General features: G+C 72.7%; 47 protein-coding genes (2 of these 47 cut by a window edge). 27 read left to right on the forward strand and 20 right to left on the reverse strand.

Features of this window, described 5'->3' with window-relative positions; translation table 11 throughout:
- The 4 genes from AC5P1B_RS27820 to AC5P1B_RS27835 all read right to left on the reverse strand — a co-directional run.
- A protein-coding gene (locus AC5P1B_RS27820) for a sensor histidine kinase (protein WP_493890570.1) crosses the window boundary here: on the reverse strand, positions 1-599 show its 5' portion. Its footprint begins 583 nt before the window's first position; 599 of the gene's 1,182 nt are visible here — the first part of the coding sequence; the start codon lies at positions 597-599; the stop codon falls past the left edge of the window.
- A gap of 5 nt (positions 600-604) precedes the next feature.
- A complete protein-coding gene (locus tag AC5P1B_RS27825) occupies positions 605-2,815 on the reverse strand; it encodes an MMPL family transporter (protein WP_493890573.1) in 2,211 nt (736 codons plus the stop codon).
- A 345-nt stretch (positions 2,816-3,160) separates the two neighbouring features.
- A complete protein-coding gene (locus tag AC5P1B_RS27830) occupies positions 3,161-3,721 on the reverse strand; it encodes a DUF6328 family protein (RefSeq protein WP_493890647.1) in 561 nt (186 codons plus the stop codon).
- Entirely contained in the window at positions 3,718-6,093 is a 2,376-nt protein-coding gene (locus AC5P1B_RS27835) for a phosphoketolase family protein (RefSeq protein WP_493890574.1), read from the reverse strand. Before AC5P1B_RS27835 ends, AC5P1B_RS27830 begins: the two co-directional genes overlap by 4 nt.
- A 254-nt stretch (positions 6,094-6,347) precedes the next feature.
- Between AC5P1B_RS27835 and AC5P1B_RS27840 the strand changes: the two genes are divergently transcribed.
- Positions 6,348-7,748 (forward strand): NADP-dependent succinic semialdehyde dehydrogenase, encoded by a 1,401-nt coding sequence (locus tag AC5P1B_RS27840; RefSeq protein WP_493890575.1) that lies wholly within the window; start codon positions 6,348-6,350, stop codon positions 7,746-7,748.
- A 157-nt stretch (positions 7,749-7,905) separates the two neighbouring features.
- Here AC5P1B_RS27840 and AC5P1B_RS27845 read toward each other — a convergent pair whose 3' ends face one another.
- Positions 7,906-9,384 (reverse strand): aminotransferase class I/II-fold pyridoxal phosphate-dependent enzyme, encoded by a 1,479-nt coding sequence (locus AC5P1B_RS27845; RefSeq protein WP_493890648.1) that lies wholly within the window; start codon positions 9,382-9,384, stop codon positions 7,906-7,908.
- 191 nt (positions 9,385-9,575) lie between these two features.
- Positions 9,576-10,292 carry a class I SAM-dependent methyltransferase gene (locus AC5P1B_RS27850; protein ID WP_493890576.1) on the reverse strand — a complete coding sequence of 239 codons (717 nt, stop codon included), beginning with the start codon at positions 10,290-10,292 and terminating at the stop codon, positions 9,576-9,578.
- A gap of 207 nt (positions 10,293-10,499) precedes the next feature.
- On the opposite strand from AC5P1B_RS27850, the gene AC5P1B_RS27855 reads away from it, so the two are divergent.
- From AC5P1B_RS27855 to AC5P1B_RS27905, 11 genes are all read left to right on the forward strand, one after another.
- Positions 10,500-11,096, forward strand: a complete 597-nt coding sequence (locus AC5P1B_RS27855; RefSeq protein ID WP_493890650.1) for a helix-turn-helix domain-containing protein — start codon at positions 10,500-10,502, stop codon at positions 11,094-11,096.
- A gap of 664 nt (positions 11,097-11,760) precedes the next feature.
- Complete coding sequence (locus AC5P1B_RS27860; protein ID WP_493890578.1) at positions 11,761-13,935, forward strand: hypothetical protein; 2,175 nt, start codon at positions 11,761-11,763, stop codon at positions 13,933-13,935.
- Positions 13,936-14,389: 454 nt separating this feature from the next.
- Positions 14,390-15,943 (forward strand): GT4 family glycosyltransferase PelF, encoded by a 1,554-nt coding sequence (gene pelF, locus AC5P1B_RS27865; RefSeq protein WP_493890579.1) that lies wholly within the window; start codon positions 14,390-14,392, stop codon positions 15,941-15,943.
- Entirely contained in the window at positions 15,940-17,496 is a 1,557-nt protein-coding gene (locus tag AC5P1B_RS27870) for a hypothetical protein (RefSeq protein WP_493890580.1), read from the forward strand. The genes pelF and AC5P1B_RS27870 overlap by 4 nt, the downstream gene beginning before the upstream one ends.
- A gap of 254 nt (positions 17,497-17,750) precedes the next feature.
- Positions 17,751-18,860, forward strand: coding sequence for an SDR family NAD(P)-dependent oxidoreductase (locus AC5P1B_RS27875; RefSeq protein ID WP_493890582.1), 1,110 nt, complete (start codon positions 17,751-17,753; stop codon positions 18,858-18,860).
- Between the two features lie 124 nt (positions 18,861-18,984).
- Positions 18,985-19,698 carry a nucleotidyltransferase family protein gene (locus tag AC5P1B_RS27880; protein ID WP_493890583.1) on the forward strand — a complete coding sequence of 238 codons (714 nt, stop codon included), beginning with the start codon at positions 18,985-18,987 and terminating at the stop codon, positions 19,696-19,698.
- Positions 19,699-19,707: 9 nt separating this feature from the next.
- On the forward strand, positions 19,708-20,613 hold the full coding sequence (locus AC5P1B_RS27885) for an NAD-dependent epimerase/dehydratase family protein (protein WP_493890584.1): 906 nt from the start codon (positions 19,708-19,710) through the stop codon (positions 20,611-20,613).
- Positions 20,610-21,302, forward strand: a complete 693-nt coding sequence (locus tag AC5P1B_RS27890; RefSeq protein WP_493890585.1) for a spherulation-specific family 4 protein — start codon at positions 20,610-20,612, stop codon at positions 21,300-21,302. Before AC5P1B_RS27885 ends, AC5P1B_RS27890 begins: the two co-directional genes overlap by 4 nt.
- The gene (locus AC5P1B_RS27895) at positions 21,302-22,123 is read left to right on the forward strand and encodes an endo alpha-1,4 polygalactosaminidase (RefSeq protein ID WP_493890587.1); all 822 of its coding nucleotides are present in this window, start codon (positions 21,302-21,304) and stop codon (positions 22,121-22,123) included. Before AC5P1B_RS27890 ends, AC5P1B_RS27895 begins: the two co-directional genes overlap by 1 nt.
- A gap of 391 nt (positions 22,124-22,514) precedes the next feature.
- Entirely contained in the window at positions 22,515-22,952 is a 438-nt protein-coding gene (locus AC5P1B_RS27900) for a hypothetical protein (protein ID WP_493890589.1), read from the forward strand.
- Positions 22,953-23,032: 80 nt separating this feature from the next.
- On the forward strand, positions 23,033-23,269 hold the full coding sequence (locus tag AC5P1B_RS27905) for a hypothetical protein (RefSeq protein ID WP_493890590.1): 237 nt from the start codon (positions 23,033-23,035) through the stop codon (positions 23,267-23,269).
- Positions 23,270-23,442: 173 nt separating this feature from the next.
- On the opposite strand, the gene AC5P1B_RS27910 is transcribed toward AC5P1B_RS27905, so the two are convergent.
- From AC5P1B_RS27910 to AC5P1B_RS27940, 7 genes are all read right to left on the reverse strand, one after another.
- Complete coding sequence (locus tag AC5P1B_RS27910; RefSeq protein ID WP_493890591.1) at positions 23,443-25,458, reverse strand: ABC transporter permease; 2,016 nt, start codon at positions 25,456-25,458, stop codon at positions 23,443-23,445.
- Positions 25,459-25,490: 32 nt separating this feature from the next.
- Positions 25,491-26,258 (reverse strand): molybdate ABC transporter substrate-binding protein, encoded by a 768-nt coding sequence (modA, locus tag AC5P1B_RS27915; protein ID WP_493890592.1) that lies wholly within the window; start codon positions 26,256-26,258, stop codon positions 25,491-25,493.
- Positions 26,259-26,392: 134 nt separating this feature from the next.
- Positions 26,393-26,788 carry a TOBE domain-containing protein gene (locus AC5P1B_RS27920; RefSeq protein WP_493890593.1) on the reverse strand — a complete coding sequence of 132 codons (396 nt, stop codon included), beginning with the start codon at positions 26,786-26,788 and terminating at the stop codon, positions 26,393-26,395.
- Between the two features lie 235 nt (positions 26,789-27,023).
- Positions 27,024-28,496, reverse strand: a complete 1,473-nt coding sequence (locus AC5P1B_RS27925; RefSeq protein WP_493890594.1) for an FGGY-family carbohydrate kinase — start codon at positions 28,494-28,496, stop codon at positions 27,024-27,026.
- Positions 28,497-28,541: 45 nt separating this feature from the next.
- Positions 28,542-29,834 (reverse strand): MFS transporter, encoded by a 1,293-nt coding sequence (locus AC5P1B_RS27930; RefSeq protein ID WP_493890596.1) that lies wholly within the window; start codon positions 29,832-29,834, stop codon positions 28,542-28,544.
- Between the two features lie 177 nt (positions 29,835-30,011).
- The gene (locus tag AC5P1B_RS27935; protein WP_493890598.1) at positions 30,012-30,809 is read right to left on the reverse strand and encodes a DeoR/GlpR family DNA-binding transcription regulator; all 798 of its coding nucleotides are present in this window, start codon (positions 30,807-30,809) and stop codon (positions 30,012-30,014) included.
- Entirely contained in the window at positions 30,806-31,441 is a 636-nt protein-coding gene (locus tag AC5P1B_RS27940) for a histidine phosphatase family protein (RefSeq protein WP_493890599.1), read from the reverse strand. The genes AC5P1B_RS27935 and AC5P1B_RS27940 overlap by 4 nt, the downstream gene beginning before the upstream one ends.
- Before the next feature lie 176 nt (positions 31,442-31,617).
- Here AC5P1B_RS27940 and AC5P1B_RS27945 point away from each other — a divergent pair, with 176 nt between their 5' ends.
- Genes AC5P1B_RS27945 through AC5P1B_RS27955 form a run of 3 tightly spaced genes read left to right on the forward strand, consistent with a single transcriptional unit; the run spans position 31,618 to position 34,663 of the window.
- Positions 31,618-32,697 (forward strand): 2-hydroxyacid dehydrogenase, encoded by a 1,080-nt coding sequence (locus AC5P1B_RS27945; RefSeq protein ID WP_493890600.1) that lies wholly within the window; start codon positions 31,618-31,620, stop codon positions 32,695-32,697.
- Positions 32,688-34,181, forward strand: coding sequence for an FGGY family carbohydrate kinase (locus tag AC5P1B_RS27950; protein ID WP_493890602.1), 1,494 nt, complete (start codon positions 32,688-32,690; stop codon positions 34,179-34,181). Before AC5P1B_RS27945 ends, AC5P1B_RS27950 begins: the two co-directional genes overlap by 10 nt.
- A 41-nt stretch (positions 34,182-34,222) precedes the next feature.
- On the forward strand, positions 34,223-34,663 hold the full coding sequence (locus AC5P1B_RS27955) for a GNAT family N-acetyltransferase (protein WP_493890603.1): 441 nt from the start codon (positions 34,223-34,225) through the stop codon (positions 34,661-34,663).
- 211 nt (positions 34,664-34,874) lie between these two features.
- On the opposite strand, the gene AC5P1B_RS27960 is transcribed toward AC5P1B_RS27955, so the two are convergent.
- Positions 34,875-35,627, reverse strand: coding sequence for a 4'-phosphopantetheinyl transferase family protein (locus AC5P1B_RS27960; RefSeq protein WP_493890651.1), 753 nt, complete (start codon positions 35,625-35,627; stop codon positions 34,875-34,877).
- A gap of 204 nt (positions 35,628-35,831) precedes the next feature.
- On the opposite strand from AC5P1B_RS27960, the gene mutA reads away from it, so the two are divergent.
- Genes mutA through meaB form a run of 3 tightly spaced genes read left to right on the forward strand, consistent with a single transcriptional unit; the run spans position 35,832 to position 41,000 of the window.
- A complete protein-coding gene (mutA, locus tag AC5P1B_RS27965) occupies positions 35,832-37,724 on the forward strand; it encodes a methylmalonyl-CoA mutase small subunit (RefSeq protein ID WP_493890604.1) in 1,893 nt (630 codons plus the stop codon).
- Positions 37,725-37,744: 20 nt separating this feature from the next.
- Positions 37,745-39,967: a methylmalonyl-CoA mutase gene (gene scpA, locus AC5P1B_RS27970; protein ID WP_493890606.1), complete on the forward strand. Its 2,223-nt coding sequence runs from the start codon at positions 37,745-37,747 to the stop codon at positions 39,965-39,967.
- Positions 39,968-39,971: 4 nt separating this feature from the next.
- Positions 39,972-41,000: a methylmalonyl Co-A mutase-associated GTPase MeaB gene (meaB, locus tag AC5P1B_RS27975; RefSeq protein WP_493890608.1), complete on the forward strand. Its 1,029-nt coding sequence runs from the start codon at positions 39,972-39,974 to the stop codon at positions 40,998-41,000.
- Positions 41,001-41,134: 134 nt separating this feature from the next.
- On the opposite strand, the gene AC5P1B_RS27980 is transcribed toward meaB, so the two are convergent.
- Positions 41,135-42,250 (reverse strand): enoyl-CoA hydratase/isomerase family protein, encoded by a 1,116-nt coding sequence (locus AC5P1B_RS27980; RefSeq protein ID WP_493890610.1) that lies wholly within the window; start codon positions 42,248-42,250, stop codon positions 41,135-41,137.
- Between the two features lie 245 nt (positions 42,251-42,495).
- On the opposite strand from AC5P1B_RS27980, the gene AC5P1B_RS27985 reads away from it, so the two are divergent.
- Both AC5P1B_RS27985 and AC5P1B_RS27990 read left to right on the forward strand, forming a co-directional pair.
- Positions 42,496-43,311, forward strand: a complete 816-nt coding sequence (locus AC5P1B_RS27985; RefSeq protein WP_493890611.1) for a (2Fe-2S)-binding protein — start codon at positions 42,496-42,498, stop codon at positions 43,309-43,311.
- Positions 43,312-43,728: 417 nt separating this feature from the next.
- The gene (locus tag AC5P1B_RS27990) at positions 43,729-45,075 is read left to right on the forward strand and encodes a TolB-like translocation protein (RefSeq protein ID WP_493890613.1); all 1,347 of its coding nucleotides are present in this window, start codon (positions 43,729-43,731) and stop codon (positions 45,073-45,075) included.
- A gap of 94 nt (positions 45,076-45,169) precedes the next feature.
- On the opposite strand, the gene AC5P1B_RS27995 is transcribed toward AC5P1B_RS27990, so the two are convergent.
- The 3 genes from AC5P1B_RS27995 to AC5P1B_RS28005 all read right to left on the reverse strand — a co-directional run bounded on the left by AC5P1B_RS27995 (position 45,170) and on the right by AC5P1B_RS28005 (position 47,350).
- Positions 45,170-45,691 carry a DUF6098 family protein gene (locus tag AC5P1B_RS27995; RefSeq protein ID WP_493890653.1) on the reverse strand — a complete coding sequence of 174 codons (522 nt, stop codon included), beginning with the start codon at positions 45,689-45,691 and terminating at the stop codon, positions 45,170-45,172.
- 179 nt (positions 45,692-45,870) lie between these two features.
- Positions 45,871-46,029 (reverse strand): hypothetical protein, encoded by a 159-nt coding sequence (locus AC5P1B_RS28000; protein WP_493890614.1) that lies wholly within the window; start codon positions 46,027-46,029, stop codon positions 45,871-45,873.
- Positions 46,030-46,180: 151 nt separating this feature from the next.
- Positions 46,181-47,350, reverse strand: coding sequence for a sulfite oxidase (locus AC5P1B_RS28005; protein WP_493890616.1), 1,170 nt, complete (start codon positions 47,348-47,350; stop codon positions 46,181-46,183).
- A 332-nt stretch (positions 47,351-47,682) separates the two neighbouring features.
- Between AC5P1B_RS28005 and AC5P1B_RS28010 the strand changes: the two genes are divergently transcribed.
- The 6 genes from AC5P1B_RS28010 to cobM all read left to right on the forward strand — a co-directional run bounded on the left by AC5P1B_RS28010 (position 47,683) and on the right by cobM (position 55,242).
- Positions 47,683-49,341: a catalase gene (locus AC5P1B_RS28010; RefSeq protein WP_493890617.1), complete on the forward strand. Its 1,659-nt coding sequence runs from the start codon at positions 47,683-47,685 to the stop codon at positions 49,339-49,341.
- Positions 49,342-49,548: 207 nt separating this feature from the next.
- A complete protein-coding gene (locus AC5P1B_RS28015; protein ID WP_493890619.1) occupies positions 49,549-50,229 on the forward strand; it encodes a class I SAM-dependent methyltransferase in 681 nt (226 codons plus the stop codon).
- A gap of 19 nt (positions 50,230-50,248) precedes the next feature.
- Positions 50,249-52,288: an adenylosuccinate synthase gene (locus tag AC5P1B_RS28020; RefSeq protein WP_493890620.1), complete on the forward strand. Its 2,040-nt coding sequence runs from the start codon at positions 50,249-50,251 to the stop codon at positions 52,286-52,288.
- A 69-nt stretch (positions 52,289-52,357) separates the two neighbouring features.
- Positions 52,358-53,029: a methyltransferase gene (locus AC5P1B_RS28025; protein ID WP_493890622.1), complete on the forward strand. Its 672-nt coding sequence runs from the start codon at positions 52,358-52,360 to the stop codon at positions 53,027-53,029.
- 87 nt (positions 53,030-53,116) lie between these two features.
- Entirely contained in the window at positions 53,117-54,430 is a 1,314-nt protein-coding gene (cbiE, locus tag AC5P1B_RS28030) for a precorrin-6y C5,15-methyltransferase (decarboxylating) subunit CbiE (RefSeq protein WP_493890624.1), read from the forward strand.
- Positions 54,427-55,242 carry a precorrin-4 C(11)-methyltransferase gene (gene cobM, locus AC5P1B_RS28035; protein WP_493890626.1) on the forward strand — a complete coding sequence of 272 codons (816 nt, stop codon included), beginning with the start codon at positions 54,427-54,429 and terminating at the stop codon, positions 55,240-55,242. Before cbiE ends, cobM begins: the two co-directional genes overlap by 4 nt.
- Here the strand turns inward: cobM and AC5P1B_RS28040 are convergent.
- Positions 55,168-55,455, reverse strand: a complete 288-nt coding sequence (locus AC5P1B_RS28040; RefSeq protein WP_493890627.1) for a hypothetical protein — start codon at positions 55,453-55,455, stop codon at positions 55,168-55,170. The genes cobM and AC5P1B_RS28040 overlap by 75 nt on opposite strands.
- A 109-nt stretch (positions 55,456-55,564) precedes the next feature.
- Complete coding sequence (locus tag AC5P1B_RS28045) at positions 55,565-56,704, reverse strand: cobalt-precorrin-5B (C(1))-methyltransferase (protein WP_493890629.1); 1,140 nt, start codon at positions 56,702-56,704, stop codon at positions 55,565-55,567.
- A gap of 140 nt (positions 56,705-56,844) precedes the next feature.
- Between AC5P1B_RS28045 and AC5P1B_RS28050 the strand changes: the two genes are divergently transcribed.
- Positions 56,845-57,131 carry the start of a cobalt-precorrin-6A reductase gene (locus tag AC5P1B_RS28050; protein ID WP_493890631.1) on the forward strand. Its footprint extends 481 nt past the window's final position, so only the first 287 of its 768 coding nucleotides appear in the window; its start codon is at positions 56,845-56,847; the stop codon falls past the right edge of the window.

Here is a 57,131-nt window from a genome sequence, read left to right on the forward strand (position 1 = left end):
TCGCGCTCCTCCGCCGCACCCTGGCGCTGGTGCGCCTCGGCCAGCCGCAGCCGGGCGCTCTCCAGCTCGGCGCTCAGGCGGCTGGTGCGCGCGTCGCTCTGTTCGACGAGACGGCTCATCCACAGTCCGAGCAGCACACTGGCCGCGTAGCCGACGAGGGTGGCGATGACGTTGCCGGTGAAGAACTCACCGTCCGGGCCCTCCCGCAGGACGTTGCCCGCCACCGTCGCCACGGCGGCGAGGCCGCTGAAGGCGATCGACATGCCCGGCCCCGCCGCGTAGATCCAGAAGTGTGGCAGTGTCACCACGAACATCGCCGCCCCGCCGTTGAGCAGGTAGGACATCGCACCGAGACCGAGCGCGAGCACGCCCAGATAGGCGTGCGGGCGCAGCACCCGGTTCCCGGGGAACATCGCCACCGTCGCGTAGCACAGGGCGAGCACCGACAGCAGCACCAACGACACGGACTTCGTCGCGGCGGATGCGTCCGCCACGGCGACGGCGGGTGGCACCAGACCCAGGAGCACCCAGAAGACCGCGTTCCACCGGTGCGGTACCGGTATCGGGAGCTCGTCGTCGGGCTGCGGCCGTCGTGTCATGCCGGTCAGCCTACTTTTTCCAGCGCCTCGTCAGCGGGGGCGGCGCTCTGCGCACGGCGCATGCCGCGCGACGGCCACCAGGACTTGTCCCCCATCAGCAGCATGAGCGAGGGCAGGATCATGATGCGGATGATGACGGCGTCCAGCAGGACGGCCACCGCCAGGCTGAAGCCCATCTGCTTCATCTCCATGATGTGCAGGAAGACGAAGCTGGCGAACACCGTCACCATCACGAAGGCGGCGCTGGTCACCACGCCCGCCGAGCTGCCGATGCCCTGGAGTACGGCCTCCCGGGTGGGCACACCGCGCAGCGCCGCCTCCCTGATCCGGCTGATCACGAACACCTGGTAGTCCATCGACAGGCCGAAGAGGATCACGAACAGCAGCAGCGGCACCCGGGACCCGATCGAGCCGGTGGAGGTGAAACCGAGCAGCCCCTCGGCCCAGGTGTGCTGGAAGACCAGTACCAGCAGACCGAGTGAGGCCGCCGCCGAGAGCAGGTTCAGCACCACGCCGACCAGACCGAGGGCCACGGAGCGGAACGCCCACACCGTCATCGCGAAGGTCGCCAGCAGCAGCGCCCCGATGATCAGCGGCAGCTTCTGCTTCTGGTGCTCGGGGTAGTCGGCGTAGCGGGCGACGTCTCCGGTCACCGCGATCTGGACGCCGCTCAGCTTGCCGACGGTCGTGGGCACGGAGTCGGCGCGGAGGTCCTTGAGGGAGCCCTGCGCCGCTTCGGTGCTCACATAGTGCGGAACGCGCAGCTCCAGCAGGCTGATCCGGCCGTCCGGTGAGGTGCGCAGGTCCGCCGTGCCGGTGAGCCGCGGGTCGCTCTTCGCGCGCCGGGCCAGCTCGCGCAGCGCTCCGGTCACCTCGTCCGCGCGGTCGGCATCGGCGCGTACGACGACCTGGTGCATGGACTTCAGCTCGGGAAACGCGTGGTTGAGCCGGTCGAAGGTCTGCATGGCGGGGATGCTGCGGGGGTGGGTCTCGCGGCCCATGTCGGTCAGGTTCAGGCCCAGCAGCGGGGAGGCGAGGGCGAGCATGGCGAGCGCGGCGACCACCAGCGTGGCGGCGGGGCGCTTGCTCGTGGGACGCAGCATGGCCGCGGTGATCCGGCCGCCGTCCTTCTTCGGCTGCCTCGGCCGTACGGTCTTGCCGTTCCTGGCCGCGCGGTCGGCCTTGCGTGCCGCCCTGCGCTCCGCCCGCTCACCGAGCTTGGCCAGCAGCGCGGGCAGGATGGTCAGCGAGCTGACGACGGCGACCAGGGTGACGATGATCGCGGCGGTGGCGATCGAGGAGAAGATGACGTCGTCGGCCAGATACAGCGTCGCGCTGGAGACGGCGACGGCGAGCCCGGAGACCACGACGGCCCGGCCCGAGGTGGCCGCGGCCAGTTCCACCAGCGCCTGCGAGCTCAGCTTGCCGTCGGCGCGGGCCCGTTCCTCCCGCTCCCGCTTCAGATAGAAGAGGGTGTAGTCGACGCCGACCGCCAGCCCGATCAGCAGGATGATGCTGGCGCCGATGCCGGCGTCCGGGAAGACGTGCGAGGCGAGCATCGACAGCCCGATGGACGCGGCGATCGAGGAGAGCGCCAGCAGCAGCGGCACGGCGGCCATCGCCGTGGAACGGAAGACGATGAGCAGGGTGATCAGCGTGACCGGCAGCGCGATCATCTCGGTGCGGGCGAGATCGTCGCCCCGCTGTTCGTCGATGCCCTGGCCGATGGAGGGGCCGCCCGTCTCCTCGACCCGCAGGCCGGGGTGGGCGCCTTGCACCTCGGAGGTCTGCGCCCGCAGCGGCTCGACGTGCTTCTTGCCGTCGAGTTCCTCACCCTTGAGCGTCACATCGACCCGGACCGCCGTGCCGTCGGCCGAGCGCACCGGGGCGTCCACGGACCGTACTTCGGGCAGTTTCCGCATCCGGCTGGTGATGTCCTGGGCGGCGGCATCGGACGCGGCCTTGTCCAGGCGGCCCGTGCCGGGTTTGGCGGTGATCAGTACGCGTTCCACGGGCTTTTGCTCCAGGCCGCCCTCGGCAGCCATCGCCTCCGCCCGCCCGGCCTCGCCGATGCGGAAGTCGTCACCGGTGGCGGCGTTGCCGCCGACCGTAAGCCCGGTTCCGAGACACAGAGCGACAAAGAGGAACCAGCCGCCGATCGCGCGCCAAGGGTGTCTGGCGCTCCGCCGGGCCATCCGTACAGGGAAGTTCGTCATGCCGAACATGCTGGTCGCAGCGCTGCCATCGCCGACAGCCTCGGCCGGTTGAACCTCGTGTCCACCGATCGGTGGACACGAGTCGGGGGGCTTCCCCTAGGGAAAGCCCCCCTCCTGCACCGCGTCCCAGCGTGGGACGGTCCGCACCGGCGGCCCGGGAGGGCCTTGTGCCGTGTCCGGCGGATCGTGCTGGGGGCCCTGTTCGTGTGTCGTGGAGTGCGGGTGGGTTCGTGGCTGGTCGCGCAGTTCCCCGCGCCCCTGACGGGGCACGTCCGTGCCCAGCCTCCATGCCGGGGCACGCCTGACCGGCGGAGACCCCCTGACCGTCGGCGGCCCGCGCAGGCCCTAACCGCCGCCCTTGCCGTCCCGTCGCGCGGCCCCCTTGCCGTCCTCTTTGCCGTTCTGCCCGCGCCGCATCACGTAGGCGGGCAGGAACCAGCAGCCCGCGAACCAGATCATCACGCCGGTCACCAGCCAGCTCGCCACATGGTCGTCCAGGGTGACACGCAGGATCAGCAGCAGTGCCGAACCGATCGTGCACAGCAGCAGGATCAGCCCGGCCAGGGTGCAGCGCGCCGCCCAGACGACGGTCTGCGGCTTGACGCCGCGACCGGTGACGAAGCGGTGGATGGAGACCGGCGCGATCAACGCGCCGGTGGCCGCCGCGCCGAACAGCACCGTCACGACGTAGATCATCCGGTTGGTGTCGGAGAGACCCGGGAAGCGGGGCGTGAAGGCGACCGTCAGCAGGAAGGCCAGCAGGATCTGGTTGCCGGTCTGGGCGACCCGCAACTCCTGGAGGAGTTCCGCCCAGCGGCGGTCGGCGCGTTCCTCCTGGGTCTCATCACGCCCGTCGCGCGATGGCCTGGGCTCCGGCCCGCCGGAGCGGTGTGCGCTGAGGTTCATGTCCACGACCAGTCCCGCACCTCCGGCAGGTCCTCGCCGTACGCACGGATGTACGTGTGGTGTTCGTTGCGCTTGTCCTTCATCTGCTGCCGTACGGAGATGGCGGTCAGGGCGAGTCCGGGGACCCGGTCGATGACGTCCATGACCAGGCGGTAGCGGTCCATGTCGTTGCGGACGACCATGTCGAACGGGGTCGTCGTGGTGCCTTCCTCCTTGTAGCCGCGCACATGGAAGTTGTCGTGTCCGGTGCGGCGGTAGGTCATCCGGTGGATCAGCCAGGGGTAGCCGTGGTAGGCGAAGATGACGGGCTTGTCGGTGGTGAACACCGCGTCGAAGCCGGGCCCCGGCAGCCCGTTGGGGTGGTCCTCCGGTGGCAGCAGCCGCATCAGGTCGACGACGTTGACGACGCGGACGGCGAGTTGCGGCAGATACGCGCGCAGCAGCGAGGTGGCCGCCATGACCTCCATGGTGGGGACGTCGCCCGCGGCGGCCAGCACCACGTCGGGCTCCCGGCCGGTGTCGGTCCCCGCCCAGTCCCACACGCTGACGCCCCGGTGCACATGGTTGACGGCGTCCTCGATGGACAGCCAGTCGAAGGCGGGCTGCTTGCCCGCGGCGACGATGTTGATCAGGTCCCGGGTGTCGAGGGTCTGCCCGGCGACCGCGAGCAGCGAGTTGGTGTCCGGCGGCAGGTAGACCCGGATGGTGTGCGGGTCCTTGTTGACCATGTGGTCGATGAACCCGGGGTCCTGGTGGGAGAAACCGTTGTGGTCCTGGCGCCACACATGCGACGTCAGCAGGTAGTTCAGCGAGGCGACGGGCATCCGCCACGGCAGCTCGCGGGAGACCTTCAGCCACTTGGCGTGCTGGTTGGCCATCGACGTCACGATGTGGATGAACGCCTCGTACGAGGAGAACAGGCCGTGCCGCCCGGTCAGCAGATAACCCTCAAGCCAGCCCTGGCAGTTGTGCTCGGACAGCATCTCCAGGACCCGGCCGTCCCGCGACAGGTGCTCATCGACCCCGAGCACCTTCTCCTGCCAGCCCTTGCCGCTGGCCTCGTACACGTCCTGAAGGCGGTTCGACTCGGTCTCGTCCGGGCCGAACACGCGGAAGTCACGGCGCCCTTCCGTGCGCCGCAGTACGTCGCGCAGCAGCCCGCCCAGCGCCCGGGTCGGCTCATGGAGGGTGGTGCCCGGCTTGATGACCTCCACGGCGTAGTTGCGGATGTCGGGCACCGGAAGCGAGCGCAGCAGCCGCCCGCCGTTGGCGTGCGGACTGGAGCCCAGACGCCGGTCGCCCTCGGGTACGTGGCCCAGCAGTCCGGGGCGCGGCCGCCCCGAGTCGTCGAACAGCTCCCCGGGCCCGTACGAACGCAGCCACGCCTCAAGTTGGGCGAGGTGCCCCGGGTTGCTCCGCACCTGGCTCAGCGGCACCTGATGAGCCCGCCAGGTGTCCTCCACGGGCAGCCCGTCCACGATCTTCGGCCCGGTCCAGCCCTTCGGCGTGCGCAGCACGATCATGGGCCAGTGGGGCCGCTCGGCGAGCCCTTCGCCGCGCGCCCTGGCGGCGGTCTGGTACTCGGCGATCCGGTCGAGGCAGCCGTCGAGGGCCGCCGCCAGGGCGCGGTGCACCGCTTCCGGGTTGTCACCGCTGACGTAGACCGGGTCGTGCCCGTAGCCGCGCAGCAGCTGATCCAGCTCGTCCTGCGGAACGCGGGCCAGCACCGTCGGGTTGGCGATCTTGTAGCCGTTGAGGTGCAGGATCGGCAGCACAGCGCCGTCGTGTACGGGGTCGAGGAACTTGTTGCCGTGCCAGCCGGTGGCCAGCGGCCCCGTCTCGGCCTCGCCGTCGCCGACGATCGCCGCGACGACCAGGTCCGGATTGTCGAAGGCGGCACCGTACGCGTGGCTCAGTGCGTACCCCAGCTCACCGCCCTCGTGGATGGAGCCCGGCGTCTCGGGCGCCACATGGCTGGGAACGCCGCCCGGGAAGGAGAACTGGCGGAACAGCCGGGCCATGCCGTCGGCGTCGCGTGTGACATCCCGGTACACCTCGGAGTAGGTGCCGTCCAGCCAGCAGCAGGCCACCGTGGCCGGGCCGCCGTGCCCCGGTCCCGTGATGTGGATGGCGTTCAGACCACGCGCGGAGATGACCCGGTTCAGATGCGCGTAGATCAGATTGAGCCCCGGGCTCGTACCCCAGTGGCCCAGCACGCGTGGCTTGATGTGCTCGGCGCGCAGGGGCTCGGTCAGCAGCGGGTTGTCCATGAGGTAGATCTGGCCGACCGCGAGGTAGTTCGCTGCCCGCCAGTACAGGTCCACCGTGGCGAGGTCGTGATCGGACAGCTGAGCCGGAGGGGCTGTGGCCATGCCGCGTGCCTTTCTGCTCTCGGACGCCGGACTGTTCCCGAATACCCAGCGTCGCGCCGATATGCCCCTCGCGCGAGAGGGACCGGCGCCCTCCCCCCGCGGGCCGGGCCCGGCCCGGCGCCCGGCCGGGCCGGGCGGTCCCCGCGGGCCCGGCGCCCGGCCGGGTGGCTGAAGGACGCGTTGCGGGGTACGCGGACGGCCTGCATGGTCGAGGACGGGACCACGGCCTTATCGGACGCCAAGGGAGGCACCTCATGCCCATCGCCACCGTGAATCCGGCGAACGGCGAGACTCTGAAGACCTTCGACCCCCTCACCGACGACGCCGTGGGGGTCTGCCTCGAACGTGCGACCACCGCCTTCGACACCTACCGCACCACCTCCTTCGCCTATCGCGCCGAGCGCCTGCGCAAGGCGGCTGACCTGCTGGAAGAAAACCAGGAAGATGCCGCGCGGACCATCACCACCGAGATGGGCAAGCCGCTGGCCGCCGCCCGCGCCGAGGTGGCGAAGTGCGCGAAGGCGATGCGCTGGTACGCCGCGAACGCGGAGCGACTGCTCGCCGACGAACAGCCCGCGCCCGACGACGTCGCCGACTCCGGCGCGGCCCGCGCGTTCGTGCGCTACCGGCCCCTGGGCCCCGTGCTCGCGGTGATGCCGTGGAACTTCCCCGTCTGGCAGGTCGTACGGTTCGCCGCCCCCGCCCTGATGGCGGGCAACGTGGGCCTCCTCAAGCACGCCTCCAACGTGCCGCAGACCGCCCTGTTCCTGGAAGACCTGTTCCGCAGGGCGGGCTTCCCCGAGGGGGCCTTCCAGACCCTGCTCGTCGGCTCCGGTGCCATCGAGGGCATCCTGCGCGACCCCCGGGTGGCCGCCGCGACCCTCACCGGCAGCGAGCCCGCAGGGCGGTCGGTCGCCTCCATCGCCGGTGACGAGGTCAAGAAGACCGTGCTCGAACTCGGCGGCAGCGACCCGTACGTCGTGCTGCCCTCCGCCGACATCGCCCGCGCGGCGAAGACCGCGGTCACCGCCCGGGTGCAGAACACCGGCCAGTCCTGCATCGCGGCCAAGCGCTTCATCGTGCACACCGACGTCTACGACGAGTTCACCGACGCCTTCGTCGAGGGCATGCGCGCGCTGCGCGTCGGCGACCCGGCAGCGGAGGGCACGGACGTCGGCCCGCTCTCCAGCGAAGCGGGCCGCGGACAACTGGAGGAACTGGTCGACGACGCCATCCAGCACGGCGCCACCGCCCTGTGCGGCGGCAAACGACCAGCCGGGCTGGACGCGGGGTGGTACTACGAGCCGACGGTGCTGGCCCACATCAGCGCGGACATGCGCATCCACCGCGAAGAGGCGTTCGGCCCGGTCGCCTCCCTGTACCGGGTCGCCGACCTGGACGAGGCGGTCCACGTCGCCAACGACACCTCGTTCGGTCTCAGCTCCAACGCGTGGACGCGCGACGAGACGGAGCAGGAGCGGCTCATCCGCGACCTCGCGGCCGGTGGTGTCTTCTTCAACGGTATGACGGCCTCCCACCCGGGCTTGCCCTTCGGCGGCGTCAAGCGCTCCGGCTACGGCCGCGAACTGGCAGGCCACGGCATCCGCGAGTTCTGCAACGCGACCACGGTCTGGTACGGCCCCCCGAACGGCTGACCGCCCGTCGGGGCCTCGCGTACTCCAGCCCGTCCGGAGCCCGTCCGGCGTTTGAGGAGTTCGCGGACAGTCGTACGAGTCGTACGAGGACGTGGGGGCCTGGGCGCTGCCCAGGCCCCGTGCGCGCCGCGGGCTCGTGGTCTCAGTCCGCGCGGGCTCAGTCCGCGTGCGGCTCCCGTACCAGCACCCGTACGGTCCGCAATCCCTCATCCGCCGCGTCCGGCACCCGCATGCCTGCCTCGACCCCGGTCACCAGATAGCGCAGCACCGACTCGGTGAGCCGTTCCCCCGGCAGCGCCGCCGGGACGCCCGGCGGATACGGGGTGAGCATCTCGGCGGCGATCCGCCCCCGCGCCTGCTCCACCGGTACATCCTCCACCGTGCCGAAGTACGCGTCCCGGGGCAGACAGCCCTGCTCAAGCCGCAGCTCACCCGGCGAGGGCACCTCGACGCGGGGCGCGTCCCGCAGTTCACCCGCGTGCTTCGACAGCTCGCGCAGCGCGTCGAGCAGGGGCCGCGTCGTCTCCTCGGAGTCGGCGTGCGTGAGCTGGGTACTGATGCGCCGGTGGTCGGCCAGGTGGACGTCGATGTGGTGCCGCTCGCGCAGCCACCGCGCCGCCCGGTATCCGGTGGTGCCCGTCTCCTCGATGTCGATGATCACCGGTAGCGGGTCGAGGTCGGCGGCTCGCCCCGGTCCGACGAAGTCGGCGCGGTCGTTGACATGCATCCCGTCCAGCGTCTCGATCTCCGCCCGCGTCCGGTGCGCGAGGTCCAGCGCCGCGCCCAGCAACTCCTCGCCGTGCAGCGCCATCTGGCGCCGCCAGCCGTCGAGCCCGGCGTAGATGAGGACGGACGGGCTCGTGGTGCCGAGCAGGTCGGCGCGCGAGGCCAGGACGGCATGATCGATGAGGTCGCCGCCGTGGTGGAAGACGGACCCCTGCTCCAGGCCGCTGCCCATCTTGTGGATGCTGGTGACACAGATATCGGCCCCGGCGTCCATCGCCCAGGACGGCAGATCCGGATGGAAGGGCAGATGGGCGCCCCACGCCTCGTCCACGATCAGCGGGCGCCCACGGCGGTGACACACCGTGGCGATACCGGCGAGATCGGCGCAGGCCCCGTAAGGGGTCGGACTGGTCACCAGGGCGCCGCGCGCGTCGGGGTGTTCCGCGAACGCCGCCTCGAACGACGCGGCGGACGGGCCGTGCGCCAGGTGCCGCTGCTCGTCCCACTGCGGCTCCACCCAGACCGGCCGCACCCCTGACAGGATCAGCCCGGCCACGACCGACTTGTGCGCGTCCCGTCCGACCAGCAGCTTCTGGTGCGGACCGGCCACCGTGAGCATCGCGGCCTTGACGGACAGGGAGCTGCCGCACGTGGAGAAGAAGGTGTGCCGGGCGTGCACCGCCTCCGCCATCAGTTGCTCGGCGCGCAGCAGCACCTGCTCGGACTCCTGGTGGTCGTCGAGACCGCCGATGGCCAGCACGTCCGACGCGAACACGGCGTCGCCGAGCACCCGGCGGACGAGCGGGTCGGCGCCCCTGGCCTGCTTGTGGCCCGGTGGTGAGAAGGACAGCTCGCCGTGTTCGTGATAGCGGGCCAAGGCGTCCAGGACCGGTGCCCTGGTCTGGTCCATCCGCTGCTCGCGCCCGGTCCGCCGGGTTTGCTTCGTGGCGCCTGCCGCGTCATCCGTCTGGTTGCTCATGCGGGACGGGTTCCCAGCCGGCGCGTCTGAATACCGGTTCCGCACGGGTGAACACGGCCACTCGGCCCTGGCCGACGTCCCGTTGCGGACAGCTGCTCGGGTGTGGTGCCCGGGCGGGCGGCTCAAGCAGACCGGCGCCGTATCTTCAGGGTGTTGTTCGTGCGGGTGGCGGGCTGTCCGTCGGGGCCGGTCAGGTGGTGCTCGTGGGTGTCGCTGACGAGCGTGTCCCACTGTCCGGCCGTCAGGCTGAGGGAGGCCAGAACCTCCTGGGGGGTGGGGAAATGCACGTCGGGGTGCGGGCCGGTCTCCCCGGAGGGGAAGTCCGCGTGGCCGGCGATCAGGAGGATGCCGCCCGGTGCGACGGCCGCGGCGGCGTTCCGCAGGATCTGCTCGCGCGGCATGTTGAGGAGGGAATGCAGGAACTGGGCGGAGACCAGGTCGAAGGAACCGGCCGGGAAGGACGCCGCGAGGTCGTGGTGCCGCCAGTCGATCCGGTCGGCGACCTGAGCCTCGGCCGCGTGCTCGGCCGCTCGGTCCAGGGCGACGCGGGAGACGTCGGTGGCGGTGACGCGCCAACCCCGCCGCGCGAGCCACACAGCGTCGCCCCCTTCCCCGCAGCCCAGGTCCAGGGCGCTGCCAGGCGCCAGACCACCGGCCTCGCGGACCAGGATGGCATTGGGCTCGCCGCTCCATATCCGGCCGCTCTGCTCATAGCGCTCGTCCCAGAACTCTGCGGCCGAGGCGGTGCCGGTGTCGGTGTTCGTGTCGGTGTCGGTGTCGGTGTCGGTGTTGGTGTCGGTGTTCGTGTCGGTGTTCGTGTTCGTGTTCGTGTCAGCCACGGTCGTCGTGCCTCTCGTCATGCAGGGTGCGGATGGCTGGGAGCAGTGCCCAGGGCGGCGCTCACCGAGCGCGGGCTCGTGTGCCGTTCCCCTTCCGGAGAGAGCCAGCGAGGTGTTCGCATACGCGCACTGCCTCCGCTTCGCGGCAACCCTCCGCGCACCCGCCGCACCTTGACAAAGATATTTGCTACCATGGCAAATAAGGAGATGACCGCTGACGACCTCACGCATGTGCTGACCGCCGTCGGACCGCGACTGCGGGCCCTGCGGAAAACGCGGGGCTCCACCTTGGCCCAGCTCAGCGACGAGACCGGGATCTCCCTGAGTACGCTCTCCCGCCTGGAAGCCGGACAGCGCGAGCCGACCCTGAAACTCCTGCTGCCGCTGGCCAAGGCGTACGGTGTGCCGCTCGACGAACTGGTCGGCGCGCCCCAGACCGGTGATCCGCGCATCCACCCGCGGCCGTTCACCCGCTTCGGCCACACCTGGGTACCCCTGACCCGGCACCTCGGCGGCCTGCACGCCTACAAACAGATCCTCCCCGTCGCCAAGACCGGCCGGCCCACCACGCGGCCCGAGCAGAACACGCACGAAGGATACGAGTGGCTCTACATCCTCTCCGGCCGCCTGCTCCTCGCTCTGGGCGAGCGCGACCTCGTCCTCACCGCCGGTGAGGCCGCCGAGTTCGACACCCGTACGCCGCACGGATTCGCCAACGCCGGAGACCATCCCGTCGAGTTCCTCGCCCTGTACGGGGCTCAGGGCGAGCGCATGCACGTGCGCGTACGGCCCGCCGCCGGGTGAATCGCACCGCGGCCGCTGGTGGGGCCCGTGGTCCGGATCGCGGCCGACGAGGTCGGCCAGGACCGGGGCGGCATACCCATTCGGGGAGTGCGTAGCGTCGCGAACGCAAGGAGCAACGATCGTTTCCTGGTCAACTACCGCGACAAACGGAACATCCAGGACAGTCGCCATTCGGCCGATTTCCCGTGTCGAGGGTTCGCATACCGGGCGTTCGGTCTGGCGGCAATTGCCGCTTGACCTGAAGGGTCTAGACCACTGGCGTCGCAGGTCACCTCGGCGGCGGGGGTGTTCGGCGAGGTGGGAAGGGTGGCGGGAGAGTCGCCCTTCGCCATGGTGAACGCGCGTCACACCCGCGCGAAACCTGACAAGTTCCGGCACCCTACCGGCCCGTTCGTTCCCGGGATGCGACCGACATGCCGCACTATGTGGTGGGCGATCGAGAGGTACCCCACATACCTCTTGCTTCGTGACATGATCACGTCCGCGGCCCGCGGAATCGCCGGAGGCGTGCGATCAGGGAAGGGGAGCCCTGATCTGCCCGCCGGAACCGCATCCCGCATATCCATTATCCGCTCAGCCCTGCCGCGCCCCGGCATGTCTGTGCGGCTCGTAGTCAGGTCGGCGCCAGTGCAGGGCGTCGGCTTCCCTTGGGGGGGAACTCATCATGGGTCAGGTGACCCGACTGGCCGCCGCATGCGCGGCTGCCGCTTTGCTGGTTGGTGGCTTGCCGGCGATGGCGGCCGGCGCGCCCGCTGACGTACTGCCGAGAATCGACCTGCGGGTCCTGGTCGTGGACGACGGAGGTCCCGCCACCGCCGCCATCAACGCCGAACTCGACAGCGCGGGCACTCCGCGTACGACGCTCAAGCTCAGTGACAGCGGGCGGCCCCGCGTCGACGCCGCGTTCCTGAGCGACACCGTGGACGGCAGGCCGCGCGCCAAGTACCAGGCGGTGGTGCTGCCGAACGACAACCCGTTCGGCGCCGGATCAGCGGAGATGACGGCGCTCGCCGCGTACGAGAAGCGCTTCGGCATCCGGCAGGTGGACGCGTACACCTACGCCAGGCCGGACGTCGGGCTGAACTACCCGCAGAACCCCGGGTACACGGGGACGCTGGACGGGCGCACCGCGCGCGTGACCGCAGCAGGAACGGCCGGGCCCTTCGGCTACCTCGACGGCGACGTACTGTTCGAGGACAACGACCCGGCCGTCACCGAGAGCTACGGCTACCTGGCGGTTCCCCTCGCGGAGCAGGCGGACGGCGCGAAGTTCACCAGCTACGTCGACGCGCCGCTCGCGGGCAGTGCGGCCCGGGGTTCCCTCGTAGGCGAGTACGCGCATGACGGCCGTCGCGAACTGGTCGTCACCTTCGTCTACAACCAGCACCAGCGGCAGTACCGGCTGCTGGCGCGCGGCATCGTCGTGTGGATGACCCAGGGTGTCCATCTCGGCGCCGACCGGAACTACTACGCGGTCCACGTGGACGACGTCTTCGGCGCCGACGACCGCTGGGACACCGAGCTGAACTGCACACCCGGCGATGTGGACTGCGCGTCGGACAGCGCACCCGAGCCTGACCCGATCCGGATGACCGCCGAGGACGCCGAGTACGCACGGAGCTGGTCCACCTCGCGCGGGTTCACCCTCGACATGGCGTACAACGGCGGCGGGAGCGAGGCCCACAGGGAAGAGAACGCCGGCTCCGACCCGCTCGCTGAGCGGCTCCTGGCCGACCAGGCCGGCTTCCGCTGGATCAACCACACGTACAACCACCTCTACCTCGGCTGCCAGCAGGACGTCACCGTCGTGCCGTGGAAGTGCTCCACCGACCTCTTGGGCCGGGTGCGGTGGGTGAGCCGTTGGACCATCGGCGCGCAGATCAGGGACAACCTGGACTGGGCCGCCCGGCAGGGACTGGGCGTCGACCGTTATGAGCTGGTGACGGGCGAGCACTCCGGGCTCGCGACGCTTCCGCAGCAGCCGCAGGACAACCCCGAGCTGGCCCCCGCCCTCAGCCAGACCGGCGTCACCTGGCTCGGCAGCGACACCTCACGCGAAGCACAGCAGCGCACCGTCGGCCCCGCGCTGACCGTGCCCCGCTACCCGATCAACATCTTCTACAACGCCGGCCGCACCGCCGAGCAGGTCGACGAGTACAACTGGATCTACGCCAAGAAGGCGGACGGGGGCAGCGGGACGTGTGAGAGTGCCGCCAACACCACCTGTCTGAAGGCCCCGCTGGACACGGCCACGGGCTTCGCGTCGTACATCGTCCCGCTGGAGGCCAGGATCGGGCTCTCCCACGCGCTGTCGAACGACCCCCGCCCGCACTTCATCCACCAGTCGAACCTCGCCGAGGACCGCATCGCCTACCCGGCGCTCGACCGCGTCCTCAGCGACTACGCCGCCCTCTACGCCGACAACACGCCCCTGGTCAACTCCCGCATGCGGGACATCGGGACGGAGCTGCGGCAGCGGGCGGCATGGAAGCGGGCGCTGAACGGCGGCGGCGTCAGCGGCTACCGGATCGGCGGCACCGTCACCGTCACCGCCCCGGTGGGAACGGACATCACCGCGACGCTGCCACCTGGCAGCCAGCAGACCCGCAGTGACGGCAGTACGCCCTTCGGCAGCCCCTACGCCGGACTGCGCGCCGGCTGGGCCGCTCCCGGCAGTGGACAGAGCCAGGTCACGCTGACCCTGACCGACGCGGGAACGCCGGCCGACCCGGGCGCCCCGGCGCCCACCACACCCGTCGCCGCACCGGCCAGGAAGCTCCCGGTCCCCGCCGGGGTCCGGCACCCGGTGCCCTACGGACCCGCCGATACGCGGCACTAGCCGCAGGCCGCCGAACCCGGTCCGACCGGGCGGCACGCGTCGGCAGGGGCAGGACGCCGCGGCCCCCAGCCCGGCCCGTACCCCCGCTCGGTCCAGGCCCGGTCCCGACGAGGCCGGTCAGGCCGGCCACCGGTCGGCGCCCGGTGGCGCGCTCAGGCGGCGCCCCGCTCGGCGCCCGCCGGGGCGCACCACCGGCCCGGCAAGCACCCGCCACCCCGCGCCCGGCGAAGGGCGCGGGCGCGACGCCGCACGCCCGCGCCGGGCGTGAGCCCCGCGGCACCCGTACGCGGCGCCGCGAACACCGCACGCCCGAACACCGCACCGCTCTCCCTCCGGCCCTTCGCACCGAGGTCCTCCCCAGGACCGGTCAGGCGCGTACGGCCGACCCCGCGCCGGGCCGCTCCCCGGCACGGACGGAGGGCACCGCATCGTCCCCTTGGGAGCACGAACGACCATGCACGGACCGCACGACGAACCGCCGTCACCGAGCACCTCGGTGACCTTGCTCACCGAAGGCACGTATCCGCACAGCCATGGCGGAGTCAGCGTGTGGTGCGACCAGTTGGTCAGCGGAATGCCCGACGTCGACTTCCACGTCATGGCGGTGACCGCCACCGGCAGGGAACCGCTGGCCTGGCAGCCGCCCCACAACGTGCGCGGCGTCACCAACCTGCCGCTGTGGGGGCCGCCCGCCGACCGGCCCGCCCCTCGTGGCCGGGAACTGCGCCGCTTCCTCGCCGACTACGAGGAGTTCCTCACCGCCCTGATCGACCCCGGCCAGGAGCGCGCCTTCCCCGACGCCCTGTACCGCCTCGCCGACCACGGGGGCCAGGGCACGCTGTCGGCGGCGCTGTCCACGGAAGGCGCGGCGCGCACCCTCGCCGGGTTGTGGAACCAGCCCCGGTTCGGCACCGCCGCCGCCCGCCCCACCCTGCACGACGCCCTGGCCGCCACCGACCTGCTGGAGCACGCGCTGCGGCCGCTGGCCGGGCAGCCGCCGCTCGGCGCGGTGACGCACGCGGTCAGCGGCGGGCTCGCCGCGCTGCCCGGGCTCGTCGCCCACCAGCGGTACGGCACCCCGTTCCTGCTGACCGAGCACGGCGTGTACCTGCGCGAGCGCTACCTCGGCTTCCGCACCGAGCCGTACCGGTGGCCGGTCAAGGCGCTCATGCTCGGCTTCTTCCGGCTGCTGGCCCAGGAGAGCTACCGCCGCGCCGCGCTCGTCACCCCGGGCAACCGTTACAACCGGCGCTGGGAAGAGCGCGGCGGTACTCCGCCGGAACGAATACGCACCGTCTACAACGGCGTCGACCCCGCCGCCTTCCCACCCGCGGGGCCCGAGCCCGCCACGCCGACGCTCAGCTGGGCGGGGCGCGTCGACCCGATCAAGGACCTGGAGACCCTCATCCGTTCCTTCGCCACCGTACGAGGCGAACTGCCCGACGCGCGCCTGCGGTTGTTCGGCGGCACGCCGCGCGGTGCCGAGTCCTACCGCGAAGGCTGCGAACGGCTCGCCGCCGAACTCGGCGTCGCCGACGCCGTCACCTTCGAGGGCCGCGTCGATGACATCAGGGACGCGTACGCGGCGGGAAACGTCGTCATGCTCTCCAGCGTCAGCGAAGGCTTTCCCTTCACGCTGATCGAGGCCATGTCCTGCGGGCGCGCCACGGTCTCCACCGACGTCGGCGGCGTGCGCGAAGCGGTCGGTGACACGGGACTCGTCGTCCCGCCCCGCGACCCGGAACGCATGGCACGCGCCGCCTTGCGGCTGCTGAGCGACCCCGGACAGCGGGCGCGCATGGGCGAAGGCGCACGGCTGCGGGTCATCGACCAGTTCACACTCCGCCAGACGATCAGCACCTTCCGCGAGATCTACCACGGACTGGCCGATCGCGGTATGGAGCGGACCCAGCCCGCGCGCGCCTCGCGGACCCCGGGCACCCCGGGCACCCCGGGCACCGTACGGCCCTCATGGGCCCAGCCGATCGCTGTCGGAGGTACCCGATGAGCGGCCCGTTACGGCTGGTTCCCGGCACGGCGGCCGAACCGCCGCGCTCCGGTCCCTGCTGGGCCCCGCCCGGGAGCGCGCCCGCGCAGCGGGCCCCCGAACGCCCCACCGGGGCGCCGCACGCCGTGCCGTCATGGGCGTCGGACCCGCTCGACGAGCTCGCCGACCGGCTCGCCGACATGTGCGCCGCCGCCGTCCACCCCGATGAGATAGCCGCCTTCCTTGAGGCCGACGGTCTGACGGGGGAGCAGATCACCGAGCGCTACGGACGGCCCGACGTCTTCGCCCTCGCCACGGAGCTCTACGGCCGCGTCCCGCGCGGCTTCCCAGAACCGCCCGAGCGCCCCGACCCCTGGCGGGTAGCCCCCGGCCGGTCCCTGCTGCGCGGGCTGATCTTCACCCTGCCGGGCCTCGGCTACGTCCTCTGCACGCCCTTCCTCAACGGCCCGCCGGGGACCCTGGGACTGCCCGCGGGGACGGGCGCGCTGGCCGCTGCCGCGCTGGTCGGCTGGGCCTGGAACCAGGCACTCGCCCACCGTGCCTACCGCTGGCTGGCCATCGGCGGCGACAGCGCCGCCGCCGCGTGCCTGCGGTTCGGCGGCCCGCTCAGCGCGCTGCTCGCCTTCCTGGCCGCCCTCACGCTGCCCGGACCCGGCGCGGCCATCGCCTTCGCCGCCGGTCAGTCGGTCTATCTGTCGGCGGCCACCGCGCTGCTCGTCCTCGGTCGCGAACGGGACCTGCTGTGCACACTGCTGCCGACAGCGCTGGGCGCCGTCGCCCTGCTCTGGGCCGACCTGCCCTCGGTGCTCCGCGTCGCACTGCCGCTGGCGACCGTCGTCGCCGCCGCGCTCGCCGCGGCGCGCGTCATCGTGCGGACCATGGCAGCGGCGGCGGAAGCGGCCGGGAAGGAGACGGCCGGGACGGAGGCGGCCGGGAAGGAAGCGGAGCGGCGGCAGGCACCGGCCGGACCGCCGCTGGTCTCCTCCGTGCCGTACGGGCTGTTCGGCCTGGGGTGCGCGGTCCTCACCTCGGTCGCGGTCCTCGGCGACGTCCTGCGGTACGGGGCAGGGGCGGCGCTGACAGGACCCTCGGTCATCGCCCTCACGCTCAGCATGGGCGCGGCCGAGTGGCTGCTGTACCGGTGCCGCGGCCTGGCGCTCGCCGCTCTGTGCCGCAGCACGACAGCCACCGGCCTTGTGCTGCGCGCGCTCTGGGTCCTCGTCCGGTGCCTGACCGGCTACCTCGCCGTGCTGGGCGTCCTCGTCTGGGCCACGGCCGAGCTGTGGCCGCACGGGCCAGAACTGGGCGTGGGGCGGCTGCTGTCCATCCTGGCGCTCGGCGCGGTGATGTGGACCGGCCTGCTGCTGCAAGCCTTCGGTACCGCCTGGGTACCCGCCCTGGCCTGCGTCGCGGCGGCCGCGGTGGAGACCGTCCCCCTCGCGCTCGACACCTGGGCACCGCTCCACGTCCAGCTGGCGGCCTGCGGCGGCACGGCCGTCGTGCTGGTCGTCGCGGCGACCGCCCTGCTGGGCCGCATCACGACCCACCGCTGAACCCCACGCACCACGCGCCCCCACGCGCGACGTAACGACGCGTCCCCCAGCGCGCGCCAAGGCAGCGCACCCCCATGCGCGCTCCGAGGCGGCTGCCCCTGCGTACCACCACGCACCACGCACCCGCACCAGGCACCGCGTCCGGTAGGTACGAACACCGTCCGCACGTACCGGCACCGCACAACGGCACCGCGCCACCAGCGAACGAACCAGCGAACGAACCAGTGATCCACCACGAGAATCGGAGCACCAGCATGTCCCCGTCCCCGTCCCCGTCCCCGTCCGCAGCCACCCCCGCGTCCGTCCCGGCCTCCGTGTCCACCGCCACGACCGCGCCCACCGAGACCGCCACCCCCGGCCCCGCGCCCGCTGCCGGGCCCGTCGCCGTCACCGGAGCCGAAGGCTTCATCGGCTCCCACCTGGTGGAGGCGCTGGTGGAGGCGGGCCACCCGGTTCGGGCGATGGTGCAGTACAACTCCTTCTCGTCCTTCGGCTGGCTGGAGACACTGCCGAAGGACGTGCTCGACCACGTCGAGGTCATCCTCGGCGACGTCCGCGACCCCGGCTCCGTCAACGGCCTGGTCACCGGGGTCGAGGCGGTCTACCACCTGGCCGCGCTGATCGCGATCCCGTACTCCTACCGCGCCCCGCACAGCTATGTGGAGACCAACGTCACCGGCACCCTCAACGTGCTGGAAGCGGTGCGCCACCTCGGCATCCCGCGCATGGTGCACACCTCCACCAGCGAGACGTACGGCACCGCGCAGACCGTGCCGATCAGCGAGGACCACCCGATCAACACCCAGTCGCCGTACGCCGCTTCCAAGGCGGGCGGCGACCGGCTCGCCGACAGCTACCACGCCAGCTTCGAGACCCCCGTGGTCACGCTGCGTCCCTTCAACACCTTCGGACCCCGCCAGTCCATGCGGGCGGTGATTCCCACCGTGATCGGGCAGCTCGCCGCCGGACAGTGCACGATCACCCTCGGCGACTTGCGGCCCACCCGTGACTTCAGCTACGTCAAGGACACCGCCGCCGCCTTCCTCACCGTCGGCACCGCCCCGGCCGACAGCGTCGTCGGCCGCACCTTCAACGCGGGCACCGGCGGTGAGATCTCCATCGGCGAACTGGTCACCCTCATCGGCAAGCTGATGGACCGCGACATCGACGTGCGGGAGGACGCGCAGCGCATCCGGCCCGCGGACTCCGAGGTCATGCGGCTGGTCTGCGACGCGTCCCGGCTGCGGGCGGCCACCGGCTGGGCCCCCGCCCACTCCCTCGAAGAGGGCCTCGGACACACCATCGACTTCTTCCGGGACCCGGCGAACCTCGCCCGCTACAAGACCGACATCTACCACGTCTGACGTCCCGTCAACTCCGCTCACGAACTCCGCTAGCCGACTCCGCTCGCCAATCCTGTTCGTCAACTCTCCGCCCCGTGCGGGCTATCCGCCGTCCACGAGCTAGCTCCGAGAGAGAGGACCCCTCATGCACGTCGTCATCCTGGCCGGAGGCAAAGGCGTCCGCCTGCGCCCCTACACGACCGCCCTGCCCAAGCCCCTGGTGCCCATCGGCGACCAGCACGCGATCCTTGAGATCGTGATGCGCCAACTCGCCAACGCCGGCTTCACCAGCTGCACCCTGGCCATCGGCCACCTCGGGCACATCATCCGGGCCTATGTCGGCAACGGCTCCCAGTGGGGGATACGCGTCGGCTACAGCACCGAGGACAGCCCCCTGGGCACCATGGGCCCGCTGCTGACCATGCTCGACCGGCTGCCCGAGAACTTCCTCGTCATGAACGGCGACATCCTCACCGACCTCGACTTCGGGGCGGTGCTGCGCAGCCACACGGAAGCCCAAGCGCCACTGACCATCGCCACCTACGCCCGCAAGGTCAACATCGACTTCGGGGTGCTGACCACCGACGCCGGCCGGGTCGTCGGCTTCGCGGAGAAGCCGAGCATGGACTACCGCGTCTCCATGGGTGTCTACGGCGTCTCCCGTGACACGCTGAACCCGTACGCCCCCGGTCTGCCGCTCGGCTTCGACGAGCTGGTCCTCGACCTGCTCAAGACCGAAACGCCGCCGCACGCCTACGATTTCGACGGGTACTGGCTCGACATCGGACGGCCCGACGACTACGACCGGGCCAACGCCGAGTTCTCCGCCCGGCGCGGCGTCCTCATCAAGGGAGCGTGAGCGGCCGTCATGCGCATTCTCGTCCTGGGTGCCACCGGCTTCCTCGGTGCGCACGCCGTCGAGCATCTGCGCGCCCTGCCCGGCGCGCGGGTGTTCACCGGCAGTCGCTCATCCGGTACCGACGTGCACGTCGACCTCGCCACCATCGGCGCGGAACACCTCGCTGAGACCCTGCGAGAGCTGCGCCCCGACGCAGTCGTCAACTGCGCGGGAGCGGTCGGCGGGGGAGCGCTCGCCCTCGCCGGGGCCAACGCCCGCGGTCCCGCCGCACTGTGCGCCGCGCTCCAGGAGGCCGCTCCTGCGGCGCGCCTGGTCCACATCGGATCGGCCGCCGAGTACGGCGCCTGCCCGTCGAGCCTGGCACTCACCGAGGCCGGGCCGACCTGCCCGGTCAGCCTGTACGGAGCCACCAAGCTCGCCGGGACCATCGCCGTCACCGGTTCCGGGCTCGACACGGTGGTGCTGCGGGTGTTCAACCCCGTGGGGCCCGGCGCGCCCACGACCGGCCTGCCCGGCCGGCTCGCCGCACTGCTGTCGCGGGCCGGGCGCCATGGCACGGTGCGCGTCGGCGACCTGTCCGCCTACCGCGACTTCGTCGACGCCCGCGACGTGGCACGGGCCATCACCCTCGCCACCGTCGCCGCGGCGCCGCTGCCCCCGGTGCTCAACGTCGGCAGCGGCCTCGCCAAGCCCGTCAGGGCCGTGGCGACCGGGCTCGCGCGGGCCGCCGGGTTCCTCGGCCGGATCGACGAGAGCGGCGACGGCTCCGAGCGCTCGGCGGACGTCTCCCGGCAGCGAGCCGACATCACGGTCACCACCCGCGCCCTGGACTGGCGGCCACGGCGCTCCCTCACGGACTCACTGGCCGACCTGTGGAACGCCACGCCCACACCCGTAGGGGAATTCCGGCCGTGACCTCAGGCACGGGGCGTGAGGGGCGCCTGCTGGTCCCGTTGTACGTCCACCCCGCGGTGGACCCGGCGGCCTGGCGGGCGCTCCTCACGCACGCCCGAAGCCTGTACGCGGTGGTGCTCAACGCCGCCGACGGGCCGGGCGACAGGCCCGACCCCGCCTTCCGTACGGTGGCGGGCGCGCTGCGCGACGCGGGTGTGCCGGTGCTCGGCTACGTCGACACCGGCTACGGGCACCGGCCGTCGCGGGCGGTGCTCGCCGACGTCCGCAGGCACCGCCGCTGGTACGGCGTGGACGGCGTCTTCTTCGACCAGGTCGCCGACCACGCCGCCCTGGTGCCCCGTTACCGCCGGCTGGTGTCGGCGGCGCGGCTGCTGGGCGCGCGCACCGCCGTACTGAACCACGGCACGCATCCCGACCCGGCGTACGCCCGGATCGCCGATCTGCTCGTCACCTTCGAGGGCAGCTGGGACACCTACCAGCGGGCCGAGACGCCCCCGTGGACAGCGGGCCACGATCCGAGGCGCCTGTGCCACCTGGTGTACGCGGTGCCAGACGGGGAGCACGAGCGCGTGGGTCGTACAGCGTACGATCATGGTGCGGCGGTGTACTGCGCCGTGCCGGGGAAGGGGAGCAATCCATGGCGGTATCCACCGCTGTCAGGGGACACCACAGTGGGGGAGGGCCGGTGATGGCACGTCGCGTCGGGGCGGTACTGCTGGCGGCGGCGCTGCTCGCCGTAGCGGGATGCGCGGGCGAGAAGGACACGCCGGACGACCCGCGCCCGAGCGAGCGGCCGGACAAGCCCGCCGCCAAGTACTGGCAGCCGAAGCCGGGTACGGACTGGCAGTGGCAGCTCGACGGCCCGGCCAACATCAGCGTGGACGCGCCGGTCTACGACATCGACGGTTTCGAGAACGACGCGCGGACCGTGGACAAGCTGCACGCCAAGGGCCGGAAGGTGATCTGCTACATCAACGCGGGCGCCTGGGAGGACTGGCGCCCCGACGCGGACGCCTTCCCGAAGTCCGTGCGCGGCGAGGGCAACGGCTGGGACGGCGAACGCTGGCTGGACATCCGCGAGCTGGACACCCTGCGCCCGCTGATGGCCAAGCGGATGGACATGTGCCGGGAGAAGGGCTTCGACGCCGTCGAGCCCGACCTGATGGACGGTTATCGCAACCGCACCGGTTTCCCGCTCACCGGCGCCCACCAGATCGCCTACAACCGCATGCTCTCCACTCTCGCCCACCAGCGGGGGCTGGCCGTCGGGCTCAAGAACGACCTCGACCAGATCCCGGAGCTTGTGCCTCACTTCGACTTCGCGGTCAACGAGGAGTGCGCGGAGTTCGGTGAGTGCGGGAAGCTGACGCCGTTCATCAAGGCGGACAAGGCCGTCTTCCACGTCGAGTACAAACTGCCCGTGGCGAAGTTCTGCCCCACGGCCAAGCGGCTGGGCCTCAGTTCGATGCGCAAGCGACTGGACCTCGACGTGTGGCGCCGCCCCTGCTGACGGCCGTGCCGGGCGGCGGCGTCAGCCCCGCCCGCGCGCGCCCGCGAGGCCCGGCCGCCGACATCACGGCCGCCTGTAACTAGTTCAGCCCCCTTGCCCGCGCGCGCCCGCGAGGGTGACGGCGGCCTCGACTACGCGCTCCTCGGGTCAGCCCCACCCGCGCGCCCGCGCGCCAACCGGGTGGCTCGCCGCCGCCCGCGCCGCCATCAGCCCCGCGCTCTACGCGCTGGGCCGCGGTGAGCCGGCCGGTCCTAGCGATGAGGACGATGACGGAGTAACCGCCTGACCCGGCACGCCGCAGGGCGACCGGATCGGCCTCACCCACCTCGACGCCGCGGGCCGCTTCCAGGACACCGGCAAGATCCTGGCGCTGCCGTACGACAGCCCGACCATGGTCTGGCAGTACCGCGCCGACCTGTTCGCCAGATACCGGCGGCGCATGAGCGACGACCTCGGCTACGACCCCGCACCCTCGCCGGACTCGACCTGGCAGCAGTACTACGAGACCGCCCGCTGGTTCACCGCCCACGCCGACGAGGTGCGCTGCGGCACCGGCCACCAGGCCAAGCAGCACGACGCCCTGATGTGCGACTTCTCCAACGTGCTCTGGTCCTACTGCGGCGACTACTTCGAGGACGGCACGCGCGTCGGCAGCCTCGGCACCACGGACCCCGGCCGGTGCCTGCCGCGCTCGGAGGAGGCCGTCGCGGGAGCCGAGTTCTACCGGCTGCTGCTGGACGTCGCCGACCCCGGCTCGCGCACCTGGACTGGCACGGCTCGGGGCCGCCTTCCGGGCCGGCCGGATCGCTATGTGCCCCAACTGGCATGAGTACGCGGCCTCCGACGAGGCCGCGCTGTCCGGCAAGGTGGGCTACGCCCCGCTGCCCAGGGGACCGGCCCGCGCGGCCGGTGTACGGCGGCACCGGAATCGCCATCTCCAACGTCGTCTCCGCCCACCGCCAGAAGGCTGTCTGGCTCTTCCTGAACTCGGCCACGGCACCGAAGACCCAGCTGGCCGACCTCGCCAGCGAGGTCGGCGGCGGAACCCCGACCCGCGCCCCGGAAGCGGAGATCGCGGCGATCCGCGACCTCGGCGTGCCGGTGGAAGCGGTCCCGGCGGGCGCGCCGGACGCGCCGTCGTCGTGACGCGTGCCCGCCGCGCCGCGACTTGGGTGCTGTCGCCGCCGGTGCGCGTGCGTGCGGGCGTGGGCGGCCCGCGGTGGCCGCGCGGTGCGCGCTGAGTCACCGGCCTCGGGCTGCCGCCTGTGCGGCGGCAGCACTCCGGGGCCGCGTCCGGCCGCGGCGGGCGGCGCGCCGCCCTACAGCGGAACCAGCGTGACTTCGGTGGCCTTGACGCTTGTCCACACCCGGGCGCCCTCGGCGAGGCCGAGTTCCACGGCCGCTTCCGTGGTGATCTCGGCGACCAGGTCGGGGGCTTCGGCCGAGGTGATCAGCACCCGCAGTCTGCTGCCGACGGCGGTGATCTCCCTGACCTCACCCGGCCACACATTGCGGGGGCTGCCGGTGGGCCGCTCCCGGTGGACGGAGACAGCCTCGGGGCCGAAGACCGCCAGTGCGTCGGTCCGCTCCGGACCAGGGGCGGCGACGGGCAGCGGTTCGGCGGCGACCAGCCGCCCCCCTCCCGGTAGCGCGAGGCCGCTGATGCTCGCCGACCCCGGCCACGCGTTGCGGCCCAGCATCCGCGCCACCCATGGCGACCGCGGATGCCGGGTCACCTCCGCCGGTGTCGCGTACTGCACAGCACGGCCGTCGTGGAGGACCAGCACCCGGTCGGCGAGCGACACCGCCTCCACCGGGTCGTGGGTGACGATGAGGCACACGCCACCGAAGCCGGACAGATGGCGCCGCAGGGTGTGCCGCACCTGGGCGCGGGTGGTCTGGTCGAGTGCCGCCAAGGGCTCGTCGAGCAGCAGCAGTCGTGGCCTGGCCGCCAGCGCACGGGCCAGTGCGACCCGCTGGGCCTGACCGCCGGACAGCTGGGAGGGCCTGCGGTGCGCCAGAGCGCCGACGCCGAGGCGGTCCAGCCACAGCTGCGCGACGCGGTGCGCCTCGGCCCTCGCCACGCCGTGCGTGCGCAGCCCGTAGGCGGTGTTGCGCAGCGCGGTCAGGTGCGGGAGGAGCGCACCGTCCTGCGGGACCCAGGCCACGCCTCTGCGGTGCGGGGGCAGGTCGCTGACGTCGTCGGCGCCGAGGCGCAGCGCGGCCAGGGAGCGGTCCGTCAGACCGAGCAGGGCCCGGAGCAAGGTGGTCTTGCCCGCACCGTTGGGGCCGACGACGGCGATGGTGGTGCCGGGCGGCGCGTCGAGGACGAGTTCGTTGAAGCCGGTGAGCGTGGCGTGCAGCGGCCAGTCGGCGGAAGCGCCTTTCGGTGACGCGCCGCCCCAGTCCGGCCCCGTGGCGTGCACCGCGTCCGGCGGCGGCGCGTCACCCCCGGCCAGGGAGGCGCCCGGGCCGTCGGCGCCGTCACCGGACGCGTCCTCGCGCGCCCTCCGTGCCCCCCGCGCCGCCGGTCCGGTCACCGTCCACCGGCCGCGCAGCGCGACCAGGACCGCCATCGCGATGGCCAGCAGCAGCAGCGACACCGACGTGGCGGCCTCCGGGTCCTCCTGGAGGAGCAGATACACCTGGAGGGGCAGCGTCTGGGTGACCCCCGGGAGGTTGCCCGCGAAGGTGATCGTCGCCCCGAACTCGCCCAGCGCACGGGCCCAGGTCAGCGCGGCGCCCGCGAGGAGCCCCGGTGCCACCAGCGGCAGGGTGACGGTGCGGAACACCCGCAGCGGGGAGGCGCCGAGGGAGGCGGCGGTCTCCTCGTACCGGGTGTGCAGCCCGGCGAGCGCGCCCTCCAGGCTGATCACCAGGAACGGCATCGCCACGAACGTCGCCGCGATGACGGCGCCCGCCGTGGAGAACGGCAGCGTGACCCCGAACCAGTCCTCCAGCGGACCGCCGAGCAGCCCCCGGCGGCCGAAACCCAGCAGCAGCGCCACACCGCCGACCGTCGGCGGCAGGACCATCGGCAGCAGCACCAGCGACCGCACCAGCGTCTTGCCGGGAAAGGACACCCGGGCCAGCACCCAGGCGAGTGGCACACCCAGCAGCACGGACAGCCCCAGCGCCCAGAACGAGACGATCAGCGACAGCCGTAGCGCCTCGGTCACGGCCGGACCGCGGAGGTGGGTACCGAGATCCGTCCAGGACGTGCGGACCAGGATGCCGATGAGCGGAAGCAGCAGCAGCGCGACCGCCACGGCCGCGGGGACGGCGAGCGCGAGCGGGGTGCCACGGCCGGGAGCGCGCTGGGTGCTTCTCCGCATGGTTCTTCTCATCTGTGCCGGTCCCTCATCGCTCAGGGGCGCTGGAATCCCGCGTCACGCAGGATCTTCTGGGCTTTCGCCGAACTGAGCCACTTCACGAAGCCGTCGGCCGCCGCGTCGTGCCGGGACGCCTTCAGCGTCGCCGCCGGGTACCGGGCGATGGCGTTGTCCGCGTCGGGGATGGCCACGGTGTCCACCGTGTCGTGGGCGGTGGCCGCGTCGGTGACGTAGACGAGGCCGGCGTCCGCCTCACCGAGCTTGACCTTGCTCAGCACGGCCCGCACGCTCGGCTCCTGCGAGACCGGTTCGACGTCCACGCCCTTCGAGCGGAGCACCTGCTGGCTGTAGCGCCCGACGGGCACCTCGGGCGCGGCGAGCACGACCTTCAGGCCGTCGTCCGCCAGCCCCGCCACGTCCTTGATCTTCTTCGGGTTGCCCTTGCCGGTGGCGATCACCAGGCGGTTCTTGGCGATGACGGTGGGCGTGCCGGTTTCGGACTCCAGGCTGTCCATGGTCGCGGTATCGGCGGTGACCAGCGCGTCGGCGGGGGCGCCCTGCCTGACCTGTGCGGCCAGATCCTGTGAACCGGCGAAGGAGAACTTCACCCGTACGTCCTTGTGCTCCTTCTCGTACGCCTGACCGGCCTTGGCGAACACGTCGGTGAGCGACGCCGCGGCGAGCACGGTGACTTCGGTGGTGCCTGAGCTCTTCTCGTCGTCGGCCCCGCACGCGGCGAGCGGCAGGAGGGCGGCGGCGGTCAGCGCGGCGGCGGCGCGGCGCCTGGTGAGAGCGAACGGCATGGAGGTCGGCTCCTTGGGGAAGCGGCCGGCCTGCCGCACGCGGTGGCGCGGAAGGCTCAGCGAGGCGGGCGCCGGGGACGGACGGCGGGGGAGAGGGAGCCGCGGGGGCCGGGGGCGGGGCTGACGGACAGGGGTCAGACCCGGTCGATGTGCACACTGGTGGACTTCACCCGGGCGGTCGCCCGCACCCCCACCTCAAGGCCGAGGTCTTCGACGGCTTCCCTGGTCAGCAGCGACACCAGCCGGTGCGGCCCGGCCTGGATCTCCACCTGGGCGGCGACGTCCCCGAGCTTGATGGCGGTGACGATGCCGGGGAAGGCGTTGCGCGCCGAGGTGTACGGCACGTCGTCCTCCGTGGCGGCGGATCGCGCCAGCTCCACCGAGAACGCGGCGAGATGCCGCCCGTCGATCAGCCGCCGCCCGGACTCGTCGCGGTGCGTGGAGATCCGCCCCGCGTCGGCCCAGCGGCGCACGGTGTCCGGACTGACGCCGAGCAGGGGCGCTGCCTGGCCGATGGTGTACGACTGCATATGCGGCACGTTAAGCCACGTCAGGTCGCAGCTACAAATATTTCGTCGCTTCAGCCTGGCAGCTGCGGCCTCGTATAGAGGATGCTCCTACCGTCGTGGGCATCGGTCGCGCGGCTGGGATGAGCCCAGCCGCCGCGTCCCGGCAGCCCGCGACCCGGCAGCCCGCGACCCCGCGCCCCGGCGGTCGGCGCGCGGTGATGGTGGGGTGCGGCGGGCCGTGTCCACCCCCGTCGGCTCAGGCGGCCGCGAGCCAGCCCCGGGTGCGCAGCTCCGCCGTGAACCGGCCATACGCGTCGTCGAGCGCGGCGCGCTCCCGCTCCACCGGTTCCACCGTCCGCCCCGTACCGGCCATCTCCCTGGCGCAGGCCGCGAGATCGCGGTGCAGGGTCCCCGAAGCGGCGAGCAGCGCCGCGCCGAAGGCCGTCTCGGCCCGGTCGGTGACGCTCAGCGGCCTGCCGAGAACGGTGGCCCGGACGCGGGTCCACAGCGGGCTGCGGCTGCCGCCACCGGCGGCGTGCAGCGGTCCGGTGACCTCGATGCCCAGCTCCTGTACGCGTTCCAGCGCCAGCCGTTCGACGAAGGCGACCCCTTCGAGCGCGGCGCGGTGGGCGTCGGCCTCGTCCACGGGCTCCCCGACGGTGAAACCACGGGCCTCCCCCGAGACGAAGGGGAAACGCTCGCCCGCGCGGCGCAGCGGATACCGCAGATGCGAGGCGGGCCCGCGCTCCCCGGCGGCGGCGTCCAGCGCGGGCAGCCGTTCGGCCGGGGTCGCCGCGAGGGCTTCGCCGCCGGTGTTCGAGGCGCCGCCGGGCAGCCACCAGCCGTCGGGATGGCGGTGGCTGTAGAGCGCGCCGGTGGGGTCGGCGACCAGTTCCCGGGTGACGCCCTTGAGGACGTACGTCGTGCCGAGCACGCCGACGAACTGGCCGGGACGCACCGCCCCCGTGGCGATCTGGCCCGCGCAGCCGTCGGTCATGCCGAGCCGCACCGAACACCCGGTGGGCAGCCCGGTCTCGGCAGCGGCCGCGGCGCACACCGTGCCCACCTCGGTGCCGGGGGCCTGCACCGGCGGCAGCCAGGACGGGGGGACGCCGAGGGCGTCGAAGACCTCCCCGGCCCACTCCTCGGCGCGGGGGTCGTACCCGGTCTTGAGCGCGTGGCTCCAGTCGCTCGCCACGGCGTGCCCGGTGAGCCGCCGGTTGAGCAGGTCGGGGGTGTGCAGCAGCTGCCTTCCCGCTGCGGCGTGGTGCCGTGCGTACCAGGCGGCCCGGCCGATCGCCGCCGTCGGGCCGACCGACAGGCCAAGGCGCGCCCAGCGGGGCGCGCCTAGCTCCTGGGCGAGCGCGTTGTCCCCGGCGCCGCGCCGGTCGTCATACATCAGCGCGGGGCCGACCGGCTGCCCGGCCGCGTCGACGGCCACGAGGGTGCCGGAGGTGGCGGCCGTGGCGACGGCGACGACCTCCCGGCCGCCGCCCGGCAGCGCCGCGGTGGCCTGCCGCAGAGCGGCGGCCACGGCGGGCCACCAGGCGCGCGCGTCCTGCTCGCTCTCGCCGCCCGTGCCGCGAACCGGCTGGGGCAGCGGCGCCGAGCCCTCCGCCCGGAGCACACCGGCCGCGTCCACGCACACCACCCTCACCGCCGCGGTCGCGACATCGATACCGGCCACGGTGGGGATCGCGGGGGCGGCGCTGGTGGTGTTCTGGTCCATGTGCGGGAGTTCCTTTCGCGCGGGTGCGTGGGGGTGCCGGTCCCTTCAGGCGCGGGTCCCGGCGGCCTGCTCCGGGAGCGGGCCGGTGCCGGTGGTTTCGCCGTCGGCGTGGTCGGCGCGTTCGTCCGGCAGTTTCAGACAGAGCGTCAGCAGGGCGGCCACGACGTAGAGTCCGGCGAAGATCAGCACGATGCCGTCGCGGCCGAGCGGCCCGAGGAAGACGCTGACGATCGCCGGGCCGACGAAGGCCGCGGCGCCCGCACCGAGGTTGAGCAGGGCCATCGCGCCGCCCTTGTTGTCGGGTGCCAGGGACGGCATGAGCGCGGAGATCGGTACGAACCCGGCGAGTGTCGCCCCGTAGAGCATTCCGGCGGCGACGGCCACCGCGTAGCTGCCGGACACCTCCTTGGGGAGGTAGTACAGGGCGAGCACGCTGAACGCGCAGCCGACGGCGCCGAACCAGCCGATCGTGGTACGCCAGCCGATGCGGTCGCTGATCACACCGAAGAACAGGTTGAAGACGATGTTGGTGGCGAAGGTGATCGCGAGCAGCCGCAGCCAGTCGCCGTCGCTGTAGCCCAGGTCGTCGGTGAAGAAGTCGGGGAGGATCACCCACAGCCCGAACTGCGGCGCTGTGTTGATGACGCGGACCAGGCATCCGGCGCCGACGCGGGGGTTGCGCCAGGCGATGGAGACGCTGGACAGCAGGGACTGGACGGGCTTGACGCCGGGTGGCGCCAGGCGCCGGGCACCCGCGCTGTCGCGGACGCCGAGCAGGCAGAACGCGCCACCCAGCGCGATGAGCGCGAGCGCCACCCACAGGGTGCCGGTCTTTCCGACCAGCGGGTTGGTGACGCTGGCCGTCAGCGAGCCGAGGGTGGGCAGGCCGCCGGTGAAGGCGAAGTAGAACCAGCCGACCGCGGTGCCCAGCCGCGCCACGGGAGTGGTGGCGGTGATCCAGACGAGGAAGGCGAAGGCGAACAGGGGATAGCCGAAGCCCCGCAGGCCGTAGCAGACCAGCGTGAGCGCGTAGTTGTCCTGGCCGACGCCGAAGACGAGGAACAGGACGTCGAAGATGATCCAGACGGCGAGCCCCAGCCGCATGACCCGGCGCGGACCCCACAATTGGGAGAGCGCCCCGGACAGCCAGGAGGCGAGCATGACGGTCACGCCGTAGACCGTGATCACATAGCTGGCGCGAACATCACTCCCCGCGCCGTTATCTTCAATGAACGGCGCGATAAAACCAGCTTCGACTCCGTCGCCGATCATGAAGATCAGTACGCCTATATACCCGAAGAGCAGGGGACGGGGGATGCCTAGGCGGTCCCAGGGCATGACCTACCTCCACAGTGAGGTGAGATGTGTTGCGGGGGAAACACATCATCGTCAATGTGAAGTTAACATGCAATGGTTTAGGAGTGAGTGTTCGTCCGATTCCCGGTGCGCCCGGCCGGGGCAGGGCGCGGCGTCGCGCCCGCCCGGCCGACAGCCGCGGGCGAGGCCGGCCAGTGGTCAGGCGGCGGGTGCGACCAGGACGTCCGTGCGCTCCCGTACGGCCGCCACCAGGTCGGCGTCCGCGCCCGCGTCCACCACCACATGGCTGAAGCTGTCCAGTGGGCTGAGCCGGTGCAGCGCCGTACGCGCCATCTTCGACCGGTCCATCAGCAGCACCTTCCGGGTGCCTGAGGCGAGCATCGCCCGCTTGACCAGCACCACGTCCTGCTCCTGGTGGTACGTCATCCGTGCGTCCATCGCCGAGGTGCTGACCAGCACCATGTCCACGGACAGCGCCTCGACGGCCTCCACGCAGGGCACACCCAGATACGAGTCATGGGTCCGCGAGTACTCCCCGCCCAGGCCGATCAGCCGGATCTCGTCCTCGCCGACGAAGACATCGGCGACCCGCCGCGCGTTCGTCACCACCGTCAGCGGGCCGGCACCGGGCAGCAGCCGCGCCAGCGCGAGGGCGGTCGTGGAGTCGTCCAGCATCACCGACATGCCGGGCTCGACGAGCTGGGCGGCGGTCGCCGCGATGGACTCCTTCTCCGTCATGTGCACGCCCATCCGGTAGTCGAGGTTGCTCTCGAACACCGTTGACGGCAGGGCCGACACGCCGCCCCTGAAGCGGCGCAGCACGCCGCGCCTGGCCAGCTCGTCCAGATCGCGGTGGACCGTCATGAGACTGACCCCGGTCAGCTCGGCGAGCTCCGCCCCGCTCGCCGTGCCGTGCGCGAGTACGTGCTCCGCGATGAGCTGCCTGCGGGCTTCCTGGGGGCGGGCGGTCGCGCCCGATGCGCCGGTCGTCGTCATGCCGTCAAGTCTCGCGTACCGGCGGTCGGCACATTCAGGCAGTACAGCGCGGTGTGCTCGCCGTCGATGCCGATCTCGGTCACGGCCGCGTTGTCCAGGCGTGGGAAGACCCTCCGGTACTGGCCGACGGGCAGGCCGAGCAGCGCGCACAGCGCCATGCGCAACAGGGTGTTGTGCGCGACGACCAGCACCGTCTGCTCCGGGTGCGCGGCGGCCAGTTGGCGCAAGCCTGCCCGGGCGCGCTCCGCGGCCGCCCGGGTGGGCTCGGCGCCGGGGAACGCGCCGAGGTCGGCGTCGCGCCGGAAGGCCCGTACCGCCTCCGGGTCCTCGGCCTCCATCTCGGCGATGGTGCGGCCCTCGCCCCAGCCGAAGTCGACCTCGCGCAGACCCTCGACGACCTGCGGGGTGACGCCGAGCGCCAGCGCCGCGGGGCGGGCCGTGAGCCGTGCCCGGCTCAGCGGTGAGCAGGCCACCGCCGCGATGGGGCGCTCCCGCCGCGCGGCCCAGGCACCCAGCTCCTCGGCCTGCCGCAGCCCCCTGCCGGTCAGGGCGACATCGGAGCTGCCCGCGTAGCGGTTCTCCGCGTGCCACGTCGTCTCGCCATGCCGTACGAGCAGCAGCCGTGCGCTCATCTGGGGAACCTCCGGGGCTCGGTTGCCCGGGCGGCCGGAAAGGGAAGTTTCCCGGTCACCGGACATTGCTTCTTCACGTCAGCGATGTTAAATCTATCAGCCATGGCGTGGTGACTGCTGTCCGACGCCGCTCACCCGACCGCCGCACTCCCTCTCCCACCCGAAAGGCCGCTCCCATGCGCATCCTCGCCGCAGGAGACCACTTCGTCCGCCCTGACCTGTTCACCACCGCGCTCCGTGCCGAGCTCGGAACGGAACGCGCCCGGCTGCCGGACCTCCACATGACCGACCTGACGCTGCCCTGGCCACACGAACCCTTCGGCCCGGTCGGTACCGGCGCCACGGCGGTACGGGAAGCCAGCGGCACCGAGGACGAGCTGATCGAGGCGCTGGCCGGGGTGGACATCTGCGTGACGCAGCTGGCGCCCTTCACGGAACGGGTCCTCGCCGCCAGCCCGGCGCTGCGCCTGGTCGCCGTCTCACGCGGCGGCCCCGTCAACGTGGACCTCGCCGCCGCCACCCGGCACGGCGTCGCCATCAGCTTCGCGCCCGGCCGCAACGCCCCGGCGGCGGCCGAGTTCGCCATCGGCATGATGCTCACCGCGATGCGCCGCGTCACCACCGCCGACGCCGACCTCAGGCGCGGCGTGTGGCGCGGTGACCTGTACGCGTACGAAGAAAGCGGCATCGAGCTGGACGGCGCGACGGTCGGCCTCGTCGGCTACGGCGCCATCGGCCGCATCGTCGCCCGGGTGCTGCGCGCCTTCGGCGCCCACGTCCTGGTCGCCGACCCCTACACCGACGCGGAAGCGGCCCGAGCCGACGGCGTCGAGCCCGTCGCGCTCGACGACCTGCTGCGCCGCAGCTCCGTCGTCAGCCTGCACGCCCGCCTCACCCCCGAGACCCAGCACCTCATCGACGCCGACAAGCTCGCCCTGCTCCCGGAGGGCGCCGTGCTCGTCAACACCGCCCGCGGCGGCCTCCTCGACTACACGCCGCTCCCCGAAGCGCTGCGCACGGGCAGGCTCGGCGCGCTCGCCCTCGACGTCTACGACGTGGAACCGCCGCCGACCGGCTGGCCGCTGCACACGGCGCCGAACGTCGTCACCACCCCGCACCTGGCCGGGGCCACCCGGCAGACCGCGCACCGCGCCGCCGCCATCACAGCGGCCGAGGTAGGCCGCTTCGTACGCGGTGAGAAGCTGGCCCACCCCGCCAACCCCGACGTGACACCGGAGGCGGCCCCATGGGCGTGATCATCGGGGTGGACATCGGCACCTCGGTCACCAAGGCCGTCGCCTTCGACAGCCAGGGCCGCTCGGTCGCCGCCGCCTCCCGCCGCAGCGTCCTGCACCGGCTGCCGGGCGGGCGCGTCGAGCAGGATCTCGAAGACGTCGTCCGCACCGTCGCCGAGGTGGTGCGCGAGACCGCCGCCGCGCTGCCGGAGCCGCCCCTCGCGCTCGCCCTCACCGGCCAGGGCGACGGCCTGTGGCTCAGGGACGCCGACGGGCGCGCGGTCAGGCCACCGATCTCCTGGATGGACGGCCGGGCCTCCCAGACCGTCACCGACTGGCTGGAGGGCGGCACCGTCCAGCGGGTGTACGGCCGCACCGGCTCCGGCATGTTCCCCGGCTGCCACGCCCCCCTCCTCGCCTGGCTGCGCGAACACGAGCCGCGGTCGCTGGAACGGGCGGCCGTCGCCGGATACTGCGTGGACGCCGTCGCCCAGCGGCTCACCGGCAGCGTCTGCGTGGACGCCTCCGACGCGACCCTGCCCTTCCTCGACCCCGTGACCCGCGCCTACTCCGCCGACGCCCTCGCCGCCTGCGGCCTCGCGGACCAGGCGGCGCTCCTCGCCCCGCCCGCCGAGCCCGGCACCGTGCTCGCCCTCGACGCGCACGGTGCGCGGCTGCTGGGCCTGCCCCGCGGCCTGCCGGTCACGGCGGGCCCGTACGACCTGCCGTCCTGCGCCGTCGGCAGTGGCGTACGGGAGACCGGCGACGGCCTGCTCATCGTGGGCACCACGCTGGCCTGCCAGATCCTCACCGACCGGGTGGACCTCGACCCCACGGCGGAACCCGCGGGCATGTGGCTGTGCACCCCGGACCGCGACCGCTGGCTGCGTGCCATGCCCGCGATGGTCGGCACGGCGGCGCTCGAATGGACGCTGGAGCTGGTGGGCGCGACCACCGCCGACCTGGGCGCCCTGCTGGAGGCCAGCCCGCCGGGCGCGAACGGGGTCACCGCGCTGCCCTTCTTCTCGGCGGCGGGGGAGCGGGCGCCGTTCGTCGAACCAGGCGCGCGGGGCCGCCTCGACGGGCTGACCCTGGGGCACACCCGTGCTGACGCCGTGCGCGCGGTGTGCGAGGCCATCGGCTACGCCGCCAGGCACTGCCTGGAGACCGCCGGGCTCGCCGGAACCCTCGCGGCCTGCGGCGGCGGCACCCGGTCAGGACCCTGGACCCGGCTGTTCGCCGACATCGTCGGCCGGCCGGTGCGCATCCCCACGGAGAGCGAGGTGGGCGCCCTGGGAGCGGTGACCATAGCCCGCCGCTCGCTGGGCGAACCGGTCCCCGCCTCCCGGCCGGACGCGTTCCGCGTCGTGACGCCGGACGCGCGGCGCCACGCGGTGCACGAGGACGGCTACGCGGCGTACCGCGACGCCCTGAACCAGGCCCGGACGGGCTGGCAGGGCGCGCTGCCGGACACCTCTGCTCCGCCCGGCCGCGCCGACTGGTGAAATGTGATCTTCACAAGCGACTGAGCAGGGGAGTGGGCCGCATGATCCGTATCGGCAAGCCGGCGCCGTCCGACAGGGAAGCCTGGGAGGCGCTGTTCCGCGCGTACATCGACTTCTACGAGCGGACCGAGCCGCAGGAGATGTACGACCGCGCCTGGCGCGAGTTCCAGGCGGACAGCCGGACGCACGCACTCGGGGCGTGGCTGGACGGAAGGCTCGTCGGGATCACGCACTTCTTCCCGCACGCCAACACCTCGGGGCCGGACTTCTGCTACCTGTCCGATCTGTTCACCGCCCCTGACGTGCGCGGCAAGGGCGTGGCCCGTGCCCTGATCGGTGCCGTGACCGACTGGGCACGCGAGCGGGGCTGCGGTCGCGTCTACTGGAACACCCATGAGTCCAACACCACGGCGCGGCGGCTGTACGACCAGGTGGCGGAGAACCGGGGCTTCGTCCGCTACCAGATCGACCTGCCGGGCTAGATCGACCTGCCGGGCCAGGGGACGTCCGGCGGGCCGCGCGTGCCCGGCGTCGGGTCGCTCATGCGGCCTTGCCGGGCCGCCAAGCCCCGGGGTTGTACCCCGTCAGGGGCGCGGGGAACTGCGCGACCAGCCGCAACGCGCCCGCGGTCGGCGATGTACGGACAGGGGTTGCCTTTCCCGGGCCGCCGGGCCGCCAGGCCGCTGGACCCACTCAGGCGCGCGGCGCCGGGACGGCCCCCGTCGGCGGAACCACGATCGCCGTGACGACAAGGCCGTCGTGGATCACCCAGCGGCCCTCGAACCCGGGCAGCGGGAAGCCGTCAGGAAGGCCCGCCGCGGGCAGCAGGCGCGCGCTGAACGTGCCCGCGTACGCGGGGTGGGTGGCGCCGCGCGTCGCGCCGTCCGCGCCCGGCGTCGGCCGTACCACGGGGCGGAACGTCAACTCGGCCTCGTCGAAGCCCAGTTCGCGCCGGGTCAGCGGATACCACGCCTTGAAGACGCTCTCCTTGGCGCTGAACAGAAGCCGGTCCCAGTGCACCGGGACAGTTCCCCAGGCGCCGTCGGCGACCGCCTGGCCACGGGTCCGCTCGGCGGGCAGCGACACCGCGTCCAGCACGCCCTCAGGCAGCGGCGCGTGCGGCTCGGCGTCGATGCCGATGGAGCGGGCCGCGGCGGCGGGGGCGATCGCCGCCGCGCGGTAGCCGTCGCAGTGCGTCATGCTGCCGACCACGCCGGCGGGCCACTGCGGCTCGCCGCGCCTGCCGGGCAGCACGGGCACGGGGGGCAGTCCGAGATCCGCCATCGCACGTCGCGCGCACGCGCGTACGGTCGTGAACTCGCGGCGGCGCTTGAGGACGGACCTGCCCAGAAGGGCGGCTTCCTCCGGATACAGGCCGTCCGGCTCGGCGTCGCCGCGGACCGCCTCCGCCCAGGCAACCGAGGCGGGTACCAGCGCGCGTGGCACAACGAGAGCCCCGCCCGCCGTCACGTCCGTCACACTGACACCGTCCGTGCCGTGCCCCATCATCAACCCCCGTTGTGCGTAAGCCCATTGCGCGCGATTCTGTCCGTACCTTAGCGAGTGGTGGCGCTTACGCCGTCGTAACGAGGGCAAGATCACAGGGTGTCCCACTCCAGTCTTCCACCACCCTCCCCTAGTCTCCGTCCCATGACGGTCCTGCCCGATGGGCTCCCCTTGGCCGCCGAGTTCCCGGAAGCATCCCGAGAGCAGTGGCAACACCTCGTTGAGAACGTGCTGCGCAAGTCCGGGGCGTCAGACGCCACGGGCGTCGCGGCTGAGGAGGCGCTGACAACAAAGCTCCAGGACGGCATCTCGGCTCGTCCGCTCTACACGGCGGAAGACGCGCCGCCCGCGTCCGACACCGCCGGTTACCCGGGCTTTCCCCCGTTCCTGCGCGGCGGAAAGGCAGCGGGGACCGCGGTCTCCGGCTGGGACGTACGCCAGCGGCACGCCCACCCCGACCCCGAGCGGACCCGGGAGGCGGTGCTCGCCGACCTGGAGAACGGTGTCACGTCCCTGTGGCTCGCGGTCGGCGACGGCGCCCTGCCCGTGGCCGCGCTGCCGCAGGCCCTCAGCGGCGTCTACCTCGACCTGGTCACCGTGGCCCTGGACGCGGGCGACGGCTTCGCCACGGCGGGAGCCGCACTGCTCGCGCTGTACGCGGAGCGGGAGGTGCCACGGCACGCCGCCCTGGCGAACCTCGGCGCCGACCCGCTCGGCGTCCTCGCCCGCACGGGGCGGGCCGAAGCCCTCGACGGGCAGCTGGCCGACGCCACCGAGCTGGCCCAGCGGGCCCACCGCGACTACCCGGGTGTGCGGGCCCTGATCGTGGACGCGCTGCCTTACCACGAGGCAGGCGGCTCGACCGCCGAGGAGCTGGGCTGCGCCCTGGCCGCCGGTGTGAGCTACCTGCGCGAGCTGACGGGCGCCGGACTGCCCATCGACGCGGCGCTGGCCCAGCTGGAGTTCCGGTTCGCCGCGACGGCCGACCAGTTCCTGACCATCGCCAAGCTGCGCGCGGCGCGGCGGCTGTGGGCCCGCGTCGCCGAGGTGTGCGGAGCCACGCCCAGCGCGTCGGCACAGCGGCAGCACGTGGTGACCTCGCCGGTCATGATGACCCGGCGCGACCCGTGGGTGAACATGCTGCGTACCACTGTCGCCACCCTCGGCGCCGGAGTGGCCGGCGCCGACGCGGTGACCGTGCTGCCCTTCGACGCCGAGCTGGGGCTGCCCGACGGATTCGCCCGGCGTATCGCCCGCAACACCTCCTCCATCCTCCTTGAGGAGTCGCATCTGGCCCGGGTCATCGACCCGGCGGGCGGCTCCTGGTACGTCGAGCGGCTGACCGACGAGGTGGCCCAGGCCGCCTGGGCCTGGTTCCAGGAGATCGAGGGCGCCGGAGGGCTGGCGCGGGCGCTCGGCTCCGGCCTGGTCCCCGACCGGCTGGCGAGCACCTGGCAGCGGCGGTCGAAGGACCTCGCCCGCCGCAAGGAGCCCATCACCGGCGTCAGTGAGTTCCCGCTCCTCGACGAGCGGCCCATCGAGCGCGAGGCGGCGCCCGTCCCGGCGGGCGGCGGCCTGCCCCGGGTGCGCCGCGACGAGGCGTTCGAGGCGCTGCGGGCCCGCAGCGACGCGCACCTGAACAGCGGCGAGGACCGGCCGCGGATCTTCCTCGCCACCCTCGGCCCCGCCGCCGCGCACACCGCGCGGTCGAGCTTCGCCGCGAACCTCTTCCAGGCGGGCGGCATCGAGGCGGTGCGGGACCCGGCCTCCGGTGACCCGGACTCGGCCGTCGAGGCGTACGGCCGCAGCGGCGCGCGCATCGTCTGCCTGTGCTCAAGCGACCAGCTCTACGGCGAGCAGGCCGAGGATGTCGCCGCCCGGCTCAAGGCGGCGGGCGCCACCCGGATCTATCTGGCGGGCCGCCCCGGCGAGCGGCGCGAAGACTACCTGCGGGCCGGAGTGGACGATTTCGTCTTCGCGGGCTGCGACGCGGTCGAGGTCCTCACCTCGGCCCTGGACACCATGGGGATTGCGTGATGCGCGGCGAAGCAGCGGACATGGGAAAGATCCCGAACTTCGCGGACGTCGGACTGACCGGTGACGGCCCCGCCGCGCCGGCGGGCGGCGCCGGCAGCGACGCCTGGCGGGCCGCCCTCCAGGAGAGCACCGGCAAGGACGTCGACGCCCTGGTGTGGGAGACCCCCGAGGGCATCGGGGTCAAGCCCCTCTACGGGCAGCAGGACCTGGCCGGGGTGGACTTCCTCGGCACGTACCCGGGCATCGCGCCGTATCTGCGCGGCCCGTACCCGACGATGTACGTCAACCAGCCCTGGACGGTGCGGCAGTACGCCGGATTCTCCACCGCCGAGGAGTCCAACGCCTTCTACCGGCGCAACCTCGCCGCCGGGCAGAAGGGCCTGTCCGTCGCCTTCGACCTGCCCACCCACCGCGGGTACGACAGCGACCACCCCCGGGTCACCGGCGACGTCGGCATGGCGGGCGTGGCCATCGACTCCATCTACGACATGCGTCAGCTCTTCGACGGCATCCCGCTGGACCGGATGAGCGTGTCGATGACGATGAACGGCGCGGTGCTGCCCGTCCTCGCGCTGTACATCGTGGCAGCCGAGGAGCAGGGTGTCCCGCCGGAGAAGCTGGCAGGGACCATCCAGAACGACATCCTCAAAGAGTTCATGGTCCGCAACACCTACATCTATCCGCCGCAGCCGTCGATGCGGATCATCTCCGACATCTTCGCGTTCACCTCGCAGCGGATGCCGCGCTACAACTCCATCTCCATCTCCGGCTACCACATCCAGGAGGCCGGGGCCACCGCCGACCTGGAGCTGGCGTACACCCTCGCCGACGGCGTGGAGTACCTGCGGTCCGGGCTCGACGCGGGCATGGACGTGGACTCCTTCGCGCCCCGGCTGTCCTTCTTCTGGGCGATCGGCATGAACTTCTTCATGGAGATCGCCAAGCTGCGCGCCGCCCGGCTGCTGTGGGCCAAGCTCGTCAAGCAGTTCGACCCGAAGAACCCCAAGTCGCTGTCCCTGCGGACCCATTCGCAGACCTCGGGCTGGTCGCTGACCGCGCAGGACGTGTTCAACAACGTGGCCAGGACGTGCGTCGAGGCGATGGCGGCGACCCAGGGCCACACCCAGTCGCTGCACACCAACGCCCTCGACGAGGCGCTGGCGCTGCCCACCGACTTCTCCGCCCGCATCGCCCGCAACACCCAGCTGCTGCTCCAGCAGGAGTCCGGCACCTGCCGGGTCATCGACCCCTGGGGCGGCAGCGCCTACGTGGAGCGGCTGACGCACGACCTCGCGCGGCGCGCCTGGCAGCACATCGAGGAGGTCGAGGCCGCCGGGGGCATGGCCCAGGCGATCGACGCGGGCATCCCCAAGCTGCGCGTCGAAGAGGCCGCGGCCCGCACCCAGGCCCGTATCGACTCCGGCCGTCAGCCGGTCATCGGCGTCAACAAGTACCGGGTGGACAGCGACGAGCAGATCGACGTCCTCAAGGTCGACAACTCCTCGGTGCGGACCCAGCAGATCGAGAAGCTGCGACGGCTGCGCGCCGAGCGCGACGAGCAGGTGTGCCAGGACGCGCTGCGCGCGCTGACCGGAGCCGCCGAGGCCGGGGCGCAGAAGGGCGGCGGCCTTGAGGGCAACCTCCTGGCCCTCGCGGTGAACGCGGCCCGCGCCAAGGCGACCGTCGGGGAGATCTCCGACGCCCTGGAGAAGGTCTACGGACGGCACTCGGGCCAGATCCGTACCATCTCCGGTGTGTACCGAGACGAAGCAGGCTCCTCCTCCGGGGTGGCCAAGACCCGGGCGCTGGTCCGTGACTTCGAGGAAGCGGAGGGCCGCCGCCCGCGCATCCTGGTCGCCAAGATGGGCCAGGACGGCCACGACCGGGGCCAGAAGGTGATCGCCACCGCCTTCGCCGACCTCGGCTTCGACGTGGACGTCGGCCCCCTGTTCCAGACCCCGGCCGAGGTCGCCCGGCAGGCGGTGGAGGCCGACGTGCACATCGTCGGCGTCTCCTCGCTGGCCGCCGGGCACCTCACCCTGGTGCCCGCGCTGCGCGAGCAGCTGGCCGAGGCGGGACGGGAGGACATCACCATCGTGGTCGGCGGGGTGATCCCGCCGCAGGACGTCGCGACGCTGCGGGAGATGGGCGCCGCCGCCGTGTTCCCGCCCGGCACGGTCATCCCCGACGCCGCCTACGACTTGGTGAGGTCGCTCGGCGCGGCTCTCGGCCACGAGCTGTGAGCCCATGCCACAGGCGATCGACATCGACCAGTACGCACGGGGTGTGCGGGACGGCTCCCGGGCCCATATCGCCCGCGCCATCACCCTCGTGGAGTCCACCAGGCCCGACCACCGGGCGCTCGCGCAGCGCCTGCTGGTCGAGCTGCTGCCGCACTCGGGGCAGGCCCGCAGGATAGGCATCAGCGGCGTGCCCGGAGTCGGCAAGTCGACTTTCATCGACGCCCTCGGCACCATGCTGACCGGGCTCGGCCACCGGGTCGCCGTGCTCGCCGTCGACCCGTCCTCCAGCCGAACCGGCGGCTCCATCCTGGGTGACAAGACCCGGATGGAGCGGCTCGCGGTGGACCCGGCCGCCTTCGTCCGGCCCTCACCGACGTCCGGCACCCTGGGCGGCGTCGCCAGGGCCACCCGGGAGACCATCGTGCTGATGGAGGCCGCCGGTTACGACGTGGTGCTGGTGGAGACCGTCGGCGTGGGCCAGTCGGAGACGGCCGTGGCGAACATGGTGGACTCCTTCCTGCTGCTGACCCTCGCCCGCACCGGTGACCAGCTGCAAGGCATCAAGAAGGGCGTCGTGGAGCTGGCGGACATCGTCGCCGTCAACAAGGCGGACGGCCCGCATGAACGCGACGCCCGCTCGGCCGCCCGCGAACTGGCCGGTGCGCTCCGGCTCCTGCGCGGTGCCGACGACGCCTGGAACCCTCCGGTGCTCACGTGCAGCGCCCGCGAGGGCAGCGGCCTCGAAGCGCTGTGGGAGCGGTTGGAACAGCACCGGAAGGTGCTCGACTCGACCGGCGCGCTGGAGCGCAAGCGGCGCGACCAGCAGGTCGACTGGACCTGGTCGATGGTCCACGACCAGCTCCTGTCGCAGCTGCGCGAACACCCGGCGGTGCGGAGCGTGGGCCCTGAGCTCGAACAGCAGGTCCGCGAGGGGCGGCTGACGGCGACGCTGGCCGCCGAGCGGGTGCTGGAGGCGTTCCGGTCTCCCCGGCCCGCCCAGTCCCCGAACGGCGACCGCCCCGCGAGCCGTTAGCGGACCGCCGGGCCCAGGGGTGTGCCCCGTCAGGGGCGCGGGGAACCGCGCGACCAGCCACGACGCACCCGCGGCCCGCGACGCGCAGACAGGGGCTCCCCCCCCCCGCATGATCCGGTCGGACGACGGCCGGTCTAGCGGACCGCCGGGCCCGCGGCCGCCTGGCCCGGGCCCGCCAGGCCCAGCTCCGCCTCGCCCAGCGGCTGGAAGAAGCGCGCCACGTCGTCGTCGCCGACCTCGGCGAGCTCGGCCGGGGACCAGTGCGGCGTACGGTCCTTGTCGACCACCTGCGCCCGGATGCCCTCCACCAGATCGGCCGAGGCGAGCGCCGCGCAGGAGACCCGGTACTCCTGGTCGAGGACCGGCTCCAGGGCGCCGAGCAGGCGTGCCCGGCGCAACGCGCTGAGCATCACCTTCAGCGCGGTGGGCGACTTGGCACTGATGCGCTCCGCCGCCTCCTTCGCCTCCTGGACACCCGTGTCCCGCAGCCGGTCGACGATCTCCTCGACGGAGTCAGCGGCGTAGCAGGGGTCGATCCACTCGCGGTGCTCCGCGAGCTCGTCGGCGGGGGCGGGCCCGGCGAACGCGGCCACCGCGTCGGCGGCCGTGCCGGTCTCCAACGCGGTGACGAACTCCGCCAGCCGGACGCTGGGTACGAAGTGGTCGGCGAACCCGCAGCCGATGGCGGGGCCCGCGCTCATCCGGTCCGTGGTGAGCGCCAGATGCGTGCCCAGCTCACCGGGTGCCGAGGCCAGCAGATATGTCCCGCCCACGTCCGGTACGAAGCCGATGCCGACCTCCGGCATGGCGATCGCCGACCGCTCGGTGACGATCCGCACCCCGCCGTGCGCGGACACTCCCACGCCGCCGCCCATCACGATGCCGTCCATGAGCGCCACGTACGGCTTGGGATAGCGGGCGATGCGCGCGTTCAGGTGGTACTCGTCGCGCCAGAAGTCCCGTGAGGCGCCGCCCCCGGCGCGGGCGTCCTCGTAGATGGCCCGGATGTCGCCGCCCGCGCACAGCCCGCGCTCGCCCGCCCCCGTCAGCACCACCGTCTCCACCGTGTCGTCGGCTTCCCACGCCGCGAGCGCCGCGTCGAGGGCACGGACCATGCCGTGGGTCAGGGAGTTCAGCGCCCGGGGGCGGTTGAGGGTCAGCACGGCCGACTCGCCGCTCCGGCGCGTCAGCACGCCCCCGGGCACGGAGGGGTCGCCGGGCACGGAGGAGGCGGCGGGGGACTGGTTCATCAGGCTGCTCCGGTCAGTTCGTGCGCGACGGGCCGTCGCGTGATCTCGTGGGTGCCTTCCAGGACCTGGTGCGGTTCTCAGACGATCTTCGCAGGCGCGCCCGGCGCCCGCGGACGCCGCCCCCTGACCGGACGGCGGCGGGCAGGCCTCCCACCGCCGTCCGGAAGCCCCGCCCCGGCGCACCGGCGGCCGGTAGGCTGACCGGCACCACCGAGCCCGGGGCCTGGAAGGGACCGCTGACGCACATGCCTGAGCCCGGCTCCGCCGCCCCGTCCGCCACCCTGGCCGAGACGCTGTGCGCGGTCGCCGAGGTGGGCCCGTTCTTCGCCGTACGCACCGGCCCCGCGGACCCCCGGTCAGCGGGATATGTGCCACTCGCCGAGGTGTACGCGCCGGACCCGGACACCGGCGGGAGCTCACCCGCGCTGCGCCACCGGTTCTCCACCGTGGCCGGGCGGCTGGGCACCGCCGAAGCCCGCGTCGCCGCCTCGCTCAGCTTCCAGGGCCTGGCGGGCCGCCTGTGGTCGGTGGCCACCGGCTGCGCCGTGCTGACAGGACGGGTACCGGACCTCGGCCCTGACCGCCTGTGGTGGCACCCCGAGCTGAGCGCACCAGCGGAACTCTGGCTCCCGGACACCGGCTCACAGCCCGACGGAACCCAGCCGGGCCCCGGCGGCGCCGGGCCCGGCACCGACCTCGCGGCCCAGGTCCGTACGGCGGTCCTCGACCAGCATCTGACCCCGCTCCACCAGGCGACGGTCGCGGCGTCCGGCGTCTCGGCGACGCTGCTGTGGGGAAACGCTGGATCGGCGCTCGCGGGCGCCCTCGGCGTGCTGCGCGGCGCGCTGCGGGCGGCGGGAGGGACAGGCGGCACCACGGCGGCGGCGCGTGCGCTGGCGCTGGCCGACGCCCTGTTCGCGGCGGAGCCGCTGCGCGCGACGGGCGAGTGGCGCCCGCACTCCCGCCCGGCCTTCCGCCGCAGCACGTGCTGCCTGTACTACCGGGTGCCAGGCGGTGGCCTGTGCGGGGACTGCGTGCTGCCCAGGGTTCCCGGTCGGTGATGACTGACGGCCGGAGGCCGCCGGGTCGGCCCGGGGCCGTCCTGCGGGACCGTTGATCAGCCCTGATGGTTGTCCATTCCGTCGGCGTCAGGCACAAAAGTCCGCCGAAGCGCCCTGCACCGCTGATGCAACAGGCGCATCCGCACCGTGGAGGGCACGCGACGCGTTGACCCCCGCCGTCCCACGGTGTTCGCTCGCCTACGGTGCACCTGGTCATGACCGATTGCCGCAGTGGCTGATGACCGGGTTTCCGGTGCGCGCGTGTGGCCTTCCGCGCCGGTCCGCTCGCACCGGCCGGGGCCGGGGCCGGGGCCCAAGGGGGCAGCACACAGGGGACGACACGCTCTGGCACGCCGCCTTCCTCCCTGAGCGGGCCCGAACGGCATACGGAGACCGCTGTCGACACAGGAGGAACCGATGACCGCTCATCAGCGCGTGACGGCTGCCAGCGCCGCCCTCGCCGCCCTCTGCGCCGTGACCGTGCTGACGCCCGCGGGCGCGTCCGCCGCCCAGGCTCCCGCGCCGCGCACCGAACGGGTGAGCGTCGGCCCGGGAGGCGTCGGGGGCAACGCCGCTTCCACGGACCCCGCCCTCAGCGCCGACGGCCGCTACGTCGCGTTCGTGTCGGCGTCGCGGAACCTGGTCGGGAACGACACCAACGGCACGCCCGACGCCTTCGTCCGCGATCTGCGCACCGGAAGAACGGAGCGTGTCAGCGTCAAGAGCAACGGAAAGGCGAGCCACGGTGTCGTACGGGAGGTGTCGCTCAGCCCCGACGGGCGGTACGCGGTCTTCACCTCCACCGCCGACGACCTCGTACGCGGTGATCCCAACGACCTCGACGACGTCTTCCTGCACGACCGGCGGACCGGCGTGACCGAACGCGTCAGCTCGACGGGCGCCTCGTACGACGCGCTGCGCGGGCCGCTGACGTACGACCCCGTGGTCAGCGGAAACGGCCGCGACGTCGCGTATGCCTCGGGCGCCGAGGACCTCGTCCGGGGGGACGCCAACGAGCGGGACGACGTCTTCCTGTACGACCGGAAGAAGCGGACTACGGAGCTGGCGCAGCTGTCCAGTACGGGCGAGCACGGGATGGGCGACGCGTTCGCGCCCGCGTTCGCGGGCGACTTGGGAGGCCGGTACCTCGCCTTCACCTCCAACGCCTCCAACCTGGTGGACGAGGAGGACCACACCGCCGCCACCGACATCTTCCTGCGCGACCGCGAGAAGGGCACCACGGAACTCATCAGCATCCCGCACAGCCACAACCGCAAGACCCCGTCATGGGGCGCCTCCCTCAGCGGGGACGCCCGCTACGTGGCATTCGCCTCGTCATCCAGGGCGCTCCGTCCCGAGGGGCCAGCCCCGACAAGCTCGCGCAATGTCTTCCTCTACGACCGCGAGACGAAGCGGATGCGGCTGGTCAGCGCCACCTCGGACGGCACACCGGGCAACGGCGACAGCGGCGGCGTCTCGCTGAGCCGGGACGGGCGCTACGCGGCGTTCACCTCCGACGCGTCGAACCTCGCGCCCGACGACGACGGCGACAGCAGCCCGGACGTCTTCCTGCGGGACATGCTGACCGGGGAGGTGCGGCTCATCAGCGACGACAGTGAGCCGGTGTTCGAGGACACCGATCCCGGGCCGCGGACCGGCGTCAGCGACGACGGCGGCGCGGTGGTGTTCGACTCCCCGGCCGGAAACCTCGTCCCCGACGACGACAACAGCGCGGCTGACGTCTTCCTGCGCCACCTCCGCTGACGCACGCCCGCTGACGTGCCCTGGCCGCCCGCCGCGCTCCCGCCTGGGACGGCGGCTCCGGGGCGGGCGGGCCCGCCCCGTGCGGGGCTCCGGCTCACACGGGCGGCCCGTGGCCGTCCGGAGCGCGCGCACCCTCGCCGGGGGCAGAGTCCGTGGGCTCGTAGGAAGTGGGGCGGCGCAGGGGGCCCCAGTCGTCGCGCAGCCGCGCGAGTTCCTCTTCGGCTTCGGCGATGACACGGTCGTCGATCCACGCCAGGGGAGCGACGTTGTCGATGAGGGGCTCGTTGTCGGGACCCCGCGCCACCTCGCGTGCGCGGGTGAGCCAGGGCCGTACGCCGGGCCCCTTGTCCCTGCGCAGATGGGAGTAGTCGTACAGGCGCCGCGCCACCCACAGATGCACCGGCCGGTCCTCCCACCACCGTTCCACGCGCAGCGGATTCGCCGAGAGGCCGGGCATCCGCACCCCCGTCAGCTCGTCCATGCTGCTCGCGATGGCATGGAGATCGAACTCGGGCCCCTTCGACCACCGCACGTACAAGTCGTTCCGCCGCCGGACGTACTCGGCCAGCTCCCTCAGCGATCGCACCGTCGGCAGGGACTCCGCACGCGCCGGCATGCCGTCCTCGCGCCCGGCCTCGCGACAGCCGTCACTCACGCGCACGCCCCGGTGCCGGACCGGTTCCCCACTGCGGACAGGCGCACGAGTCGGCCCGTCCGCCAGGCGGGAGCTGACCGACCACGTCGTACTCCTCTGCTGCGCGGCCTCGCCTCAGCCCTCTCACGCCCCTCACTCTCTTACTCTTCGTAGTCCTCGGGCCTCACACCGGCGTCCTCCATGGCCTCCCGCACGGTGCGCCCCTCTCCCCGCTCGGGTGGTTTGGCTTCCTGGGTTCCCTTCTCGATGACGTCGTCGGTCTTCTTCGTCTTCTCGCGGTTCTCTTCGGGAACGGTCATGCGCTCTTCTCCTTACGGCGGCGGCCTCGGCTGTCACATGTGCCCTCCGCCGTGTGTCGCGTATCCGGCACAAGCGACTTCTAACCCTCACGCCGCCGCGCGTCACTCACCCACGCGGAGCGCAGGCAGGGCGGCGACCCGGGCGACACCCTCATGCCTGGCTTCGGCTTCGGCTTCGGCCCACGGCCCGGTCGCGCGGCGCGTCGTCCGCCCTCCCGGCGCGAGCCGACGGAGCCGCCGTGGTCAGCCTCAGCCGCGCCCAGGCGTTACTGGCGTAGCCCTTTGGATTCCACACGGTTTCGGGTGACTCGGGCTGCGTGGCGCCGGTGGTGTCCCAGGCGCGGGCGCACAGGACGCTGTCCCCCTCGGCCAGGTCCACCGTCGCTCTCCAGAGCTGCCACGTCCACACGCTGTCAGGTTCGTCCACCACCGCCTGGACCCAGCTGCGGCCCCCGTCCGTCGAGACGTCCACGCGGGCCACCCGCCGGTCGTCGCCCGCGTGCGCGTAGCCGGTGATCTCCGTCGGTCCGGGCGGCACCGGACGGGTGCCGTCGGGGCGCAGGATGTCGCAGGTGAGCGCGACGGAACCGAGGGAGATGCCGTCGCCGGGGCCCGCCGTCGCGGGGTCGGCCCCGGGTGGCAGGACACGGTAGGCCGTGGCCTGGAAGTAGTTGTCGGACGGGTCGCGGCGTGCGGTGACGCGGTGCAGCCACTTCACGCTCCGGGCCCCGATCCAGCCAGGTACGACCACGCGCAGCGGGGCTCCGTGGAGGGCGGGCAGCGGATGGCCGTTTATCGACCAGGCCAGCAGCACCTCGTCGGAGAGCGCCTTGCAGAGGGGGATCGAGCCGCCGTAGGGCTGCGGCGGGTGCGCCTTGTGTGAGACGTCCGGTGCGGAGAAGGCGATGTGTTCCGCTTCGCTCTTCACTCCTGCCTTGGCCAGGACATCACCGAGCCCCACACCGGTCCACCTGGCCGTGGAGATCGCGCCGGGACCCCACGGGTCCTCCCCGGGGATGTCGCGGACGGCGATCAGTTCGGCGCGCCGGTTCCCCGCGCACTGCAAGGTCGCCGTGACCTCCCGCTCGGGGAAACGGCTGCGCAGCTCGGTCAGGGACAGCCGCAGGGGCCGTCGGACCAGGCCGTCGACGATCAGCCGCCACTCGTCCGGATCGATCAGCGGGACCGGACCGTGGTTGCGGCTGTAGAAGGACTCCACCGGGGTCACGCGCTCGCCCGCCAGCGCACGCCGCGGCGGTTCCGCGTTGAACGGTTCCCGCTCGTGGACGACGAAGTCGTGCCTTTTGCCGTGCAGCTCCATGCGGGGATGGGTGCCCTGTCCCCGGCGGGCCACGCGTCCGGGAGAGCGCCCCACTCCATCGGCGCACGCGCCGCTTCGGCTGCCGCCGGTCCACCGCGGCGCGCGCCCCGGGCCCGCCGCCCCCGCGTATCGGTGAGGAGGAGGTGGCCGGGTGGCGACACGTGACAGGCGGGTGACTGCCTGGCGCGCCATGGCGGCGGCCCCGCAGGTCAGCCAGCAGACTGTGCGCGAGGCGTGGATACGGCCGTGTCCGACGCGTCGATGGCCGCGGCATGGCGAGCCGGCATGTGGGTACCGGGACACACCCGGACACGGTGAAGGAGCAGAGGGCTGTGACTGACGTAGCGAGCAGGGGCCCCGAAGAGGGCGACGACCGGCCGGTACTGACGAACCGGCAGGGACATTCCGTCTACGACAACCAGAACCAGCGCACCGTCGGCCCCCGGGGTCCGGCGACCCTGGAGAACTACCAGTTCCTGGAGAAGATCAGCCACTTCGACCGGGAGCGCATCCCTGAGCGTGTCGTCCACGCGCGGGGGGTGACGACCTACGGTTACTTCGAGAGCTACGGGAAGTGGGGCGACGAGCCCATCAGCCGCTACACCCGGGCCAAGCTCTTCCAGGAGGAGGGCAAGCGCACCGATGTCGCCGTGCGGTTCTCCACCGTGATCGGCGGACGCGACTCGTCGGAGGCGGCGCGCGACCCCCGCGGTTTCGCGGTGAAGTTCTACACCGAGGACGGCAACTGGGACCTCGTCGGCAACAACCTCGGCGTCTTCTTCATCCGGGACGCCATCAAGTTCCCCGACGTCATCCACGCCCTCAAGCCCGACCCGGTCTCCCACGAGCAGAAGCCCGCGCGGATCTTCGACTTCATGTCGCAGACCCCCGAGTGCATGCACATGCTGGTGAACCTCTTCAGCCCGCGCGGCATCCCCTCCGACTACCGCCACATGCAGGGCTTCGGCGTCAACACCTACAAGTGGGTCAACAGCCAGGGGGACACCGTCCTGGTCAAGTACCACTGGCTGCCCAAGCAGGGCGTGCGCAGCATGACCGAGGAGGACGCGGCCAACGTCCAGGCGGCCGAGCTGGGGCACGCGACGAAGGACCTGTACGAGGCGATCGGGCGCGAGGACTTCCCCGAGTGGGAGCTGGTCGTGCAGATGATGTCCGACGACGAGCACCCGGAACTGGACTTCGACCCGCTCGACGACACCAAGACGTGGCCCGAGCAGGACTTCCCGCCGAAGCCGGTGGGCCGGATGGTGCTGAGCCGCGTCCCGGACAACTACTACGCGGAGAACGAGCAGGCCGCGTTCGGCACCGGCGTGCTCGTCGACGGCCTGGACTTCTCCGACGACAAGATGCTGGTCGGCCGGACCTTCTCCTACAGCGACACCCAGCGCCACCGGGTCGGCCCGAACTACCTCCAGCTGCCCGTCAACCAGGCCAAGCACGCCCACGTCGCCACCAACCAGCGCGACGGCCAGATGGCGTACGACAACACTCACGGCGGTGAGAACCCGGAGGTCAACTACGAGCCGTCGATCACCGGCGGTCTGCGGGAGGGGCAGTACCCGACCCACGACGACCAGGGGCCACTGATCGAGGGGCGCCTGACCCGCCAGCGCATCCCGCGGACCAACGACTACCTCCAGGCCGGTCAGCGCTACCGCCTGATGGAGGACTGGGAACGCGACGACCTCGTAGCCAACTTCACCGCTCTCATCTCGCAGTGCGCCCGGCCGGTGCAGGAGCGCATGGTCTGGCACTTCCTGCTGGTGGAGAACGAGCTCGGGCTGCGCGTCGGTGAGGGCCTGGGCATCCGGCCCAAGGACGTGTCCCATCTCAAGCCCCTGGCGGGCCAGGACCTGACCGACGAGGACCGCAAGCGCATGGCGAACCTCGGGGACAACCCGCCCCGGGACGTCGCGGGCCTGACCATGACCCACTGCGTGCCCAACCAGCGGCACGTCGTCTCGCGCTGAGCCCGCCCGCCGTCAGCGCCGCCCGCGGGCCGGAGACCCGGCCGCGGGTGTGGTGCCGGCCCCGGCCCTGGCCGCGCCATGAGCGGCACTGGCGCCCGCCGCCGCTGTGGTGACGGGCCGGGGTCCGGGGACAGGGCGCGCCGTACACGGGGTTCCCATACCGTGGTTTTCTGGTCGTTTCCTCCCAGCGAGAAGGGCGTGCCCGCTATGCCATCCGACTCCGGCCCTGTTTTCGGGCAGTCGCCTGTTGCCAGTGCGGCAGCCGCGCGCCCCTTCGACGCTCTGGGCGCGACGTACGAGAAGGCCTACGCCGGGGACCCGGAGCGGCTCGCCGCCATCGAGTGGCTGCTGGCCCGGCTGCCGACCGGCGCCCAGGTCCTGGACATCGGTTGCGGTACGGGGCGCCCGACCGCGGCGATGCTCGCGGAACAAGGGCACCAGGTCACAGGGATCGACGTGTCGGAGGCGATGGTGGAGCTGGCGCGGGCCCAGGTGCCCCAGGCCCGCTTCCAGCAGGCCGACGTGCGGACGCTGGCCGACGCACCGGACGCCTGGGACGCGGTGATCGCGTTCTTCCTGGTGCTGCAGATGTCCCGGGCCGATATCGACAGCACACTCCAGCGGATCGCCGACTGGCTGCGCCCCGGTGGCTACTTCCTCTTCTCCACCCTGCCGTGCGACGTGGAGGACACCGAGATGATGGTGCTGGGCCAGCCCATCCGGATCACCAGCTATCCAGCTGAGGTCTTCGCACAGCGGCTGCGCGCCGCCGGACTGGAAGTCCTCCACGAGCGGGTCAGCGAATTCCAGCCGGACTTCCCCGGCATGGACGCCGAGAAGCATCTGTTCGTCTACGCCCGCAAACCCGGCGGCACGACGGTCTCATGACGCGGAAAATGGCGCTCTCATGACGCGGAAGGGGAACCCGGCACGGGCACACCAGGGCCTGGCGGGCGCGGTGACGTCCGCAGAACGGGTCAGGGCGCAGCGCGAGCGCGGTCACCGGCGGCTCCTGGAACCGCTCACCCGCCTGGGGCACAGTCCGCCCGGCCACGCCACGCTGACCTGGGTGGGCGACCTCCAGCAGGGTGACGGAGGCAAGGGGGCCATGACCGACCGGCTGGCGCCCTGCCACCAGATCGTGGTCCGCGCGCAGGGCGGCGACAACGCCGGTCACACCAGCGTGTTCGCCGCGCCCGACGGCCGGTCACTGGTGCTGCAGAGCCATCTCGTGCCGTCCGGGATGCGCCACCCCGGCGTCGTCGGGCTGATCGCCAACGGGGTGCTGGTCAACCCGCGGACGTTGCTCAGCGAGGTGGACCAGCTCGCCGAGCGCGGCATCGACGTGGCCCAGCGCCTGCTCCTGAGCGACCGCGCCCATCTGGTGCTGCCCCTGCACCGTCTCGCGGACGAGCGCCAGGAAGGACGGCGCGCCCGCAGTTCCGACGCCATCGGCACCACACACCGCGGCATCGGCCCGGCCAACGTCAGCAGAGTCAACCGCAGCGGCGTGCGGGTCCGTGACCTGGCCGACCCGGCACTGGTCGAGCGTCGCCTGCGGCAGAGCGCCGCGCTCTTCGGCCTGTCGGCGGAGCACGCGGACGACAGCCTCACGTGGCTGCTCGGCTATGCGGACCGGCTCCTGGAGTACGCGGTGGATTCGGTGCGGTTCCTGCACGCCGCCGTGGACGCCGGTTACGGCATCCTGTTCGAGGGCGCCCAGGGGCCGCTCATCGACATCGACCACGGGATCTATCCCTACGTCACCACGTCATCGACGACCGTCCACGCCGTGGCGGGCGGCACCGGAATCGACACGGCCAGGATCAGCCACCGCGTCGGCGTACTCAAGGCGTACCAGACCATGGTCGGCAACGGGGCCTTCGTGTCCGAGGACACCGGTGAACTCGGCGGGACGCTCCGCAGCCTGGGCGAGGAGACCGGCACCACCACGGGCCGCCCGCGCCGCTGCGGCTGGCTCGATCTCGCGCACGCCCGGTGGGCGGTGGAGCTGAACGGCTACACCAGCCTCGTCCTCACCAAACTCGACGTCCTGGACGGCTTCGACACCGTCGGGGTGTGCGTGGGCTACGAGCACGAGGGCGAGAAATACCTGGGCTTCCACCCCGACGAGGAGTATCTGCGCGCCTGCACCCCGATCTACGAGTTCCTGCCCGGCTGGGGTCGCCCGACCCGCCGCGCCCGGTGCTACGACGACCTGCCCCAGCAGGCCAAGGACTTCGTCGCCTTCGTCGCCGACTATCTGGAGCTGCCGGTCAGCGGAGTCAGCACCGGACCGGCGGAGGACGACCTCCTCGTCGTGGCCGGGGGAGAGCTGAGCGGCCTGATGGGGCGGGCGGCGGTGCGAGCGCCGCGGGCGGCCGCCCGCGACGGCCGGGGGTCTCGGCCGCGCCGGGTCCTCGTCTTCAGCGGCGCCGCGCCGGGCAACCGTCCTCAGTACCGCCAGTCCGCCGCCGACCTGGGAATGGTCTGCGGGGCGAAGGGCGTGGGCATCGTGTACGGGGCCGGTGGCGTGGGCATCATGGGCGCGCTGTCCGACGCCGCGCTCGCCACCGGCGGCGAGGTCATCGGCGTCATCCCCCGCGCGCTGATGGACCGCGAGTTCGGGCGCACCGACCTGCCGGACCTGCGCGTCGTCGAGACCATGCACGAGCGCAAACTCCTGATGCGGGAGCTGAGCGACGCCGTCATCGCACTGCCGGGCGGCTACGGCACCTTCGAGGAGCTGTTCGAGTTCATCACCTGGGCGCAGCTCGGCCTGCACCGCAAACCGGTGGTACTCCTGGACGACACCGGGTACTTCACTCCGTTCCTCGCGCTGATCGACCACGCGCGGCACGAGGGCTTCCTCACCGCGGAGGACCGCGCCCTGGTCAGCCAGGCCACCACGGTGGACCAGGCCCTCGACATCGCCCTCGGAGGCTGAGGCGCCGACGAGCCCCGGGGGCGCGACCGCGCACGAACCGGAACCGGAAAGACAACGAGAGGGCCCCTCGTGCCTGTTGACGGATATGCCGACAGCCTGTCCCTGGTGGCGCGCGTCCAAGCCCATGGAGCGGGAGAGTTCTCCCTGCTCGGGCGCGGCTGGGAGCTCTTCGACGGAGTGTGGCTCCCCACGCTGTCCTACGGCACCGAGTTCTACACCACACGTCTGCCCTATCCACGGCGTGGATCGTTCCTTGAGGTGGGCAGCGGCGCCGGGGTGACCGCCGTACACGCCGCGCTCACCGGCTGCGACGCCGTGACCGCGACCGACGTGAACTCCCGCGCGGTCGCCAACACCGCGCGCAACGCCGAGCGGCACGGGGCCCACGTCACCGCTCTGACCAGCGACGTGTTCGCCGCTCTCCCCGGCCACGCGAGATTCGACTGCGTCTTCTGGAACATCCCCTACGTCAGGGTCCCAGCCGGCTACCAGCACTCCAGCGACATCACCAAGGCCGTGTTCGACGCCGACCACCGGCTGTGCCGGAGCTACCTCTCCGGGGCGGCGGACGTCCTGGCCCCCGGCGGGCGGCTCTTCCTCGGCCTCGGCGATATCGGGGACACGGCCGCGGTCCACCGCATCGCGGGCGAGTACGGCTGGGACGTGCGGCTCATGGCCGCGGGCAGGCACGCGCCAGACCCGCACATCGAGCACCGGCTGTTCGAGCTGACCCGGCGGTGAAGGCCCGTGGGCAGCCCGGCCGACGGGTCATCGCGGCAGGTCAGTAGAGTTCGGCTGCCGTCCTCCCCGACCTTCGAGGTACCCCCTGTGAACGCCGCGCCACCCGCACCCCGTGACGACACCGGGCCCGTGACGGTCGTGGGCATCGGCGCCGACGGGTGGACCGGCCTCGCCGCGACGGCGCGGGAGGCGCTGCGGGAGGCCGACGTCGTGATCGGCGGCCCGCGCCAGCTCGCCCTGCTTCCCGAGGAATGCGCCGGGCAGCGCGTTCCGTGGCCCTCGCCGCTGCGCCCGGCGGTCGCCGCGCTGGTCGCCGCCCACGCGAGGCGCCGCATCGCCGTGCTGGCCAGCGGCGACCCGTTCTTCTTCGGCATAGGCCGGGCCCTGAGCGAGGAACTGGGCGCGGAGCGGCTGCGCGTCCTGCCGCACCCGTCGTCCGTCGCGTACGGCTGCGCCCGCCTCGGCTGGCCCCAGGAGGACACCGACGTCGTCAGCCTCGTCGGACGGCCCCTGGCCGCCCTCAGCCGCTCGCTCTACGACCGGCGGCGGCTGCTCGTCCTCAGCGCCGGGGCGCACTCGCCCGCCGAGGTGGCGGCGCTGCTGCGGGACCGCGGCTTCGGGCCGAGCACGCTGCGGGTCCTCGAACAGCTCGGCGGCGAGCGGGAGCGCGCGCTGACGGGAACGGCGGCCGACTGGCCGCACCCGCCGGGCGACGCCCTGAACCTCATCGCCGTCGAATGCCGCGCCGCGCCGGACGCCGTCCGGCTCTCCGCCGTACCGGGGCTCCCCGACGAGGCGTACGAGCACGACGGGCAGCTGACCAAGCGCCATGTGCGGGCCGCGACGCTCGCCGCGCTCGCCCCCGCCCCCGGCGAACTGCTCTGGGACATCGGCGGCGGTTCCGGCTCCATCGCCGTGGAGTGGCTGCGGGCCCACCGCGCCTGCCGCGCCGTGACCGTGGAACGTGACCCCGCACGCGCCGCACGCATCGGACGCAACGCCGAAGCGCTGGGCGTACCCGCGCTCCGCGTCATCACCGGCAAGGCGCCCCGAGCACTGGCCGGGCTGCCCGCCCCGGACGCCGTGTTCATCGGCGGCGGCCTGACCACGCCGGGCCTGCTGGAGACCTGCTGGTCCGCCCTCCCCACCGGGGGACGGCTGGTCGCCAACACGGTGACGCTGGAGTCGGAGGCGCTGCTCGCCGACTGGTACCGGCGGCACGGCGGCGAACTCGTGCGGCTCGCCGTCGCGCGCGCGGTGCCCGTAGGCGGCTTCACGGGATGGCGGCAGGCGATGCCCGTCACCCAGTGGGCCGTGGTCAGACCCGCCGACGGCGCCGGGCGGCCCGGCGCCGCGACGGGAGAACAAACGGCTGGACCGGACCGAGGAGAGAAACGATGACGGTGTACTTCATCGGCGCCGGGCCCGGCGCCGCCGACCTGATCACCCTGCGCGGAGCGCGCACCCTGGCGCGCTGCGGGGTGTGCCTGTACGCGGGCAGCCTCGTACCCCGTGAACTGCTGGCCGAGTGCCCGCCGGACGCCCGGCTCGTCGACACCGCCCAGCTCAACCTCGACCAGATCGTCGACGAACTCACGCGCGCCCACGAGGCGGGCCGGGACGTGGCCCGGCTGCACTCCGGCGACCCGTCGGTCTTCAGCGCCGTCGCCGAGCAGATGCGGCGCCTGGACGCGGCCGGGGTGCCGTACGAGATGATCCCGGGCGTCCCCGCGTTCGCCGCGGCGGCGGCGGCCCTGGGACGGGAGCTGACGGTGCCCACCGTCGGCCAGACCGTCATCCTCACCCGCGTCGCCCAGCAGGCCACGCCCATGCCGGAGGGCGAGGACCTCGCCACCCTCGGGCGCAGCGGCGCCCTCCTCGTCCTGCACCTCGCCGCCCGCTACGTGGACCGTGTCGTCGCTGAGCTGCTTCCGCACTACGGGGCGCACTGCCCGGCCGCCGTGGTGGCCATGGCCAGCCGCCCCGACGAACTCGTGCTGCGCGGCACGCTGGAGACCATCGCCGGGCAGGTGAAGGCGGCGGGCGTGGTCAGGACAGCGGTGATCATGGTGGGCCGCACGCTGGGCGCGGAGCAGTTCAGCGACAGCTACCTCTACTCGGCGGAGCGTGAGCGGGCCTCAGCCGACGGACAGGCTCTTGCCGACGACCGAGCCCTCAGTCCCGGGGCTGAGGACGCCGGTGAGCCGGCCTGAGCAGTCGGTGCCCGCGCGGACGCGCACCACGGCGTCCGTGCCGTTCGAGACGTTGACCGGGCTCTGATCCAGCGGGTAGCACCCGCTGGGGTCGGTGTGCTTGACCGAGCCGATGACCAGCTGCCCCTTGGCCGCGTACGCGGAAGCCGGGACGGCGAGGGCGAGCGCCCCCGCGGCGGCGAGGACGCCGAGCGTCCGGGAGAGCCTGCGCATAGTGGTTCCTCCTGTGCCCTGGACCGCGCCGGAACGCGACAGGTCCTGCCGCCCATGATCGGCGCGCGGCGGGCAGCGGACCGCCTGGACTGAGCCGTCGGGGTGGTCCTCAGGGGCGCCCGGGCGGCCCCGCCGGAGCCGCGCGGCCCACGACCGTCCCCGCGCGGTCGATGCAGAGGACGTCCACCGCGACCGGCGCCCCGCGCAGCACGCCCAGCGCCTGGTCACGCGCTTCCTGGGCGACCAGGTCGCCCAGCGGCACGCCGCGCGCCGCACACAACTGCACGGTCTCCAGGCCGGTGTTGGCGCCCGCCACCGCGAGCGCCAGCTCCTCGTCGGCTCCGCCGCGCCGGGCGAGAGCGGCGAGGAAGTCCTTGTTCACCTGGCTGCGAGCGGAGTGCAGGTCCAGATGACCGGCGGCGAGCTTGGAAAGCTTCGCGAAGCCACCGGCGATGGTCAGCCGGGGCACGGGGTGGCGGCGGACGTACTTCAGTACCGCGCCCGCGAAGTCGCCCATGTCCAGCAGCGCGTCCTCCGGCAGGCCGTGCTCGGCGACAGCCACCTTCTCGGAGGTGGAACCGGTACAGCCCGCGACATGGGTGCGCCCGGCGGCCCGCGCGACGTCCACTCCGCGCCGGATGCTGTCGATCCACGCGGAGCACGAGTACGGCACGACGATGCCCGTGGTGCCCAGGATGGACAAGCCGCCGAGGATGCCGAGGCGCGGGTTCCAGGTGCTGCGGGCGATCTCCTCGCCGTGGTCCACCGACACCTCGATCTCGACGTCGCCGCGCCCGCCGCACCGCGCGGCGACCGCCGCGACGTGCTCGCGCATCATCTGCCGGGGGACCGGGTTGATCGCCGGTTCACCGACCGGCAGCGGCAGCCCGGGGCGGGTGACGGTGCCGACGCCGGGACCGGCCCGGAAGACGACCCCGGAACCGGGCGGCAGCTCCCTGACCGTCGCCCGCACCAGCGCGCCGTGCGTGACATCGGGATCGTCTCCGGCGTCCTTCACGATGCCCGCCATCGCCCGGCCTCCGGCCAGCTCCTCGGCCGCCAGCGCGAACGCGGGCCGCTGGCCCTTGGGCAACGTGATCGTCACCGGGTCGGGGAAGTCGCCGCTGAGCAGCGCGGTGTACGCGGCGCTGGCCGCCGCCGTCGCACACGCGCCGGTCGTCCAGCCGGGACGCAGCCCGGTGTGCTGGAGCTGCGCGCCACGCCCGCCCTTGGCGGCCGGTTCAGCCACGATGGCCACCACCGCCCGCGGCCGCGCGCGGGCCACCCCGTACCGTGGCGCACGCGTACGCGCCCGTGTGTGCCCACCGGCCGACGGGCCGGGGCCGGGCAGGGGCGTCCGGCCAGCGGGACCGACCAGGGAATGAAGAGATGACGGCGCCACCCCACGTACTGATCCTCGGCGGCACCACCGAAGCCCGCCGCCTGGCGGCGCGGCTCGCCGAGCCGACCCGCGCCCGGCCGGTACCGCCCCGGGTCACCACATCCCTCGCCGGGCGGGTCGCCGAACCCAGGCTGCCCGTCGGAGAGGTACGCGTCGGCGGCTTCGGAGGCGCCGAGGGCATGGCCGACTGGCTGAGCGACCACCACGTGGACGCGCTCATCGACGCCACCCATCCTTTCGCCGACACGATCAGTTTCAACGCCGCCAGGGCGGC

The organism is Streptomyces sp. A01 (assembly GCF_059026195.1).

What these genes read in the sequence shown, in the direction of transcription:
- AC5P1B_RS27825 (WP_493890573.1), bottom strand. Translation starts at nt 2,815, where the DNA reads ATGACGAACTTCCCTGTACGGATGGCCCGGCGGAGCGCCAGACACCCT.
- AC5P1B_RS27830 (WP_493890647.1), bottom strand. Translation starts at nt 3,721, where the DNA reads ATGAACCTCAGCGCACACCGCTCCGGCGGGCCGGAGCCCAGGCCATCG.
- AC5P1B_RS27835 (WP_493890574.1), bottom strand. Translation starts at nt 6,093, where the DNA reads ATGGCCACAGCCCCTCCGGCTCAGCTGTCCGATCACGACCTCGCCACG.
- AC5P1B_RS27840 (WP_493890575.1), top strand. Translation starts at nt 6,348, where the DNA reads ATGCCCATCGCCACCGTGAATCCGGCGAACGGCGAGACTCTGAAGACC.
- AC5P1B_RS27845 (WP_493890648.1), bottom strand. Translation starts at nt 9,384, where the DNA reads ATGGACCAGACCAGGGCACCGGTCCTGGACGCCTTGGCCCGCTATCAC.
- AC5P1B_RS27855 (WP_493890650.1), top strand. Translation starts at nt 10,500, where the DNA reads ATGACCGCTGACGACCTCACGCATGTGCTGACCGCCGTCGGACCGCGA.
- AC5P1B_RS27860 (WP_493890578.1), top strand. Translation starts at nt 11,761, where the DNA reads ATGGGTCAGGTGACCCGACTGGCCGCCGCATGCGCGGCTGCCGCTTTG.
- pelF (WP_493890579.1), top strand. Translation starts at nt 14,390, where the DNA reads ATGCACGGACCGCACGACGAACCGCCGTCACCGAGCACCTCGGTGACC.
- AC5P1B_RS27870 (WP_493890580.1), top strand. Translation starts at nt 15,940, where the DNA reads ATGAGCGGCCCGTTACGGCTGGTTCCCGGCACGGCGGCCGAACCGCCG.
- AC5P1B_RS27875 (WP_493890582.1), top strand. Translation starts at nt 17,751, where the DNA reads ATGTCCCCGTCCCCGTCCCCGTCCCCGTCCGCAGCCACCCCCGCGTCC.
- AC5P1B_RS27880 (WP_493890583.1), top strand. Translation starts at nt 18,985, where the DNA reads ATGCACGTCGTCATCCTGGCCGGAGGCAAAGGCGTCCGCCTGCGCCCC.
- AC5P1B_RS27885 (WP_493890584.1), top strand. Translation starts at nt 19,708, where the DNA reads ATGCGCATTCTCGTCCTGGGTGCCACCGGCTTCCTCGGTGCGCACGCC.
- AC5P1B_RS27895 (WP_493890587.1), top strand. Translation starts at nt 21,302, where the DNA reads ATGGCACGTCGCGTCGGGGCGGTACTGCTGGCGGCGGCGCTGCTCGCC.
- AC5P1B_RS27900 (WP_493890589.1), top strand. Translation starts at nt 22,515, where the DNA reads ATGGTCTGGCAGTACCGCGCCGACCTGTTCGCCAGATACCGGCGGCGC.
- AC5P1B_RS27910 (WP_493890591.1), bottom strand. Translation starts at nt 25,458, where the DNA reads ATGCGGAGAAGCACCCAGCGCGCTCCCGGCCGTGGCACCCCGCTCGCG.
- modA (WP_493890592.1), bottom strand. Translation starts at nt 26,258, where the DNA reads ATGCCGTTCGCTCTCACCAGGCGCCGCGCCGCCGCCGCGCTGACCGCC.
- AC5P1B_RS27920 (WP_493890593.1), bottom strand. Translation starts at nt 26,788, where the DNA reads ATGCAGTCGTACACCATCGGCCAGGCAGCGCCCCTGCTCGGCGTCAGT.
- AC5P1B_RS27925 (WP_493890594.1), bottom strand. Translation starts at nt 28,496, where the DNA reads ATGGACCAGAACACCACCAGCGCCGCCCCCGCGATCCCCACCGTGGCC.
- AC5P1B_RS27930 (WP_493890596.1), bottom strand. Translation starts at nt 29,834, where the DNA reads ATGCCCTGGGACCGCCTAGGCATCCCCCGTCCCCTGCTCTTCGGGTAT.
- AC5P1B_RS27935 (WP_493890598.1), bottom strand. Translation starts at nt 30,809, where the DNA reads ATGACGACGACCGGCGCATCGGGCGCGACCGCCCGCCCCCAGGAAGCC.
- AC5P1B_RS27940 (WP_493890599.1), bottom strand. Translation starts at nt 31,441, where the DNA reads ATGAGCGCACGGCTGCTGCTCGTACGGCATGGCGAGACGACGTGGCAC.
- AC5P1B_RS27945 (WP_493890600.1), top strand. Translation starts at nt 31,618, where the DNA reads ATGCGCATCCTCGCCGCAGGAGACCACTTCGTCCGCCCTGACCTGTTC.
- AC5P1B_RS27950 (WP_493890602.1), top strand. Translation starts at nt 32,688, where the DNA reads ATGGGCGTGATCATCGGGGTGGACATCGGCACCTCGGTCACCAAGGCC.
- AC5P1B_RS27955 (WP_493890603.1), top strand. Translation starts at nt 34,223, where the DNA reads ATGATCCGTATCGGCAAGCCGGCGCCGTCCGACAGGGAAGCCTGGGAG.
- mutA (WP_493890604.1), top strand. Translation starts at nt 35,832, where the DNA reads ATGACGGTCCTGCCCGATGGGCTCCCCTTGGCCGCCGAGTTCCCGGAA.
- scpA (WP_493890606.1), top strand. Translation starts at nt 37,745, where the DNA reads ATGGGAAAGATCCCGAACTTCGCGGACGTCGGACTGACCGGTGACGGC.
- meaB (WP_493890608.1), top strand. Translation starts at nt 39,972, where the DNA reads ATGCCACAGGCGATCGACATCGACCAGTACGCACGGGGTGTGCGGGAC.
- AC5P1B_RS27980 (WP_493890610.1), bottom strand. Translation starts at nt 42,250, where the DNA reads ATGAACCAGTCCCCCGCCGCCTCCTCCGTGCCCGGCGACCCCTCCGTG.
- AC5P1B_RS27985 (WP_493890611.1), top strand. Translation starts at nt 42,496, where the DNA reads ATGCCTGAGCCCGGCTCCGCCGCCCCGTCCGCCACCCTGGCCGAGACG.
- AC5P1B_RS27990 (WP_493890613.1), top strand. Translation starts at nt 43,729, where the DNA reads ATGACCGCTCATCAGCGCGTGACGGCTGCCAGCGCCGCCCTCGCCGCC.
- AC5P1B_RS27995 (WP_493890653.1), bottom strand. Translation starts at nt 45,691, where the DNA reads ATGCCGGCGCGTGCGGAGTCCCTGCCGACGGTGCGATCGCTGAGGGAG.
- AC5P1B_RS28000 (WP_493890614.1), bottom strand. Translation starts at nt 46,029, where the DNA reads ATGACCGTTCCCGAAGAGAACCGCGAGAAGACGAAGAAGACCGACGAC.
- AC5P1B_RS28005 (WP_493890616.1), bottom strand. Translation starts at nt 47,350, where the DNA reads ATGGAGCTGCACGGCAAAAGGCACGACTTCGTCGTCCACGAGCGGGAA.
- AC5P1B_RS28015 (WP_493890619.1), top strand. Translation starts at nt 49,549, where the DNA reads ATGCCATCCGACTCCGGCCCTGTTTTCGGGCAGTCGCCTGTTGCCAGT.
- AC5P1B_RS28020 (WP_493890620.1), top strand. Translation starts at nt 50,249, where the DNA reads ATGACGCGGAAGGGGAACCCGGCACGGGCACACCAGGGCCTGGCGGGC.
- cobM (WP_493890626.1), top strand. Translation starts at nt 54,427, where the DNA reads ATGACGGTGTACTTCATCGGCGCCGGGCCCGGCGCCGCCGACCTGATC.
- AC5P1B_RS28040 (WP_493890627.1), bottom strand. Translation starts at nt 55,455, where the DNA reads ATGCGCAGGCTCTCCCGGACGCTCGGCGTCCTCGCCGCCGCGGGGGCG.